The organism is Frigoribacterium sp. AC512 (genome assembly GCF_979258295.1).
The window spans coordinates 2,280,845-2,337,652 of sequence record NZ_OZ409850.1 but is presented as its reverse complement, the minus strand read 5'-3'; the positions used below and the strand labels follow the sequence as shown (position 1 = coordinate 2,337,652).

Sequence of the window (56,808 nt, the reverse complement as noted above, 5' to 3'; positions counted from 1 at the left end):
GCCGCGCCTCCCTGCGGGGCATCACCGCCCGCCTCGCCGACATCGGCCTGCCCGGCGTCGCCGTGTCGCCGACCACGCTGCGCCGCGACGTCATCCGCGCCATCAGCCGCGACGAGAAGGCCACCCACCCGCAGATGGGCGAGGTCGACGACGCGCTCGTGCGCCTCCGCAAGGTGCTCGTCGACTACCGCGGCGCCCTGAGCCGACGTGACGACGGACTCCGCGTCTCGGTGCTCGACTGCCTCACCGAGCTGTCGCGGCTCGCCCTGCTGCCCGCGCCTCCCGCGACCACTGCGCGCCTCAGCCGCCGCAGCGTCGAGGCGATGGTCGACGGCCGTCGCCGCGTCGCCGAGACGATGGTCAACGCCGCCAACCTCGGCGAGTTCCGCTACGGCCCGGGCGACTCGCCCTGGTACGGCGCCCGGTTCACCGACTCCTTCGGCGCCGGCGACGCCCACCAGCTCGCCAAGAACCTGCACCACCGCGACCTGCCCCGCCTGCTCGAGCGAGCGCAGGAGGTGATCGGCAGCACCCGGATGCGCCCCTTCGAGTCGGTGGCCGAGCTGGGCGTCTACCTGCGCCTCCTCATCGAGATCCGCGACACGCTCGACAAGTTCCAGCCCGTGGTCTTCGACCGCTCCGTCGCCGAGCTCGTCGCGGCGACCGCGCCGAAGCGCGAGGCGCCCGACATGTCGAGCGCCAACCGTCGTCGCCTCAAGAAGCTCGCGAAGGAATACGTGCGGCCCGGGGTGCACATCGCCGACCTGCACAGCGCCCTGCAGCGCATCCAGCAGCAGCGCATCGCGTGGCAGCGCTACGTGGTCGCGGGCACGCCGCCCGAGGTGCCCACGGGCATCGCCGACGCGCACGTGCTGCACCAGCAGGTCAGCCAGGACCTCGAGCGCCTCGACTCGCCCCTGGGCCTACGGGGCGACGACAGCCTCACCCAGATCGGCGTCGCCGAGCTGGGTCCGAGGCTGCGCGACCTCGCGGCCGAGAGCGACGTGCTGCAGAACCTGCAGGAGCGCACCGAGCTCATGACGACCCTGCGCGACCTCGAGCTGGCGCCGCTCATCACCGACCTCGCGAACCGCCACGTGCCCGAGCAGCAGGTCGCCGCCGAGCTCGAGCTCGCCTGGTGGCGCTCGGCCCTCGAGTCGTTGCTCGAGGCCGACCGTGCCCTGCTCGGCGCCAACACCGCCATGCTCGACCGGCTCGAGGCCGACTTCCGGCTCGTCGACGAGGCTCACGCGGCAGGCAGCGCCCAGCTGCTCGGCTGGCAGCTCGCCGAGAACTGGAAGATCGGTCTCGTCGACTGGCCGGAGGAGGCGTCGGCCCTCAAGGCGCTGCTGCGCCAGCCGCACCTCACCGCCCGCCTGCTGCACGACGCCGCGCCGCACCTGTCCCGCGCCATCGCCCCCGTCTGGCTGGCCTCGCCCTACGAGGTGCACACCATCGCCGACACGGTGCCGTTCGACACGGTCGTGCTCGTCGACGCCGGCGCGACGACCATCGCCGAGAACGTCGGGGCGATCCGCCGTGGCAAGCAGACGGTGGCCTTCGGCGACCCGGTGACGCAGACGCCGTCCGAGTTCGACATCGCCGTGACGCCGGGCAAGCAGCCGCCTCGTCACGACGAGGCTGAGCTCGACGCCCTGCACGCCGACAGCGCCCTCGCCCGCCTGTCCACCCTGCTGCCGACCCTGTCGCTGACCCGCAGCTACCGCGCCGGCGGAGAAGACCTGGCCGAGCTCGTCAACCGCCGCTTCTACGGCGGGCGCATCGAGTCGCTGCCCTGGGCCGGCAGCTTCCTCGGGCACGGCAGCATCGCGCTCGACTACGTCTCCGGCGGCACGGCCGTGCCCGACCCCGAGTCGGGCGCCGTCGAGAGCGTCGACGCCGAGGTCGACCGCGTCGTCTCGCTCGTCGTCGAGCACGCGCGCACCCGGCCGGCCGAGTCGCTCATGGTCATCACCGCGAGCGCGAAGCACGCCGTGCGCGTGCAGCAGGCCGTCCTCACGGCGGTGTCCGGCCACAAGGACCTGACGGAGTTCGTCGTCGGCGACCGGGGCGAGCCGTTCATGGTCGCGACGCTCGAGCAGAGCGTCGCGCAGAGCCGCGACCACGTGATCTTCTCCATCGGCTACGGACGCACCCCGCACGGACGCGTCCTCAGCGACTTCGGGCCCCTCGGACAGCCCGGCGGGGAGCGCCTGCTCGCCGTCGCGATGACCCGCGCCCGTCGATCGATGATCATCGTCACCTGCTTCCAGCCCGACGACATCGACGGCGGACGCATGGGACACGGCACCGTCGCGCTGTCCGAGATCCTGACCGAGGTCCAGGCCCGCACGAGCGCCGAGCACGTGCCGGACGACTCCGACCCGATGCTCGTCGACCTGGCACGGCGCCTCGAGGCGAAGGGCATCCCCGTCGCGCTCGGGCACCGCGGCAAGCTGGGCCTGGTCGCCGCGCACGACGGCGTCTGCGTGACGATCGAGACGGACACGACGCTGTCGCGCACGAGCCTCCGCGAGTCGCTGCGGGCGCGGCCGGAGACGCTGCGCCGCCTCGGCTGGCACTACGTCCGGGTCCACGCCTTCCAGCTGTTCACCGATCCCGACTCCGTGGCCGCACGGGTCGCCGAGGTGCTCGGCATCGACGGGTCGCGCACGCAGGAGGTGCCGACGCTGTCGGCCCGCCAGCACGTCAACCGGCTCTGACCGCGATGACGAGCGCACGCGACCCCGGCGAAGGTCACGCAGGAGGCGCGGGTCGGCCCGCCGACGACCCTGCGGTCGTCGAGACGGTCGCGTCGGCCCCGCTCGTGGTGCGGCGTCGCGGCGGGCGTCGGGTCTCGACCGACCCGGTGCCCGGCAGCGATCCTGCCCCCGCACCCGAGCCTCCTCGGCACGCGTCCGGGGAGAACGACCGTCAGCTCCGCGACGACGTGCCGCCGCACTGGGGCTGACCCCGGCTCAGGGTCTGATGTCGGCGGGTTCCCGTCGCCGACGGCTGGTCAGCGCCCACCCGCCGCGGGCCGCGGGAACCCGCCGCCCGCAACGCCCGCCGCCGCCCGCAACGGCCGCCCGCCGCCCGCGACGACGGCCCGCCGCTCCCGGCGAGGGAGGGGCGGGCCGTCGTCGTCGTGCGGGGCCGGGGGCCTAGCGGCTGCCGAGCGGTCCGTTCCCCACGCCGATGCTGCCGCTCGGCGTCGGGTCGGCGGCGTGGCTGCCGTGACCGGCGACGCCGGACTCGATGCCCGACTGCGCCCGCAGCAGGTCTCGGATCTCGCTCAGCAGCTCGACGTCGGTCGGCGGCACGTCCGCCGGCGGCACGGTCTCGTCCGACTGCTTCGCGAAGGTGCGCTTCAGCAGGCTGTTCACCGGGAGCACGAGGCAGAAGTAGACCACGGCGGCGATGATCAGGAAGTTGATCAGCGCGCCGATCACGGCGCCGAACTTCAGCTCGGCGTCGGCACCGCCGCTCACCGTGGGGATGCTCACGACGAGCGCCTCGTCGAGCATCGACGCGTTGAACGCCGCACCGATCAGCGGGTTGAAGATGTTGGTCACGAGCGAGGTGACGATGGCGGTGAACGCGGCTCCGATGACCACGGCGACAGCCAGGTCGATCACGTTGCCGCGCAGGACGAATTCTTTGAAGCCCTTCACAGGTGCGCTCCTTCGGGTCGAGGGTGGTCGTCGTCGCCGACAACTCAACCACTCCTCGCCCGGCCGCGCAGGCCGGAGTCAGGAGGAGGAGCTGGAGCTCCCCGACGAGGAGCCGCCCGAGGACGAGCCCGACGACCCGCTCGAGGACGTGCCCGACCCGGCGGACGACGCGCCACCTCCTGCGCTCTTCTCCTTCGCGCCCGACGACTTCGTGTCGGACGACGACGACGAGGAGGACGACTGACCGGCCGCAGAGCTGCCGCTCCCGCCCCCGCCCCGCGAGTCGGTGCGGTAGAAGCCCGACCCGTTGAAGGTGACGCCCACGGGGCTGAACACCTTGCGGAGCGTGCCCTGGCAGACGGGGCAGACGGTCAGCGAGTCGTCGGTGAACGACTGGACGACGTCGAAGGCGTTGCCGCACTCGGTGCAGCGGTACGAGTAGGTGGGCACGGGCGTCCTAGCTGTGGGTCGAGGAGGCGGTCGGCGAGCTCAGAACTCGTGGATGCCGCTGGGGGTGACGACGCCGTCGACGGGCTGGTCGTGACGCTCGTGCGGCACCTGCTCCACGTACTCGGAATCGAACACCACAGCATAGACCGGCGGTCGCTTCTCCATCGATCCGAGGGTCTTGTCGAAGTAGCCGCGGCCCCAGCCCATCCGCATCCCCGTGTGGTCGATGGAGGCGGCCGGAACGATGATGAGGTCGACGTCGTTGATCGCCATCGGGCTGAGCACCTCGCCGACCGGCTCGGGCAGGTCGAACAGCCCGAGCGTCTCCGTCTCGCCGTCGCCGACGGCCCAGTCGAGCAGCCCGTCGGGACGGGAGATGGGGAACAGGACGCGGACGTCGTTCTCGTAGGCCCAGTTGAGGAACGGGCGGGTGTTCGGCTCGTCCGCGGTGGAGAGGTAGGCCGACACCGACCGGACGGAGAGCCCCGAGGCGAGGTCCACCAGGTGCCTCGTCAGGCCTGCGGTCGCCTGGTCACGAGCGTGGTCGCCCTGGTTCCGGCGCCGCTGTCGCAGCTCCGCCCGGAGTGCGCGCTTGGCGTTGCCGACCTCGTCCGTCATGTCCCCGATGGTACGGGCACGAAATGTGCCCCCCGCGGAACGCCGCGGGTGGATACGCTGAGCGGCATGGGCTTCACGATCAGCAAAGCAGTCATCCCCGCCGCCGGCCTGGGTACCCGATTCCTCCCCGCGACCAAAGCAATGCCTAAGGAGATGCTCCCCGTCGTCGACAAGCCGGCGATCCAGTACGTCGTCGAGGAGGCCGTCAACGCCGGCCTCACCGACGTGCTGATGATCACGGGCCGCAACAAGAACGCGCTCGAGAACCACTTCGACCACGTCAGCGAGCTCGAGGAGACGCTGAAGAAGAAGGGCGACCACGACAAGCTCGCCAAGGTCAACCAGTCGACCGACCTCGCCGACATGCACTACGTGCGTCAGGGCGACCCGTTGGGCCTCGGCCACGCGGTGCTCCGCGCCAAGATGCACGTCGGTCGCGAGCCGTTCGCCGTCCTGCTCGGCGACGACATCATCGACGCCCGCGACCCGCTGCTGACGCGCATGGTCGAGGTGCAGGGGCAGAAGAACGCCACCGTGATCGCCCTGCTCGAGGTCGACCCCTCGCAGACCCACCTCTACGGCATCGCCACGGTCGAGGAGACCGACGAGGAGGACGTCGTCAAGGTCACCGGCCTGGTCGAGAAGCCGGCACAGGGCGAGTCGCCCTCGAACCTGGCCATCATCGGCCGCTACGTCATCCGGCCCGAGGTCTTCGACGTGCTCGAGAAGCAGGAGCCGGGCAAGGGCGGCGAGATCCAGCTGACCGACGCTCTCATGAAGATGGCCGGCGCAGAAGAGTGGACCGGCGGCGTGTACGGCGTCGTCTTCCGCGGCCGTCGGTACGACACGGGCGACAAGCTCGACTACATCAAGGCCATCGTGCAGCTCGCGAGCGACCGGGAGGACCTCGGCGACGAGCTCCGCCCGTGGCTCAAGGAGTTCACGGCAGGGCTGGAGTAGGCGACCACCACGTGAGCAGCATCCCCACGCTGGCGGAGGGGCGGGTCGTCATCCGGCCTCTCCGCCTGCGTGACACCCGCGACCTCGACCAGGCGCTGGCCGAGAACCGCTCGTGGCTCCGGCAGTGGGAGGCCACCAACCCGAATGGGTTCACCAGCCACGACGTCCGCGGCAGCATCCGCTCCCTCCAGGTGAACGCCCGCGCCGGCCTCGGCCTCCCGTTCGCGATCGAGCTCGACGGTGGCTTCGTCGGGCAGCTCAACGTCAGCGGCATCACCTACGGCTCGCTCGGCTCGGCGACGATCGGCTACTGGGTCACGCAGTCGGCAGCCGGGAACGACGCGACCCCGATCGCCGTCGCGCTGGCCACCGACCACTGCTTCCGTGCCCTCGGCCTGCACCGGATGGAGATCTGCATCCGTCCCGAGAACGGTCCGAGCCTCCGCGTGGTCGAGAAGCTCGGCTTCCGCTACGAGGGGCTCCGGCGCCGCTACATCCACATCAACGGCATGTGGCGTGACCACTTCTGCTTCGCGCTGGTGGCCGAGGAGGTGCCCGAGGGCGTCCTGCACCGGTGGCGGTCGGGCACGGTCCCGGTCGGACAGGGCAGCGTGCCGGCCGAGGCGCTCGCCGACGCCGAGCGGCAGCTGCCGCTCTAGGCGGGTCTGCGGGGGATCTGGCCCGATCTGGCCTGGATCTGCGCAGAACCGGGCGAGACACACCCCGCGACATGGCCGACGCGCCGTGCCCCCGCTCATACCCTCGTCAGCATGGACATCGGGTCGTGGGGCGGGGGCCTCGTGCTGGCGCTCGTCGCCGTGCTCTGGCTCGTCTACCTCGTGCCCACCTGGCAGCGCCGACGCGAGTACCTCGCCACCGAGCGGAACGCCGTGCGCCTGCAGCAGACCCTCCGCATCCTCGCCCAGACCGCCGAGCTGCCCGAGGAGGTGCGGATCGAGGCCAACGCCCGGTCCGTCGCCGACGCGCAGCGCATCCTCGCCCGCGAGGAGACGAAGCGGGAGGCCCTCCGCCGGGCCCACGAGGCGGCACGTCAGCGCGCCGTCACCCGCGAGCTCGCGGCCGCCGCGCCCGTCCTCCGCGCGGCCGACCACGATCCCGCGCTCGCCGCCCGCCGCCTCCGTCGTTCTCGTCTCGTCTCGACCGTCGTGCTCGTGCTCGGCGTCGTCGCGATCGTCGCGGGCATCGCGACCTCGTTCTGGGTCGCCTCGATCGCGGGGCTCGCATTCGGGGCCGGAGCGGTCGCGATGCTCGCCCAGCTCGCCGCGGTGTCACGGGCGCGGGCGCGTCGTCAGGTCGCCTCCGCTCCTCGCGTGGGCCAGCCCCTCAAGGACTTCTCCTCGTCGCTCGCCGACCCCGAGGCAGAGGTCGAGGCCGAGTCGAGGGAGTGGACCCCGGTCCCCGTGCCCACGCCCCTGTACTTGCGACGGGGACGCCAGCGACCTGCCGCCCGGCCTGCAGCAACCGTGTCGGCTCTCGCCGCGGAGTCGCCCGCGGACGATCTTCGACGTCAGTCGGAGCGCTCCGTCCAGGCGCTGAGGGAGTCCCAGCGGGCACAGCACCAGGCGCTGCGCGAGGCCGCTCGGGCCGAGGCGGCCCTCTCCGCACCCCGGGCGGTGCCGGCGCCCGCGACGCCGAGGGCACCCGCCGCGCAGCCGGCAGCTGCGTCCCCGCCGCCGCCTCCCGCCGCTCCCAGCCGCTTCGCGCGCATGGGCATCGTCGACGACCTCGGCGAGCCGAGCTTCAGTCTCGACGAGGCGCTCGAGCGGCGCCGCGCGGTCTGAGCCGCCTCGAGGAGGCGGGCGTCGCGTCGATTCGGACCGGCGCCTCCTCGGGTGCTATCGTTGCGGAGCAGGTCTGGGGCTATGGCGCAGTTGGTAGCGCGTCTCGTTCGCAATGAGAAGGTCAGGGGTTCGAATCCCCTTAGCTCCACCAGAAGTGCGTCATCACGAAGGCCCTCCCCGGCGGGAGGGCCTTCGTCGTGTCGGGGATCGCCCCCAACGGGGGTCCATGAGTGCACCGAATTCACGGCATACTCTTAGAAATGAGCATTCCGCAGCCTCCCTCCGATCCTCAGCAGCCGACCTACCAGCCCGACCCCTCCGCTCCCGGTGCCGGCGCGCCTCCGGCGGGCTACCCGTACCAGGCTCCTGCCTACGGCCCGCCCCCCACCGCGCCCCAGAACACCGGAGGCAACGGCCTCGCGATCGCCTCCGTCGTGCTCGGCGGCGTCGGCCTGGTCCTGTCCTGGATCTTCCTCGGCGGGATCCTGGCGCTCGTCGGGCTCGTCCTCGGCGTCGTCGCCCTCGTGAAGAAGCGCGGCTCGCGCCTCCTCGCGATCATCGGCACGGCCGTCTCCGCCCTCGCCCTCGTCATCTCGGTCATCGTCACGATCGTCACGTTCATCGCGGCCGCCTCGGCGATCGACCAGATCAACGAGTCCCTCGAGTCGACGTCCGTCTCGCAGTCGCCCGCCGCCGAGGCCGAGGACGACGCCGCCGAGACGACCACCGAGAACGTGGCGTTCGGCGAGACGGTCACCTACGACGACGGCCTGGCCGTCACCGTCTCCGCGCCCGAGACCTTCACCCCCGGCGAGTACGCCGCCGGTGCTGACCAGGCCGCGAACGTCGTCTTCACGATCACGATCACCAACGGCACCGACAAGAACTTCGACCCGACCCTCGCGTACCCGTCCGTCGCCTCCAGCGGCGTCGAGGCGTCGAGCGTCTACGACTCCGACCAGTCGCTCGACCAGCCCAGCACCGCCGTCCCCGCCGGCCAGTCGGTCACGTGGCGCAGCGCCTTCTCGGTCGCCGACCCCGCGCAGCTGATCCTGGAGCTCAGCCCCGGCCCGTTCGAGTACGACTCGATCGTCTACCAGAGCTGACGCCAGCTCGCCGCAGCACCCGTGCCGCTCGCCCTCCGGGGCGGGCGGCACTGCTGTTCTCGGGCCGCCGAGGGTGCATGCAGCTCGACCGCGCGTCGGCGAAGATGGAGGCGTGCCCCTCGACTCCCGTGATCCCGACCTGCTCGCGCGCCTCCGGGCCGACCTCGCGTCCTCCGACTTCACGGTCGACCGTCTGACGGGGCCCGACGCCTGGGGCGCGAGCGCCGGTGCGGCGCTCTTCCGGGGCGAGCGCGTCGCGGCCCGTCGGGCTCTCGTGAGGAGCGCCTCCCGTCTGCCGTCGCTCCGTCCGGCCGCGACGCTGGCGTCGCTGTTCGTCCTGGGATGGCCGCAGCCGCTCGCCGACGTCGAGACGGCGCTGCCGACCCTGGGGGCGGCAGGTGCCGCCGCGCTCGGCCTGGTCGAGGCCTCCGGCGACGAGGTGCGCGCGCTGGTCGACCTGCGGCCGTACGCGTTCGTCGACGCGTCCGGCGAGGCCAGCTGGTGGATCGCCTCCGACCTCGGCGAGCTGGCCCTCGGGGGCGCGCTCCGCGAGGACCACGTGCTGGGGGTCGGGGGTGCGTCGGCGACGCTGGCCGGGCTGATGATCCCGCGGACCGTCGACAGCGCGCTCGACCTCGGCACGGGCTGCGGCATCCAGGCGCTGCACGTCGCCCGGCACGCCCGCCGGGTCGTCGCCACCGACATCTCGCAGCGCGCCCTCGACTTCGCGGCCTTCAACGCCGCCCTCAACCTCGTCGACGGCATCGAGTTCCGGCTCGGCAGCCTGTTCGAGCCCGTCGAGGGCGAGCTCTTCGACCACGTGGTCTCGAACCCGCCGTTCGTCATCACGCCCCGGGCCGAGGGCGTGCCCGAGTACGAGTACCGCGACGGAGGCATGGTCGGCGACGACCTCGTCGCGTCCGTCGTGTCGCAGGTCGGTGCCCACCTCACGCCCGGAGGCGTCGCGCAGCTGCTCGGCAACTGGGAGACGGGAGGTGCGGACGCGGCGCCCGGGAAGCGGGGGGCCTATTCCGTGGCCGACTGGGTCGCCCGCGGCGGCGTCCCGCTCGACGTGTGGGTGGTCGAGCGCGAGCTGCAGGACCCGGCCGCCTACGCCGAGACCTGGATCCGCGACGGCGGTACCCGCGCGGGCACCGCCGACTTCGAGCGGCTCTACGAGGCCTGGCTCGGCGACTTCGAGCAGCGGGGCGTCGTCGAGGTCGGCTTCGGCTACGTGACCCTGAGGCGACCGGTCGACGCGGCGACCGAGCCCGTGGTCCGCACGGAGCGCCTCCTCGGGGGCCTCGGCTCGAACGACGTCGGCCTCGGTCGTCACCTCGGGGCGACGCTCGACGCCGTGGACCTGCTCCGCTCGCTCGACGACGACGCCCTGCTCGGCGCCCGCCTCACGGTCGCCGGCGACGTCACGGAAGAGCGGCACTACTGGCCCGGCAACGACGACCCCACGGTGATCACGCTGAGGCAGGGAGGCGGCTTCGCCCGGTCGGTCGAGTCGGGCACGGCCCTCTCGGCGCTGGTGGGCGCCTGCGACGGCGAGCTCAGCGTCGGCGCGATCGTCGGTGCGCTGGCACACCTGCTCGAGGCCGACGAGGTCGCGCTCGCGGCCGAGCTGCTGCCCCGGGTGCGCGAGCTGGTGACGACGGGGATGCTCCGCGCCTGAGCCGCCCCCAGGATGAGCTTCCGTCATCCTCCAGGCCGACGCCGCTCGGGGCGTCGGTCGATACGGTGGCACGCATGAGGACACGTGGGGGACTGTGGGCGGCCGCGGCCGTGCTGGTGGCGACGATGACGGTGGCGGGGTGCGCGTCAGGCGCCGCGCCGGGCGACGGGGACGCGACCCCGCGCGCGACGGCCACGGCGGCGGCGTCGAGCCCGGCCCCGGCCCCCGAGGCGACGGCCACGCCCGCTCCTGACCCGCTCGCGTCGGTCGACACGATCGTGGTGACGGCGGCCGGGCTCTCGCTCCGTCAGGGCGAGTCCGAGCTGGCCTCGCTCGACGTGGTCGCCCTGCCCCTCGACGAGGCCGTCGCCCTGCTGACGCGGGCCCTCGGCGAACCGCGGGAGGCGGGCGTCCAGGAGGACCACTGCCAGCCGGCTCAGACCCGCTGGGGCTGGGGCGAGGGCACCTACCTCGGGACGCCCGATCTCCACACCGACGAGGGCACGCTGACCTTCGGGACGAAGGACACGTCGATCGAGACGAGCGACGGCCGGAGCGTTCGGCTGCAGACCCCGGGAGGAGTCGCCGTCGGGGACCCGATCGCCCCCCTCGCCGAGGCGACCGACCCCGCGTACATCGAGGACGTGTCGGGTGACTCGTCTCATCAGTCCCTCTCGCTCGTCTACGACCTGGTCAGGGTCGACGAGCTGTCGTCGCTGGACGAGATCAGTCCCTACGGCGCCTCTGCGCACAGCGTCGACGGCCTGGTCATCGCGATCTTCGGACCGTCCATGCTCAAGGACTACTGCTGAGCGAGGGGCGCTGAGGGCTCGCCGGGCGGTGTCCGCACCTACAGGTCGTCGCCCGTCTCGTCGTCGGCCGCCGCCTCCTGCTTGCCGACCCGGTCGCCCCAGGTGCGCCAGCTGTACTCGGGGACGAAGCCGAGCAGGTCGCGGGCCTTGTCGCTGCTGAGCAGCGAGTCGGTCCCCTCGACGGCGGCGCGGCGCTCGACGGTCGGCCAGAACTGGTCGGCGAGCAGGGCGGTGGGCGTGTTCATGACCGTGTCGGTCGCGGCGATGATGAACGCCTCGAAGCCGACGAGGTCGCTCTCGAGCGCCTTGCGCACGGCCTGGGCACCGTCGCGGGCGTCGATGTACGAGAAGAGGTTGAACGTCTTCTTCTCGGGGGTCTCGTCCCAGGGGTACTCCGAGTAGTCGCCGTCGTCCATGACGTTCGAGAAGCGGAGGCCGATCATCTTCAGCTGGCGGTCCCAGCGGGTGAAGTGGCGGGCCATCTCCTCGTCGAGGGCCTTGCCGAGCGAGTACGACGACTCGGGCCGCACGGCGTACTCCTCGTCGAGGGGCAGGTAGGGCGGGTCGAGGTCGAACGGGATGCCGAGCAGGGTCTCGCTGGAGGCCCAGACGACGTTGCGGATGTGGGCCGCACGGGCTGCGGCGAACACGTTGTAGCTGCCGGTGACGTTGTTGTGGAACAGGGTCGCGTTCGGCACGAGCCCGGGCGCCGGGATCGCGCCGAGGTGCACGACGGCGTCGATCGAGTCGTAGCGGTCGTCGACGTGGGTGAGCGCCTGCAGCACCTGGCCGTAGTCGGACAGGTCGACCTGCACGTAGGTGACGCCCTCGACCGGGTCGGGGCTCGGCACGCGGTCGAGCAGCACGACCTGCCAGCCGTGGGCGGCGAGGTCGCGGACGACGGCTCGGCCGAGCTTGCCGCTGCCGCCGGTGACGGCGACGCGGAGGGCCGCGGGGGACGGGGTGGATGACGACATCGTCTGCACTCTTCCTGGGGTCGGGGCGGCGCTCGGTGCGCCTCCTCCTGTCTACCGTGTCGGCGCTGGACGTGCGCGACGGAGCCGCGGGTACGGTCGTGCGGGACGGGGCCGTCCGGCCCCCTCCGCCGCCACGGCGACGGACGACACGAGGAGGCGCCCCATGAGCGACACCCAGAGCCACGACCCCGCAGAACACGACGTCGACCCCCGCCACGACGCGGCCGCGGTGCACGGGGACGACCCGGCTCCCGTCGAGGAGCACGCCGGCTCGGCCGCCGACGACGCCGCTCGCGAGGGCGCCGTCGAGCAGGTGGACGACACGCTCGGCGGGCACGTCCCGCTGCGCTGAGCCCGCTGGCCGCGGCGCGGCCCCGCACGCCCTCCGTGCCCCCAGTTCTAGTCGAACGCATGAATCACCCGCCGTTCACCCCACGCCGCCGGGGGAGCGCGAGCTAAGGTGCAGTGTGCTCACCGGCTGGTTACCGGGGCACATCGCGCCCGTCATCGTCGACGTGCGACCGAGCGTGGTCTCCTGATCCGATCCTGCCCGGCCTCGTCCGAGGGCGCGACCGCACGCCTCCGCCCGAGCCCTGCTCGGCCACGGGGGCGTGTGCTGTCTCGGGACCCGCCGTCTCGCCCCTCCCGCGTGCCCGGATCGGTGCCGACCGCCTCCGGCCCGCCTCGCCTCGCTGTCGCCGGCATGGGGCAGGATCGACACATCATGTCGCCCGCCCCCTCCGCACCGCTGTCCGCCCTGCTGCCCGAGAACCCGGGGCCCGAGTCGTACGACCAGGACACGGCCTACGCCGACTTCGCGGAGTGGGCCGAGGGTCGCGGCCTCCCGTTGTACCCGGCGCAGGACGAGGCGATGATGGAGCTCGTCTCCGGCGCCTCGGTCGTGCTCAGCACGCCGACCGGCACGGGCAAGTCCCTGGTCGCGGCAGGCGCGCACTTCGTCGCGCTCTCGCAGGGCAGGCGGACGTACTACACGGCGCCCATCAAGGCCCTGGTCAGCGAGAAGTTCTTCGCCCTGGTCGAGCTGTTCGGGCCGGAGAAGGTCGGCATGGTCACGGGCGACTCGTCGGTCAACGCCGACGCGCCGATCATCTGCTGCACGGCCGAGATCCTCGCGAACCTCGCCCTGCGCCACGGCTCGGACGCCGACGTCGACCAGGTCGTGATGGACGAGTTCCACTTCTACGGCGACCAGTCGCGCGGCTGGGCCTGGCAGGTGCCGCTGCTGCTGCTCGACCGCGCGCAGTTCCTCCTCATGTCGGCGACCCTCGGCGACGTCACGCGCCTCGTCGACGACCTGTCGCGCCGCACCGGCCGGCCGGTCGCCCGGGTGACCGGCGTCGAGCGCCCGGTGCCGCTGCACTACTCGTACGCCCAGACCCCCGTCCAGGAGACGGTCGAAGAACTGCTGTCCACGGGCGAGGCCCCCGTCTACGTCGTGCACTTCTCGCAGGCCGCCGCGCTCGAGCGCGCGCAGGCCCTGTCGAGCATCAAGGTGGCCAGTCGTGAGCAGCGGGACGAGATCGCCGAGCTGATCGGCGGGTTCCGCTTCAGCACCGGCTTCGGCAAGACCCTCAGCCGCCTGGTGCGCTCGGGCATCGGCGTGCACCACGCGGGCATGCTGCCCAAGTACCGGCGTCTCGTCGAGCAGCTCGCCCAGCGGGGGCTGCTCCGGGTCATCTGCGGCACCGACACCCTCGGCGTGGGCATCAACGTGCCGATCCGCACCGTCCTGCTCACCGCGCTCACGAAGTTCGACGGCACCCGCATGCGGCAGCTCACGGCCCGGGAGTTCCACCAGGTCGCCGGTCGTGCCGGCCGTGCCGGCTACGACACGTCGGGCACCGTGGTGCTGCAGGCCCCGGAGCACGAGATCGACAACCTCAAGGCGATCGAGAAGGCGGGCGACGACCCGAAGAAGAAGCGCAAGATCGTCCGCAAGAAGGCGCCGGAGGGCTTCGTCTCGTGGGGCGAGCCGAGCTTCCACAAGCTGATCGCCGCGGAGCCGGAGGCGCTGGTCTCGCACATGCAGATCACCCACGCCATGCTGCTCAACGTCATCGGTCGCGGGGGCGACGTCTTCGCGAACGTGCGCTCGCTCGTCTTCGACAACCACGAGCCCCGGTCGGCGCAGTACGCGATGGCGCGGCAGGCGATCTCGATCTACCGCACGCTCCGCACCGCAGAGGTCGTCGTGCAGGAGGAGAGCCCCGACGGAGGTGCGCCCACCATCCGCCTGACGGTCGACCTCCAGGCGAACTTCGCCCTGAACCAGCCGCTCTCGCCCTTCGCCCTGGCGACCTTCGACGTGCTCGACCAGGAGTCGCCGAGCTACGCGCTCGACGTCGTCTCCGTCGTGGAGGCGACCCTCGACGACCCGCGTCCGATCCTGTCCCAGCAGCAGTTCAAGGCGCGCGGCGAGGCCGTGGCCGAGATGAAGCGCGAGGGCGTCGAGTACGACCAGCGGATGGAGCTGCTCGAGGGCGTCACCTGGCCGAAGCCCCTCGACGAGCTGCTGACCGCGCTGTTCGAGACGTACGCGGCGTCCCAGCCGTGGATCGGCGACTTCGCGCTGAGCCCCAAGTCGGTCGTGCGCGACCTCTACGAGCGCGCGATGACGTTCGGCGACTACGTGGCCTTCTACGGTCTCGCCCGCTCGGAGGGCCTCGTGCTCCGGTACCTCTCCGACGCGTTCCGGGCCCTGCGCCAGACCGTTCCCGACGAGGCCAAGACCGACGAGCTCGCCGACCTGATCGAGTGGCTCGGCGAGCTGGTGCGCCAGGTCGACTCGTCGCTGCTCGACGAGTGGGAGGAGATGCTCAACCCCCGCGAGGTCGAGGCCCACGACGAGATCGTTCCGCCGGTGCTCCGCCGCTTCACGGCGAACGACCGCGCGTTCCGCATCGCGGTCCGCAACGAGATGTTCCGCAGGGTGCAGCTGATGGCGCGGGACGACGCCGAGGGGCTGGGTCAGCTCGACGCCTCCTCGGGGTGGGACACCGACCGCTGGGGGCAGGCGCTCGACCGCTACTTCGACGAGTACGACACGATCGGCACCGACACCGACGCCCGGGGGCCGCACATGCTGCAGATCGAGCAGCTGCCGACCGTGTGGCGCGTCCGTCAGATCCTCGCCGACCCCGACGGCGACCACGACTTCGGCATCTCGGCCGTCGTCGACCTCGCGTCGAGCGACGAGCGCGGGGAGGCGGTGGTCACGGTCACGGCCGTCGGCCCGGCCTCCGAGCGCGCCGGGGGCAGGGGCGCCGGGGGCATGCTCGTCGAGGAGTAACGTTGTCGGCGGCCCGGCCGACCACGGCTGCCCGTCACCCCCGGAGCGACCCTCCGGTGCACCGCCCCCGGCGACCCGTCGTCGGGCTCCCCGAGGAGGACCCATGTCTCGCCTGTCCGGAAAAGTCGCGATCGTCACGGGAGCTGCCTCGGGCATCGGCGAGGCGATCGTCCGCCGGTTCGCCGACGAGGGCGCCCAGGTCGTCGCGACCGACATCCTCGACGGGTCAGCCGTCGCCGCCGAGGCCGGTGCCGAGTTCATCCAGCACGACGTCGCCAACGGCGGTGACTGGAAGCGCGTGATGGACAGGGTGGCCGACCACTACGGTCACCTGGACGTGCTCGTCAACAACGCGGGCATCGTCTCGGGCCAGTCGATCGACGTGACCCAGCTCGAGAGCTGGAACAGGGTCTTCGCGGTCAACGTCACGGGCGTCATGCTCGGCACGCGCTTCGCCATCGAGCAGATGCGCGCCAACCCGGAGCGCTCGGGCGGCTCGATCATCAACCTCGCGCCGGCGACGTCGTTCCTCGGCTTCGGCGACGACGCGGCCTACACCGCGAGCAAGCACGCCCTCGTGGGCCTCACCCGCTCGAGCGCGGCGCACGCCGCCCAGGAGGGCTGGGACATCCGCATCAACTCCCTGCACCCCGGGCCGACCGACACGGCGCTGTTCCGACGTCAGGTCGAGGCCCAGCCCGCCCTGCTCGACGCGTTCCGCACGATGAGCCCCCGCGGGCGGCTGGCCATGCCGGAGGAGGTGGCCGGGCTCGCCCTGCACCTCGCCTCGGACGACTCCGCGTTCTCGACCGGCGCGCAGTTCGTCGTCGACGGCGGGCTGTCGAGCACGCACCCCTCGATGTAGCGCGCCGCGCTGACGTTCACCGCACCGGGTCTCGCACACCGCACCGGGTCTGGACGAGGTGCAGTGCACGGAACCCGGTGCAGTGCCGTGTGGGCGCGGCCTAGAAGAGGGTGGCGGGCGGCTCGGGCGGTGCCGCGACCGGGGACGTCGTCGCGACGGGGGCGCCGGGCCAGCCCGGTCCCGCGGGCACGTCGGTGCGGTTCTGGAACGCGGTGGCGGCACCCCGGGCGCGGACGTCGGCCGCCTCGTTCATCTCGTGCCCGACGTGGCCGCGGACCCACTCGAAGGTGACCCTCCGCCCGGCGAGGGCGTCGTCGAGCTCCTTGAGGATCTCGACGTTCAGCACCGGCTTGCCGTCGGCCTTGCGCCAGCCCTTGCGCTTCCAGCCGGGCATCCACTCGGTGCAGGCCTTGATCGTGTACTGGCTGTCGCACAGGATGTGCACCGGCTCGCCGGCGTCGGCCGTGGCGCGCAACAGCTCGAGCACCGCGGTGAGCTCGCCCTGGTTGTTCGTCGCGCGGGGCCAGCCGCCCGCGGCCCAGCGGTCGTCGTCGACGTACCAGGCCCAGCCGGCGGGGCCGGGGTTGCCGAGGGCGGATCCGTCAGCGGCGGCGACGATCGTCATGGGTGCTCCTTGCTCGTGATGTGCGCCCACCACGGTACGCGAGCGGTGCGCGCCCCTCGACCCGCGCCTCCTCGGTCCGCCCCTCGTCGTGCCCGCTCAGGCCCCTCTCCTCTCGTCTCGTCTCGTTCGATGTCGGCGGGTTCCCGTCGTCCACGGCGGGTCAGCGCCCGCCCGCCGTCGGGCACGGCGACCCGCCGCACGTGACGGGGACCCGCCGCACGTGGCACCGACCCGCCGACTCGAGCGAGAGCGAGGGCGAGAGCGAGAGCGAGGGCGAGGGCGAGGGAGGAGAGGAGGGGTCAGCCGACCTGGTCGGGGTGCGAGCCGGAGCGCTCGCCGCTGTCGAGCGCGGCGATCTCGGCGAGGTCGTCCTCGTCGAGCTCGAAGCCGAACACGTCGAGGTTCGTCGCCAGCCGGCGCGCGTTCACGGTCTTCGGGATCACCACGAGGCCCTGCTGCAGGTGCCAGCGGATGACGGCCTGGGCGGGCTCGACCCCGTGCTTCGCCGCGATGCGCCCGATCACCGTGTCGTCGAGGACGCGGCCGCGGGCGAGCGGCGACCAGGCCTCGACGGCGATGCCGCGGGCGGCGCAGAACTCGCGCAGCTCGTGCTGCTGCAGCCACGGGTGCGCCTCGACCTGGTCGATGACCGGCACGACGCTCGTCTCGCCGAGCAGCCGCTCGAGGTGGTGCACCTGGAAGTTGCTGACGCCGATCGACCGGGCCCGCCCCTCCTCGGCGATCCGTTCGAGCGCACGCCAGGTGTCGACGTACTTGTCCTGCGTGGGGGCCGGCCAGTGGATCAGGTAGAGCTCGACGTGGTCGGTGCCGAGGCGGTCGAGGCTCGCGTCGAAGGCGCGCAGCGTCTCGTCGTAGCCCTGCTCGGTGTTCCAGACCTTGGTGGTGACGAAGACGTCGTCCCGCGGCACGTCGGAGGCGCGCAGCGCCTGCCCGACGCCGACCTCGTTGCCGTAGAACGACGCCGTGTCGACGTGGCGGTACCCGAGCTCGAGGGCGGTGGCGACGACGGTGCGCGCCTCGTCGTCGGCGACCTTGTAGACGCCGAGGCCGAGCTGGGGGATGCGGGCTCCGTCGGACAGGACGACGGACGGGACGGTGATGTCGGTCATGCCCCGATCCTCCCATCCGCGGTCACGGCCGGGCCGAGGAGGCGCGAGCCAGCAGGCGAGGAGGAGGCACGGGCCGAGGGACGAGGAGGAGGCGCGGGCCGGCAGGCGAGGCGGAGGCGCGGACCGGTGGTCGCAGGCCGGTGGTCGCAGGTCAGCTGGCCTGGACGGGGACCGGCTCCGTGTCGGGCAGCGGGCTCGCGTCGCGGCCGCGGAGGTCGGGCAGCGCACGGTGGAACACGAGGCCGACCACCACGCCCACGAACGCGAAGGCCGCGGCGACCACGAGGCCGCCCTGGCCGCCGATGCGGTCGATCCAGAAGCCGGCGATGGCCGAGCCGAGGGCCGAGCCGATCAGCTGGCCGGTGCCCGCCCAGCCGTAGGCCTCGGCGGTGTCGCTGAACTTGACGCTCGACGAGACGATGGCGAACATCACGGCGAGGGCGGGAGCGATGCCGACCCCGGCGACGAGCAGGGCGCCGCTGATCGGCAGGAGCCCCGTGGCGAAGATCGCGAGCACCATGCCGACGAACACGATGGCGAGGCGGCGGCCGAGCGCCCAGGGGCCGACGGGCACGTGACCGAGCGCGAGGCCGCCGACGAGCGAGCCGGCGGCGAAGACGGCCAGGGCGATGCCCGAGTCGGCGCTGCCCTCGCCGAAGAGCGCCACGACGCCGGCCTCGACCGCAGCGCACGCGCCGATGAGCAGGAAGCCCGCGACGGTGGCGAGCAGGACGGTGGGGCGCGCGAGCACCTTGCCGAACGAGCGCTTGCTGCGGGGGATGCGCACCCGGCCGACCTCGGGCGAGGCGATGAACCAGATGCCGCCGCCGACGAGGAACAGCGCGGCCAGCCAGATCGCCTCGCGGGTGCCCACCTGCGTGCCGACGAAGGTGGTGATGACCGGCCCGGCGACCCAGATGATCTCCTGGGCGGAGGCGTCGAGCGAGAAGAGGGGGGTCAGCTGCGACGAGTTGACCATCTTCGGGTAGATCGTGCGGACGGCGGGCTGGACGGGCGGCACGCTGAGGCCCGTGACGAAGCCGAGGGCCATGAAGGCGGGCACCGAGAAGTCGTACGCGGTGAACGCGAGCATCGTCACCAGGCAGACGGCGAGGGTGAGCATCAGCACCGGGCGCATGCCCCAGCGGCCCATCCAGCGGCTCGTGAGCGGGCCGGAGATCGCCTGGCCGATGCTCGTCGCCGCGAGGACGAGGCCTGCCGCCGCGTACGAGTGGTGCACGTGCTCGACGTGCAGCAGGAACGCGAGCGAGAGCATCCCGAAGGGGAACCGCGCGGTCAGCTGGGCCGCGATGATGCGCCCCACGCCGGGGGTCTTCAGGAGGGACGAATAGGTGCTCACGAGAGGTCGAGTCTACGGAGGAGCGGGCGCGTCCGGCAGCCCCGTGCCGACACGCCGCGACACGCCGTGGCCCCGAACTGGGGACGACCCGGCTGCGATGTCGGAGGTGGGGAGGAACATGTGCACAACCGCCAGATCCTGGGGGCAACCCCGCCAGATCTGTGCAGAACTTGGGGGAACTCCTGTGGAGAACTCTCCCGACGGAACTACACGCCTGTAACACCGCATCTAGTTGTGGGCCCGAGTCCGGGCCACAAGATGTAGTATCGAGGAGTTGCCGCAGGCACTGCGCCCGCTGCCCCAGACCCGCATCAGAACCACCGCGTCCGACCCCCGCGTCGGCCCGAGAACACAGGGGAAACCATGGCCATCACCGTTTACACCAAGCCGTCCTGCGTCCAGTGCACGGCCACCTACCGCGCCCTCGACAACAAGGGCATCGAGTACGAAGTCCTCGACGTCACCGCCGACGACGCCGCGCTCGAGACCGTCAAGGCGCTCGGCTACCTCCAGGCGCCCGTCGTCATCGCCGACGACGACCACTGGAGCGGCTTCCGTCCCGACAAGATCGCCGGCCTGGCCGCTCGCGTCTCCTGACCCGCGCCTCCTCGTGACGGGGCCGGGCCGCGGCCCGGTCCCGTCGCCGGAGGCACAGCACCACGAGCAGAGGAGGCGGTCGTCACCGTGACCCATCTCATCTACTTCTCCAGCGTCTCGGGCAACACGCACCGTTTCGTCGAGAAGCTCGGGGTGCCGGCCGAGCGGATCCCGCTCTTCCCCTCCGAGCCCCCGCTCCACGCCCGTGACCCCTACGTGCTCGTCCTGCCGACCTACGGCGGCGGCGAGGGCCGAGGCGCCGTCCCGAAGCAGGTCATCCGGTTCCTCAACGACGAGGGCAACCGAAGCCTCATCCGAGGCGTGGTCGCGGCGGGCAACACCAACTTCGGAGAGGGGTACTGCCTCGCCGGCGACATCGTCGCCGCCAAGTGCGACGTGCCCCTCCTCTACCGGTTCGAGGTCTTCGGCACCCCGGACGACGTCTCAGCAGTACAGAACGGATTGGAAGAATTTTGGACACGGCAGTCGACGATCTCGAAGTGATCGCAGCACCCGGCCAGGGCATGACCATGGACTACCACTCGCTCAACGCGATGCTGAACCTCTACGGTCCGTCCGGCGAGATCCAGTTCGACAAGGACCGGGAGGCGGCCAAGCAGTACTTCCTGCAGCACGTCAACCAGAACACGGTCTTCTTCCACAACCTGCGTGAGCGCCTCGACTACCTCGTCGAGAACGAGTACTACGAGCTCGCGACCATCGAGCAGTACGACTTCGCCTTCATCGAGCGCCTGAACGACCTGGCCTACTCGAAGAAGTTCCGGTTCCAGACCTTCCTCGGCGCGTTCAAGTACTACACCTCGTACACGCTCAAGACGTTCGACGGCAAGCGATACCTCGAGCGCTTCGAGGACAGGGTGGTGATGACCGCCCTCGGCCTGGCCCAGGGCGACGAGCAGCTCGCGATCGACCTCGTCGAGGAGATCATCGGCGGCCGCTTCCAGCCGGCGACCCCCACGTTCCTCAACACCGCGAAGGCCCAGCGAGGCGAGCTCGTCAGCTGCTTCCTGCTGCGCATCGAGGACAACATGGAGTCGATCTCGCGCGGCATCAACTCGTCGCTGCAGCTGTCGAAGCGCGGCGGCGGCGTCGCGCTGTCGCTGTCGAACATCCGCGAGGCCGGCGCCCCGATCAAGCAGATCGAGAACCAGTCGTCGGGCATCATCCCCGTCATGAAGCTCCTCGAGGACAGCTTCAGCTACGCGAACCAGCTGGGTGCCCGCCAGGGCGCCGGTGCCGTGTACCTCAGCGCGCACCACCCCGACATCATGCGGTTCCTCGACACCAAGCGCGAGAACGCCGACGAGAAGATCCGCATCAAGACGCTGTCCCTCGGCGTCGTCGTGCCCGACATCACGTTCGAGCTCGCCAAGAACAACGAGGACATGTACCTCTTCTCGCCGTACGACGTCGAGAAGGTCTACGGCGTCCCCTTCGGCGACGTGGCGATCAGCGAGAAGTACCGCGAGATGGTGGCCGACGGCCGCATCAAGAAGACCAAGATCAAGGCGCGCGACTTCTTCCAGACGATCGCCGAGATCCAGTTCGAGTCGGGCTACCCCTACATCGTCTTCGAGGACACGGTCAACAAGGCGAACCCCATCAAGGGCCGCATCAACATGTCGAACCTGTGCTCGGAGATCCTGCAGGTCAACACCCCGACCACGTTCAACGAAGACCTGTCGTACAACGAGATCGGCAAGGACATCTCGTGCAACCTCGGGTCGATGAACATCGCGCTGTCGATGGACGCCCCCGACTTCGGCAAGACCGTCGAGACCGCGATCCGCGGCCTCAGCGCGGTGAGCGACATGAGCCACATCCAGTCGGTCCGCTCGATCGAGGTCGGCAACGACCAGTCGCACGCCATCGGCCTCGGCCAGATGAACCTGCACGGCTACCTCGCCCGTGAGCGGGTGCACTACGGCAGCGAAGAAGCGATCGACTTCACGAACATCTACTTCTACACGGTGCTGTTCCACGCCCTGCGTGCCTCGAACACGATCGCGATCGAGCGCGGCGTGACCTTCGGCGGCTTCGAGGACTCGAAGTACGCCTCCGGCGAGTTCTTCGACAAGTACACCGAGCAGGAGTGGGTGCCCAGCACCGAGCGCGCGGCCGGCCTCTTCGCCGCGTCGGGCGTCGCGATCCCTACGCAAGAGGACTGGCGTCAGCTCAAGGCCAGCGTCATGCAGCACGGCCTGTACAACCAGAACCTGCAGGCGGTGCCCCCGACCGGCTCGATCTCGTACATCAACCACTCGACGTCGTCGATCCACCCGATCGCGTCGAAGATCGAGATCCGCAAGGAAGGCAAGCTCGGCCGCGTCTACTACCCGGCGCCGTTCATGACGAACGACAACCTGGAGTACTACACCGACGCGTACGAGATCGGCCCCGAGAAGATCATCGACACCTACGCCGCGGCGACGCAGCACGTCGACCAGGGCCTCTCGCTGACCCTGTTCTTCAAGGACACCGCGACGACCCGCGACATCAACAAGGCCCAGATCTACGCATGGCGCGCGGGCATCAAGACGATCTACTACATCCGTCTGCGCCAGCTCGCCCTCGAGGGCACTGAGGTCGACGGCTGCGTCTCGTGCATGTTGTAGTGCTGGTCAGTGCATCGCCGCTCCTGCGATGCACGGCCGCCGCCCCTGCGGCGCACTGCATGCTCTAGGCCCCGCGGCCACCCGGCGGGGGCCGGTCTCGACGACCGGCCCCCGCCTCCTTGACTGAGATCCACGGCATCATCCCGACGGAAGAGACGACATGACCATCACCGACAAGATCAACAGCGTCGCCGGCGACCCGGTGCACGCCACCGGCAAGTCGATCCCGCTGATCAAGTCGGTCAGCGCGATCAACTGGAACCGCATCCAGGACGACAAGGACGTCGAGGTCTGGAACCGCCTCGTCAACAACTTCTGGCTGCCCGAGAAGATCCCGCTGTCGAACGACGTGCAGTCGTGGAACACCCTGACTCCCGAAGAGCAGCAGCTCACCATGCGCGTGTTCACGGGCCTGACGCTGCTCGACACGATCCAGGGCACCGTCGGCGCGATCAGCCTGATCCCCGACGCGATCACCCCTCATGAAGAGGCCGTCTACACGAACATCGCGTTCATGGAGTCGGTGCACGCCAAGAGCTACTCGTCGATCTTCTCGACCCTGGCGTCGACGCCCGAGATCGACGACGCCTTCCGCTGGTCGGTCGAGAACCCGAACCTGCAGAAGAAGGCGCAGATCGTCCTCGACTACTACACGGGCGACGACCCCCTGAAGCGCAAGGTCGCCTCGACCCTGCTCGAGTCGTTCCTGTTCTACAGCGGTTTCTACCTGCCGATGTACTGGTCGTCGCGCGCCAAGCTCACCAACACGGCCGACCTGATCCGCCTCATCATCCGCGACGAGGCCGTGCACGGGTACTACATCGGCTACAAGTTCCAGAAGGGGCTCGAGGGCGCCTCGGACGAGCGCAAGCAGGAGATCAAGGACTACACGTTCAACCTGCTCTTCGAGCTCTACGAGAACGAGATCCAGTACACGCAGGATCTCTACGACACCGTCGGCCTGACGGAGGACGTCAAGAAGTTCCTGCACTACAACGCCAACAAGGCGCTGATGAACCTCGGCTACGAGCCGATGTTCCCCAAGGAGACGACCGACGTGAACCCGGCGATCCTGTCGGCCCTCTCGCCGAACGCCGACGAGAACCACGACTTCTTCTCGGGGTCGGGCTCGTCGTACGTCATCGGCAAGGCCGTCAACACCGAGGACGAGGACTGGGACTTCTAGCCCCGTCCGTCTCCGCTGCACCACTCAGGAACCCGCGTCCTGATCCTCCACGGATCAGGACGCGGGTTCCTTCGTCGTGCACGGTTCAGGAACGCAAGACGAGCTGTTCCTGAGAGATGCGCGCTCGACGGTCGGGCAGGTCGAGCAGGTCGGGCCGAGTGGAGGAGGCGCGGGTCGGCTGTTCGGGGGAGGTGCGGCCTCGCAGCGACCGCGACCATGGAGCAGACCCTGCCACGAGGCCCGAGCTGACCGACGGAGCACCGATGACGACGAACCCCTCCTCCCGGCCGCCCGCGCACGGATGGACGGCACCCGGCGGTGAGCGGGTCGACGACCTGGCCACCGACACCTGCGACCTCGACGAATCGACGACCGCCGAGTGGCAGCCCGTCGCGGCGCACGTGGCGGGCGACCGCTACCTGTCTGCGGACTCGGCCGACGCCTCCACCGGGTCGATCGTCGTCGAGCTGCGTGTCTCGTGGTGGCCGATCGCCGCGTTCGTGCTGATCTCGTTCGGCCTCGCCTGGCTCGTCTGCCTGCCGCTCTGGCTCGGCGACGGCCTCGCCAGCCCGCTGCTCGGCGTCTGCGCGGTCGCGATGATGGCGACGCCCGCGATCGGGGCCCTGCTCGTCAGCCGGTTCGTCGACCGTCCGGCGTCGATCCCACGGTCGCTAGGGCTGTGGCCGCTGCGCCCCGTGGGCCGACTGCTCGTGTACCTCGGCCTCGGGCTCGTCGTGCCTGTCGGGCTCGTGCTCGTCGCCCTGCCGATCGGTGCCGCGCTCGGCTCCTACCCGGCCGACGTCACCGGGTTCTCGGCCTTCCGCGAGCTGACCGAACAGCAGGTCGCCCAGGCGACCGCGGGCCTCGGCGATCCCGGGCCGCTGCCGCCGATCGGCCTGCTCGTCGCGCTCCAGCTCGTGTCGATCCCGATCGGCGCTTTCGTCAACACCGCGCCGGCGCTGGGGGAGGAGCTCGGCTGGCGGGGCTTCCTGCTGCCGCGCCTCCTGCCCCTGGGCACCGCGCCTGCCGTCCTGGTCAGCGGGGCCGTCTGGGGGCTCTGGCACACGCCGCTGATCCTGCTCGGCTACAACTACGGAGTCCAGACGCCGGGCTGGATCGGCGTCGCGATGATGACCGGGACGTGCGTCGTCGTCGGGGCCGTCTTCGCCTGGCTGCGGTTGCGCTCGGCCAGCGTCTGGCCCGGCGCCCTGGCCCACGGCGCGTTCAACGCCGCCGCCGGCTCGTCCCTGCTGTTCGCGGCCGCCGGCGAGCGGATCGACCTCGTGCAGGGCACGATCCTCGGCTGGTCGGGGTGGATCGTCCCCGTGCTGCTCGTCGCGGTGCTCGCCGCGACGGGCCAGTTCCGTCGCCCGGGCGCTGCCCGCCGCCGCTGACCGCGAACCCCGAGCCGCGGAACACCCCCGAACCAGCAGTGCACCCCCGGTTCTGCGGGTGTAGTGCTGGTTCGGGGGTGCAGCTAGGCAGGGCGGGCCCCGGGCGGGGCTACTGCTCGGTGTGGCCGAGGTCGGGGTCGGCCACGAACGACACGACCGGGGCCGCCGCGGCGCCCGTCTCGAAGACCACGAGGTCGTTGTCGCCCGCACGCAGCTGCTCGCCGGGGACGTACAACGTGTGCTGGGGGCCGCGCGTCCAGTAGCGGCCGAGCGCGAAGCCGTTGACGAACGCGACGCCCTTGCCCCACGACCGCGTGTCGAGGAACAGGTCGGCGGGCTCGTCGAGCGTCACCGTCGCGTGCGCGAAGACCGGGCCGTCGAGCGTCGAGACCGGCGAGACCGGCACCACCGCCGACCCCGAGGAGGCGCCGGTCGCGTCGCCCGGCACGGTCGCGTCGCCCGGCACGGTCGCGCCGCTGGGCACGGTCGCGTCGCCCGGCACGGTCGCGCCGCTGGAGAGGGTCGCGACGACCGCCCCCAGGTCGAGCGGCGTGCTCCGCCAGCCGGTCAGCTCGGCGCCGTCGAGCAGCGCGGGCCCGACGAGGCCCTTCGCCTCGCCGATGCGGACGCCGTAGTTGACGCGTCCCTGGTCCTCGACCAGCACCTCCAGCACGCGGCCCGGCGGCACCGTGATCGCGCGCTCGTGCTGGTCGCGCTGGAGGACGCCCACCCGCCGACCGTCGACGGAGACGACGGCGCGGTCGCGCACCCCCGCGAACGACAGCACCCGGGGCTCGTCGCCGGCCGGCAGGTCGACGCGGTGCAGGGCGAAGCCGCGGTAGCTGCCGAGCGCGTCCATCGTGGGCACGTCCTCGGTCCCGATCCAGCCCGAGGCACCGAGGTCGCCGACGACGTCGCCGAGGCGCACGCTCCGGTCGAACGTCGTCGACAGCACGGGCGACGGCGACCGCCGCGCCGGCACCTCGTCGGGCACGGGCAGGTGCCGCGCGATGACCTCGCGGAACGCGAAGAACTTGTCGGTCGGCCACCCCGCCTCGTCGAGGGGAGCGTCGTAGTCGTACGAGGTCACGTGCGACTGGTAGGTGCCCTTGTGGTTCGCGCCGTTCGTGAAGCCGAAGTTCGTGCCGCCGTGGAACATGTAGATGTTGACCGACGCGCCCGCCGTCAGCAGCGCGTCCAGCTCGCGTGCCGCCTCCTCGACCGGGGTCGTGTGGTGGTGCTCGCCCCAGTGGTCGAACCAGCCGTCCCAGAACTCCGAGCACATCAGGGGCCCGGTCGGCTGGTGGCGGCGCAGGGTGGCGAGCCGCTCCTGGGCGCGCGACCCGAAGCTGCCCGTCTTGTGCAGCTCGGGCAGGCTGCCCGCCGCGAGCATCTCGTCGGTGGGCTGGTCGACCGTCGTCAGGGGCACCACCACGCCGGAGGCGCGGGTCAGGTCGACGAGGTGCCGCAGGTACCCGGAGTCGTCGCCGTACGCGCCGTACTCGTTCTCGATCTGCACGAGCACGACGGGCCCGCCGTGGTCGATCTGCCGGGGCACGACGATCTCGTAGACGCGCTCGAGGAACTCGTCGACGGCGGCGAGGTAGAGCGGCTCGCTGCGGCGGACGCCGACCGCAGGGTCGTCGAAGAGCCAGCCGGGCAGGCCGCCGCCGTCCCACTCGGCGCAGATGTAGGGGCCGGGGCGCACGATCGCGTGCATGCCCTCGGCGGCGACGAGGTCGAGGAACCGGCCGAGGTCGAGGCCCGCGCTCGTGTCGAAGTCGCCGCGGCGCGGGGAGTGCGCGTTCCAGGCGACGTACGTCTCGATGGTGTTGAGGCCCATCAGCCTGGCCTTGTGGATGCGGTCGGCCCACTGGTCCGGGTGCACCCGGAAGTAGTGCAGGGCGCCGGCGACGACCCGGTGCGGGGCGCCGTCGAGCTCGAAGTGGTCGGGGCCGATCACGAAGCGCGTGCTCGTGGGGGCGGTGCTGCTGCTGATGGTGTTCCTCCGGTGGGGCGAGGGGACGTGGCGACGGGGAGGCGCGACGTGCGTCGCGCCTCCCCGCTGCGGTGGTCAGGCGGTGCTGCGGTGCTGCTGGTCGTGCGTGTGCTGCGAGGCCCTACTTGGTCTCGACCGTGAAGCCCTGCTGCTCACCGTACGAGGCCGTGGCCTTCGCCCACTCCTCGAGCACCGGGTCGAGCGAGGTGCCGTTGGTGTAGGCCGACGACGCGCTGTCGCTGAAGATGCTGTTCGCGTAGACCTGGAAGGGCAGGTACTGCCAGTCGGGCAGCACGTCCTGGGCGGCCTGGCCGAGCACCTCGTTGATCTTCTGGCCGCCGAAGTACTCGGGGGCCTCCGCGAGGAACTCGGGGTCGGTGAGGTCGGCCGTGGTGGACGGGAAGCCGCCGGCGTCGAACGAGATCTGGCGCCCCTCCTCCTCGGCGGTGGCGAACTTGGCGAACTCGGCGGCGACGAGCTTGTTCTGCGACTGCTCCATCACGGCGATCGACGATCCGCCGTTCTCGGCGGTCGCGGTGTCGCCCTCCTCGGACTGGGGCATCGGGGCGACGCGCCACTGGCCGGAGCCGTCGGCGGCCTGCGCCTCGAGGTTGCCGGGCATCCAGGCACCGGTGAGCATCGTCGCGATCGAGCCGTCGCCGAGGGCACGGAACCACTCGTCAGTCCAGCCGGGGGTCTGCGCGAGCGAGCCGTTCTCGACGAGGGTGTTCCAGGTCGAGGTCCAGCGCTTGGCGCCCTCGTCCTGCAGGTCGATCGAGACGGTGTCGCCGTCGACCGAGTAGGGGTGCCCGCCGGCCTGCCAGATCATGCTGGTCGTGAAGCCCGCGTCGCCGGTGTCGCCGGCGATGAACTGGTTCGGGTCGGCGGAGTGCATCGTCTCGGCCGCGGCGAGGTACTCGTCCCACGTCTTCGGGACGGCGATGCCGTACTTGTCGAAGACGTCCTGGCGGTAGAACATCGCCATGGGGCCGGAGTCCTGGGGCAGGGCGTAGACGGCGTCGCCGTCGGTGACGGAGTTCCACGTCGAGGCGGTGAAGTCCTCTTCGAGGTCGCCGTAGCCGTAGCCGCTCAGGTCGGCGAGCGAGTCGCCGAGCGAGAACTGGGGGATGGCGAAGTACTCGACCTGGGCGACGTCGGGGGCGCCCTTGCCGGCCTTGATCGCGTTCTGCAGCTTCGTGTACTGGTCGGCGCCGGTGCCGACGTTCTGCACGTCGACGGTGATTTCGGGGTGCGCCTTCTCGAAGGCCTCGGCGATGGGCTCGACGGCGGGGGCCCAGGCCCAGACCGTGATCGAGGACTTCTCCTTCAGGGCCGCGGCGAGCTCGTCGCTGGTCGCGGTGTCGGCGCTGGCGCCGCCTCCGGAGCCGGAGGAGCAGGCGGCCAGCGAGCCGGCCAGGGCGATGCCGAGACCGAGAGCGACGACGCGCTTCGCGGTGCGGGGGAGGTTACGGGACATGGGTGGTGCCTTTCACTTCATCGTGGAGGTGGGACGGGGGGAGTGGCTCTGGAACGGGAGGGGCTGTGGTGCGGGAGGGGACGAGGAGGGGCGGGTCGGCTGTGCCGACCCGCGTCAGGCCTTGACGCCGCCGGCCGAGAGGCCGGACTGCCAGTAGCGCTGGAGGAAGAGGAACGCCACGACGATCGGGATGATCGCGAGGAACGATCCTGTGATGACGAGGTTGTAGATCGGGTCGCCGCCGACGGTCGTCGACTGCGCGTTCCACTGGTTCAGGCCGACCGTCAGGGGGTACCAGCGCGAGTCGCTCAGCATGATCAGCGGCAGGAAGTAGTTGTTCCAGGTCGCGACGATCGAGAAGAGCAGCACGGTGATGAGGCCGGGGCTGAGGAGGCGGAGGCTGATGGTGAAGAACGTGCGGACTTCGCTCGAGCCGTCCATGCGCGCGGCCTCGAGGATCTCGGTCGGCACGGAGTCGACGGCGTAGGTCCAGATCAGGTAGAGGCCGAAGGGGCTGATCAGCGAGGGCAGGATGATCGCCCACGGGGTGTTGGTCAGGCCCATCTGGCTGAACATCAGGAACGTCGGGACCGCGAGGGCGGTGCCGGGGATGGCGACCGCGCCCAGCACGACCGCGAAGACGGCCTTCTTGCCCGGGAAGTCGAACTTGGCCAGGCCGTAGCCGGCCAGCGTGGCCAGCAGGGTCGCGCCTCCTGCGCCCACCACCACGTAGAGCAGGGTGTTGCCGAGCCAGCGGACGAACTCGCCGTCGCCGTAGGTGAAGACGCCCTCGATGTTGTCGACCAGCGCGAAGTCACCGCTGAACCAGAGGCCGAACGAGCTGAACAGCGCCTCCTGCGTCTTGGTCGAGTTGACGAGCAGCCAGAAGAGCGGCAGCACCGAGTAGACGAGCAGCAGGGCCATCACGACGGTGAGCAGCACGCTGCGCTTGTCGCGGGGGGCGCCGGCGCGGCGCTTGCGGGCGGTCGCGACACGGTTCGGGGTGACGGTGGGGGTGCCCGCGTCGGGCGCGGCGACGGGGGATCCGGTGAGGGTCGACATCAGTTGTCCTTCCGGGTGCCGACGAGCTGGACCACGTAGGCGACGACCATCGTCAGGACGCCCATGATGATCGCGATGGCGGCGGAGTAGTTGAACTGCTGGCCCGCGAACGACAGGTTGTAGGCATACATGTTCGGGGTGAAGAAGGTGCTGATCGCGTTGGGCGCCAGCGTCTGCAGGATGTTGGGCTCGTTGAAGAGCTGGAAGCTGCCGATGATCGAGAAGATGATGCCGATGACGATCGCGCCGCGGATGGCGGGCAGCTTGATGTTGCGGACGATGCGGAACGGGCTGGCGCCGTCGAGCTCGGCGGCCTCGTAGAGGTCGGGCGAGATGACGCGCAGGGCGGCGTAGAACAGCAGCATGTTGTAGCCGACGAACTCCCACGTGACGATGTTGCCGATCGACGCGAGCACCCAGCTCTGGGAGAGCAGGTCGGGGAGGTCCCAGCCCGTGGCGTCCTCGAGGTTGCCGACGAGGCCGAAGCGGTTGCCGTAGATGAAGCCCCACATCAGGGCGGCGACGACCGCGGGCACGGCGTATGGCAGGAAGATCGAGATGCGGAAGAACGCCGTGAAGTGCAGTCGGGCCGAGTCGAGGGCGAGGGCGGCGGCCAGGGCGACGATCAGCATGATCGGCACCTGCACCACGAGGAACAGCGCGACGCGGCCGAGCGCGTCCCAGAAGTTCGGGTCGGTGAGCGCGCGGACGTAGTTGTCGGCGCCGACGAACGAGTTGCCGCCGATCATCTGCTCCTGGAACAGGCTCAGGTAGATCGCGTAGACCACGGGGGCCACGAGCACGAGTGCGAAGACGACGAGGAACGGGAGCACGAAGCCCCAGCCGGTCCAGCGTCGCTTGTCGCGACGGATCTGCGAGCTGCTGCGGGGCGCCGGCGAGGTCGCCTCCGAGCGGGTCGCGGGTGTCGACAACGTCGTCATGTCCATCCACTTCATCGGGGTGAGGAGCCGTGAACACGCTGCCCGGGAGGGTGTGTGTTTACGTAAACATCTGGGATGCTCGCAACCATGACACCTCCGCCGTCCGAAATCAAGTCGGCATCTCGACGCGCCCCGCGCACCCGCACGGTGTCGATGGCCGACGTCGCCGCGCGCGCCGGCGTCTCGTCGCAGACCGTCTCGCGCGTCTCGAACGGCGCGCAGAACGTCGAGGACGGCACCCGCCAGAAGGTGCTCGACGCGATGGCAGCGCTCGACTACCGGCCGAACAGCGCGGCCAGGGCGCTGAAGACGGGTCGTTTCCGCAGCGTCGGCGTGATCATGTTCACGCTGTCCACCCTCGGGAACATGCGCACCCTCGACGCGATCGTGACCGCCGCCTCCGGCGCCGGGTACACGATCACGCTGATGCCCGTCGCCCAGCCCACCGAGGGCGAGGTGGCCGGCGCCTTCAGCCGCCTGCAGGAGGAGGCGGTCGACGGAGTCGTCATCATCATCGAGGCGCACATGCTCGACCGGGCCGACGTGATCATCCCGAGCGGGCTGCCCGTCGTCATCATCGACTCGGACGCCGGCGACCCCTTCGTCGTGGTCGACACCGACCAGGAGCAGGGCACCCGCCTCGCGACCCAGCACCTGATCGACCTCGGGCACACGCGCATCGTCCACGTCGCCGGCCCCGACACGTCGTACTCGGCCACCCGGCGCTCCGCGTCGTGGCACGCGACGATGCGCGACGCGGGCCTCGAGCCGGAGGCGCCGCTCAAGGGGGACTGGACGACCGCCTCCGGCCACCGCCTGGGCCACGCGATCGCGAGCCGCGACGACGTGACGGCGGTCGTCGCCGCGAACGACCAGATGGCCCTCGGCGTCATGCACGCCCTGCACGAGCGCGGACGGTCGATCCCGGGCGAGATCAGCGTGGTCGGCTTCGACGACACGGACGAGTCGGGCTCGTTCTGGCCGCCGCTGACGACCGTGCACCAGGACTTCGGCGAGATCGGCGCCCGCTCGATGCGCGTCCTCCTCGAGCTGCTCGAGGGGAAGCCGGCATCGGGCGACCGCATCGTGCCGACGCGACTAGTGGTGCGCGAGAGCGCCGGGCCAGCCCCTGCTGCTGCCGCGCCCACAGCCTCCGATTCTCAAATTTGAGAGTGATCCGCGACAGGGCGGCGCAAGTGCGGCATCGCCGAGGCCGATCAGCGCAGATCTGTCTCGCTTTGCGATGCGCCTCGCCCTAGCCCTCCCCTCGGGTCAGCGAGCGCGGGAGGCGCGGGTCAGCCCTGCTGCAGCGCCTCGCGGATCGCGGCCACCCCGACGCGCACCTCGTCGAAGGTGGTGCTGAGCGGCGAGAGGCCGATGCGCAGGGCGTCGGGGCCGCGGAAGTCCGGCACCACCCCCTCCTGCCAGAGCGTCGCGACGACCTCGCGGAACCGCGGGTGCCGCACCGTCACGTGGCTGCCCCGGCGCTCGTGCTCGCGCGGAGTCGCCGTCGTGACGCCGAGCGGCGCGAGCCAGGCGTCGACGAGGTCGAACGCGTAGTCGGTGAGCGCGAGCGACTTCTCGCGGATCGCGGGGAGGCCCGCCTCCTCGATCGCGTCGAGCATGTCCTGCATCGCGAGCATGCCGACGACCGGCGGGGTGCCGCTGATGAACTTGCGGATGCCCGCGTCGGGCACGTAGCCCTCGGCCATCGCGAACACGTCGGCGGCGCCCATCCAGCCCTGCACGGGCTGCTCGAGCTCGGGCAGCAGGTCGGCGCGGGCGTAGAGGAACGCCGGCGCGCCCGGCCCGCCGTTCAGGTACTTGTACGTGCAGCCGACGGCGACGTCGACTCTCCACGCGTCGAGCTCGGTCGGCACGACGCCCACGGAGTGGCAGAGGTCCGCGACGAGCAGCGCCCCGGCCTCGTGCACGATCCCGGTGATCGTCGGCAGGTCGGCGAGGAACCCCGACCGGTACGACACGTGGTTGACGAGCACCACCGCCGTGTCGGGCCCGACCGCCTCGCGGACCTGCTCGGGCGTCACCCCCCGGGTCTCGTCGACCGAGAGCCAGCGCACGGTCGCGCCGCGCTCGCGGGCGATGCCCTCGACGACGAAGCGGTCGGTCGGGAACTGGTCGTCGTCGATGACGATCTCGTGCCGGTCGGGGCGGGCCGCCAGGGAGGCGCGGATCGCCTTGTAGAGCAGCACCGTCGTCGAGTCGGCCACGACCGTCTGCCCCGGGGCCGCTCCGAGGGCGGCGGCGCCGATCCGGTCGCCGAGCTCGGTGGGGAGCCGCATCCAGCGCTCGTCCCACGAGCGGATCAGGCGCGTGCCCCAGTCGCCGCGCACGAACGCGTCGAGACGGGCCGGCGTCGCCGCCATCGGCCGGCCGAGGGAGTTGCCGTCGAGGTACGAGACCACGTCGCCCGCGGGCAGGAAGAGGGCCGTGTGGTGCGCGAGCGGGTCGGCCGCGTCGCGGTGCGCACTCGCCAGCGGGTCGTCGAGCTCGGCCGGGTCCACGGGCGGGGCGGCCGGCACGAACGAGGTCGACGTGGTCGTGGAGGCAGGGGACGCGGCGGCGGCGGGGGCGGCTGCTGCGGTCGAGTCGGAGGCGGTGGTCACGGGAGCAGCTCCTGCAGGGTCGAGGCGGTGAGGACGGAGGCGCGGGCCAGCCACGCGGGATCGTCGCGTTCGTCGGCGGGCGGCGGCTGCGGCACCCACGACGCGCGCGGTGTCCAGTGTGCGCCGTCCTGCCCCGCGTCGAGCGAGTCGTCGCTGCCGAGGGCGGCGAGCAGCGCCTCGCGGCCGAGGCCGACGCGCTGCAGCGCCCGCAGCTCTCGCTCGTTCACCCCGGCGGGCAGGTCGCCGTTGCCGAGGTCGGTGCCGTAGAGGACGTGGCCGCCCCGCTCGCGGAACCCGCGCAGGTTCGTGATCGCCACCTCCTGCGCCTCGTCTCCGCGGTGGATGTCGAGCGTGCTGATCCACGTGCCGTCGGCCGCGCGGTCGAGCAGGTCGTCGGGCAGCAGCTCGCTGAACGGGGCGTGCGCGAACCGGAGCAGTCCGGCGTCGAGCGCGCGGCGCACCTGCCCGGGGCCCTGCACGTGCGCCACGGTCAGCAGCCCGACCCGGTCGGCCGCGACCGCGATCGCCCGCAGCACGTCGTCGTCGAGGACGGGCCCGACGTCGCTGTTGAGGGTGAGCTTGACGACGGAGGCGCCGAGGTCGCGCATCCGCACGACGGCCCGCTCGGCGTCGGCGGCGTCGGCCACGACGACGGACGCGTCGTCGGGCGCCCAGCCCGCTCGCGACGGGTAGCCGCCGGGAGGGCAGAGGAGGCCGCCCGCGACCTGCACCTCGGGCCAGCCAGCGTCGACCCGGCCCCGTTCGGGCCAGAGCGCGGCGACGTCGGGACTCCAGCCGAGGTCGAGCACGCGGCCGATGCCGCCCCGCACGAGCTGCCCGGGGTCGACCAGGCCCAGGTGCACGTGCGAGTCGGTGAAGGGCGAGAACAGCGTGCCGGGCAGGTGCGGCAGGGCGGCATCCGCGCCGTGGCCGGCGTCGACCGCCCCGACGAGGTGGATCGCGGTCGGCGACACGCGCACGACGCTCGGGCCGTGCCACCTGCCCGACCAGACCCGGTCGACGGTGACGAGTCGCGCCTCCTGCTGCATGCCCCCACCGTAGGGCCCGTCGCTCAGCCGGGCAGCACCGCCCGGCTGGCCCGGGTCACGTACGGCAGGCGGACCACCTCGGCGCGACGGGTGTCGGGGTGCGTGTCGAAGAGCTGGCCCACGTCGCGGAGCACCTGGGCGCGGTCGTCCTCGGACAGCGTGATGACGTAGCTGCGCGACGCGATCATCGCGAGCAGCTCGTCGCGGCCGAGCTCGTGCACCCACGGGAAGTCGCGGCGCTCGATCGGGGCGAAGGGCTCGCCGACCGTGGGCGCGTCGGACGACATGTCGCGCTCGGCGGGGGAGTGCATCACCTGCGACAGCTCGGCGAGCCAGGGCACCGTCTCGTCGCGGATGTTCCAGAGCAGGGCGAGCGTGCCGCCGGGCCGCAGCACCCGGGCGACCTCGGGGACGGCGGCCCGCGGGTCGACCCAGTGCCAGGCCTGCGCCACGAAGACGGCGTCGGCCGAGGCGTCGTCGAGCGGCATGGACTCGGCCGACCCGGCGAGCGACCGCGCCTCGGGGACGGCCCGTTCGAGCGCCGCCCGCATGCCGTCGCTCGGCTCGACCGCGGTCACCTGCTCGACGCGCGGCAGCAGCACGCGGGTCAGCTTGCCGGTGCCCGCGCCGAGGTCGACGACGTGCCGGGCGCCCTGCGGCAGCAGCCACTCGACCGCCTCGACCGGGTAGGAGGGGCGGCCGCGTTCGTAGACGTCCGCCGCCTGGCCGAACGAGGAGGCGAGGGTGCTGAGGGGGTCGGCCGGATCGAAGCCGTGCGCGTGCATGGTCGGGTTCACGCGACCACTGTCGCATGACTCACGGCGTCACACGGCTTCGTTACGCGTCGCCTCCGGAGCACCATGGCTGCATGACGCAGACACCTCCGCAGCCGCTCCGTGTCGTCGCCGTGTCGGGCACGCTGAGCTCGCCCTCGAAGACGGACGCGCTCGTCGACGCCGTCCTCGACGAGCTCGCCCTCGTGCTGCCGATCGAGCGGCACGTGATCCGCGTGAGCGAGCTCGGTCCGCTCTTCGCCGGCGCGCTGACCCGCGACCAGCTCGACGAACGGGTCGAGCGCGAGCTCCGTGCCGTCGAGGGCGCCGACCTGCTGATCGCGGCCTCGCCGGTCTACCGCGCCTCCTTCACGGGGCTGTTCAAGCACTTCTTCGACTTCGTCGAGCAGTACGCGCTGGTCGACGTGCCGGTGTTGCTCGCGGCGACGGGCGGCAGCGAGCGGCACGCGCTGATCCTCGAGCACTCGCTGCGGCCGCTGTTCGGCTTCTTCCAGGCGCTGACGCTGCCCCTCGGCGTCTACGCGCACGCCAGCGACTTCACCGATCGCCGCGTGACGGCGCCGCTGCTGCAGGAGCGCGTCCGGGCCGCGATCGCCCGGGGCCTGCCCCTGATCCGGTCGAGCGTCGACGAGAAGCGGCGCACCGAGCGTGCGCTCAGCGGCGTGGGCGACGAGCTCGACGCGCTCCCGACGCCGACCGCCCAGGACGCGACGCCGGTCCGGCTCTACAGCTGACGTCCCGCTCTGGGGGAGGTGGCCCTCGGCATCGTGTGCTTAGGGTGGAGCGTGCCTGACGAGACCCCGACTCCCGAGACCACGCCCCGAGACGTCGCCGTCGCCCGTGCCGAGATCCGCGACGACGAGGCCAAGCGCGTCATCGGCATGCTCGCTGCCGGCGAGCTGCCGCGCCGTGCCGCCCAGTGGGTCGCCGACGGGGTCGACGACGACGCGGCACGCGAGCTCGCCGCCGCGACCGGGCGCACCGAGGAGGAGCGGGTCGGCCTCCTGGAGCGCCTCGCCGCCGCCCAGGGACTCGGCTTCCCGACCACGCGCGAGGCCCGCGCGCACCACGGCCAGAGCGTGATCGCGTCGATGACCGCGTCGTCCGCGGCGGGCGACTCGCTGTCGTTCTCGAACTCGTTCAGCGACACGATCGAGGAGTCGGTGCGCGACTCGATCTCGCGGCTGTTCCCGCGGCGCAAGAAGTAGGCCGCGCGCGCCCGGGGCTGGGCGGCCGCGCCGGAAAGCGAGACACATCGGCGTCCCGAGTGGTCAAGGACGCCGGTGCTGCGGCTGACGACAGGGGGATCCCTCTCAAAATTGAGAGGGATCCCCCTGCGGTGCGACTCAGGCCTTCGCGACCTCGAGCTCGACGACCGCCCACGACAGGGCGGGCAGCGTCAGGCGGACGCTGCCGCCGTCGACCGTGACGCCGTCGAGCGGCACGAGGCCGACCGCGTCCTGCGCGTCGACGGTGTTGGCGGTGAAGCGGTCGCCGCCCTCCGGCACCGCCAGCACCTCGGCACGGACGACCCGGCCGTCCGCGAAGCCACGGAGGACGAGCTCGACGTCCGCCGCCTCCTCCAGCCCGCGGTTGGCGAGGAAGAACGCGATGCGCCCCGTCTCCTCGTCCCACGTCGAGCTGACGTCGACGAGGTCGGCGTCTCCGTACTTGGGGGTGTCGATCTTGTCGCTGGTGACCTGCGTGCGGAGGATCTCGCCCTGGGCCAGCGCCGCCATGCGGGCGAACGGCCAGAAGATCGTCTGGCGCCAGGCGGGCCCGCCCTGCTCGCTGCGGATCGGGGCGATCACGTTGACGAGCTGGGCCTGGTTGGCGATCTTGACGCGGTCGCCGTGGCGCAGCAGCGAGTTGAGGAACGTGCCGACGACGACCGCGTCGGTCACGTTGTACTGGTCCTCGATGAGGCGCGGGTGCTCGACCCAGCCCTTCGAGACGTTGTGCGGCTGGTCGTCGGTGTCGAGGCCCGTCTGGTACCACACGTTCCACTCGTCGAACGAGATGTGCACCTGCTTGTCGTGCTTGCCGGCGGCCTTGACGCCGTCGATCGTCGAGACGACCTCCTCGATGAAGGCGTCCATGTCGACCGCCGTCGCGAGGAAGCTCGTCGCGTCGCCGTCGTGCTCCTGGTAGTAGGCGTGCATCGAGACGTAGTCGACCTCGTCGTAGGCGTGGGTGAGCACCTCGTGCTCCCACGTGCCGAAGGTCGGCATGCCGCGGCCCGAGCTGCCGACCGCGACGAGCTCGATGCTCGGGTCGACGAACTTCATGGCCTTGGCGGCCTCCTGGGCGAGGCGGCCGTACTCGGTGGCCGTCTTGTGGCCGATCTGCCAGGGGCCGTCGAGCTCGTTGCCGAGGCACCAGAGCTTGATGTCGAACGGGTCGGCCGCGCCGTTGGCGATGCGGCGGTCGCTGAGGGCCGTGCCGCCGGGGTGGTTCGCGTACTCGACGAGCTCGCGGGCCGCGTCGACGCCGCGGGTGCCGAGGTTGACGGCCTCCATCACCTCGACCTCGGCGAGCTTCGACCACTCGACGAACTCGTGCAGGCCGAACGCGTTCGACTCGACGGTGTGCCACGCGCCGTCGAGGCGGCGGGGGCGCTGGTCGACCGGTCCGACGCCGTCCTCCCAGTTGTAGCCGGAGACGAAGTTGCCGCCGGGGTAGCGGACGACGGTCGCGCCGAGCTCCTTGGTGAGGGCGAGCACGTCGCGACGGAAGCCCTTCTCGTCGGCGGTCTCGTGGCCGGGCTCGTAGATGCCGGTGTACACGCACCGGCCCATGTGCTCGACGAACGAGCCGAACAGGCGGCGCGGCACGGTGCCGATCGTGAACTCGCGGTCGACGGTGATGCGGGCGGTGGTCATGGTTCTCCTAGGTAGAGGGGGAGCGGCGTGCTGGCGGGTGGTCGGTCGGTGAGGAGGTGCGGGTCGAGGAGGCGCGGGTCGCTACTGCCCCCCGAAGCCGGTGGTCGAGATGCCCTTGATGATCTGCCTCTGGAAGAACAGGAACACCAGGATGAGCGGGAGCGCCGCCAGGATCGCCGCGGCCATGTTCTGCGCGTACTGGATGCCGTAGGCGCTCTTGATGGTCTGCAGGCCGACGGGCAGCGTGAGCAGCGACGCGTCGTTGGTGACGATGAAGGGCCAGAGGAAGTTGTTCCACGCGCCGATGAACACGAAGATCGACACCGCTCCGAGGATGGGGCGCGACAGGGGCAGCAGGATCGTGAAGAAGACCCGGATGCGTCCGGCGCCGTCGACCCGGGCCGCGTCCTCGAGCTCGATCGGCACCTGGTCGAAGAACTTCTTGAGCACGAACACCATGGCGGGCGCGATGGCCTGCGGGAGGATGATGCCCCAGTACGTGTCGACCATGTCGAAGGCGAGCATCTGGTAGAACAGCGGCACGATCAGCACCTGCGGCGGGATGATGATCGACGCGATCGTCGCCACGTAGAGCCACTTCTTGCCGCGGAAGTCGAGCCGCGAGAACGCGTAGGCCACGAGGGCCGAGGTCGCGACGACGATCAGCGTGATGACGATCGAGGTGAGCAGGCTGTTGAACAGCCAGGTCGGGATGTTGCCCTGCTCGAGGATGGCCCGGTAGGCCTGCAGCGTGAAGCCGCCCGCGGGCAGCCAGGTCTGCGGCGTCGCGGCCGCGTCGGCCTCGCTCTTGAACGACGTGGCCAGCGACCAGAGGAACGGCAGCAGCCAGAGCACGGCCAGCACGACGAGGACGACGATGCTGAGCACGCCCATGACGCCGAAGCGCTGCTTGCCGGGTGCGTGGCCGTGGCTGCCGCCTCCTCGGCTGGCACCTCGGACGCGCTCGGCGGTGGGGGCTCGGAGGTCGCCGCCGGGCGTTGCGGCAGGGGCGACGGCAGGTGCGGTCATCGCTGGGCTCCCTTGCGGTTGCGGGCCGTGATCGAGAACTGGGCGATCGAGATGACCACGATCACGGCGAAGAAGATGTACGAGATGGCGCTGGAGTAGCCGAAGCGGTAGCCGGTGAAGCCCGACTCGAAGATGTACTGGACGGTGGACCGGGTGGTGCCCGCCGGCCCGCCGTTGGTCATCTGGTAGATCTGGTCGAAGACCTTGAGCGACGCGAGCACCTGCAGGATGACGATCAGGCCGGTGGTCGGGCCGAGCTGCGGGATCGTGATCGACCAGAGCGAGCGCCAGCGGCCGGCGCCGTCGAGCGAGGCCGCCTCGTACTGCTGGTCGGGGATGTTCTGCAGGGCCGCGAGGTACAGCAGGAAGTTGAAGCCGACGGTCCACCAGACCGTCGTGGCGACGACGGCGATCATGGCCGTGTCCGGGTCTTGCAGCCAGGCGGGCTGCGGCAGCCCGAGCGTGGCGAGCACGTTGTTGATCGGGCCGAGGGTCGGGCTGTAGAGCTGGATCCAGAACAGCGACACGACGGTCGACGCCAGCAGGTACGGCAGGAAGAAACTGAGCCGCCAGAGCCACTGGCCCGGCAGGCCGGTGTTGACCAGCAACGCGAGCACGAGCGCGACCGCGACCAGCGGGATCGTGCTGAGGATCGTGAACCAGAACGTGTTGAGCATCGAGCGCCACATGGCGCCGTCCGCGAAGGCCTCGGCGTAGTTGGCGAAGCCGATCAGCTCGCCGCCCTGGCCCGTCAGGCTCTGCCCGGTGAAGCTCAGGTAGAGGCCGTGCAGGAGGGGCCAGACGAGGAACAGGGCGAACAGGATCGTGAACGGGGCGGCGAAGCCCCAGCCGATGCGGTTCTCCTTGTGGGCGCCGGGGCGCAGGCGGGTGGTCGTCCCGCCGCCGGTGCCGCCGGCGCGGGCGCGGCTGCCGGTGGTGGCAGGGCTCCGGTCGGCGGGGGCTGCCGGGGTCGTGACCGTCGTGGTCGTCACAGATCGACTCCTTCGTCGTCGTGCAGGGCTGGGTCGTCAGGGAGGGGGAGGAGGAGCGGCTCGGCTCACACCGGGGCGGGGCGGCCGAGCTGCGTGTTCACCCGGTCGACGAACCGCTTCATGCCCGTCGCCGCGTCGTCCTTGGCGAGGACGACGGACTGGATGCTGTCGAGGAAGTACGTCTGGAAGTCCGACCCCGAGCCGGTGAACCAGGCGGGCGGGTCGTAGTTGAGGTACTCGGCTGCCTCGGCGTAGTGCGCCTGGGGGATCAGGTCGGCGTACTCGCTGCTGTCGACCACGGGCCCGTACGCGGGGATGTGCCCGGCCTCGGCCCACGAGATCGAGTCCTTGAGGATGGTCGAGACCATCTTGTACACGTCCTCGCGCTTCGTCTCGTCGACGGTGCTCTGCCGGGGCAGCACGAACGCGTGCGAGTCCGCGTAGACGGCGGGGGTGCCGAACAACGTGGGGATGATGCTCGCGTCGTAGGGGATGCCCGACGCGGCGGCGCTCGGCACCTCCCACACGCCGGTGAAGAGCATGCCGCTCTCGCCCGAGACGAACTCGGCGATGCCCGACTGGATGTCGCTCGCCTCGGCCATCACGGTGCCGTCGGTCATCTGCTGCATGAACTCGAGGGCGGTGACGGCCGCCTCCTCGTCGTACTCGACGGTCCCGCCCTCGCGGAGCTCCATGTCGGCGCCCTGCTGCTTGTAGAACGTGTAGAACATGCGCCAGAGCTGGGCGCCGTCGTTGAGGTACCCCCACGAGGCGCCGTGCTTGCCGGTGACGGCCTGCATCGCGGTCGCGACCTCGAGGAACTGCTCGGGGCTCGTGATCTCGGCGAGCTGCCCGTCGGGGCCGAGGACGCCGGCCTGGGCGGCGATGTCGGTGTTGTACAGCAGGATGAACGGGTGCGAGTCGAGCGCGACCGAGTACAGCTGGTCGCCGCTGAAGCCGGCCTTCCAGACCGCCGGTGCGAAGTCCTCTTCTCGGAGGCCGTACGAGGCGAGCTTCTCGACGTCCCACGCGTCGAGCAGGCCGCCGGGCGCGTAGCCGGGCACCCGTGACGCGTGCATGATCGCGACGTCCGGGGCGCGGCCGCCGGCCGACGCCATGGCGAGCTTCGTGTAGTACGGCGTGCCCCAGGCGAGCACGGTCTGCGTCGCGTGGAACTCGGGGTTCTGCTCGTTTGCCTGGTCGACGAGGGCGGACATCTTGACGCCGTCGCCCCCGCTCAGCAGGTGCCAGAACTTGAGCTGCTCGACCGTCGCGCCGGAGGCGGTGGTCGCGCCGGTCGCACAGCCCGAGAGGGCGGTGGCTGCGAAGGCGGTGCCGAGCAGGGCCGCGCCGCCGACGAGGACGCCGCGGCGGCTGAGGCCTGTTCCGGTGGCGTCCGCGCTGCTGGTGCTGCGGCTGCGGCTGCGGCTGCTGCTGTCGCGGGCACCGTGGTGGCGGGTCGCGGGCGGGCCGGCCTCGGCGTCTGGGCGGCTGCGGGCGGGGTGGTCGGGCAGGGTCATGTTCACTCCTTCGTGACGTGTGACTGCTCGCACTATTCCATCGTTGTAATCGGAGCGCAAGGGCTACCGCACCGCGTTTCGTGCACCGCACCGCGTCTAGACCCGGTGCGGTGCACGAAACTCGGTGCGGTCACCAGCGGGGGTGTTCGGAGGCGGCCAACGCCCGACGAGTGGCCCTTGCCCCGAGGAGGCGGCAGCCAGGAAGGTGGGGCGGTGACAGATCCGCACATGCCAGCGCCTGCCTCCTCGACCGATGCCCGTCCGCATCGGCTCGACGTGCCCGGCGCAGGGCCCGCGGTGCTGCGGCTGACCGCGTTCGCGGACGGGCCGGGCGGCGGCAACCCCGCCGGGGTGGTGCTCGACGCGTCGACGCTCGACCGCGCGCAGATGCAGCAGATCGCCGCCGAGGTCGGCTACGCCGAGACCGCGTTCGTCGTCGACGGAACCGTCGGAGGCGACGACCGCGCGGTGCGGACCCGCTACTTCTCGCCGATCGCCGAGGTGCCGTTCTGCGGGCACGCGACGATCGCGACCGCCGTGGCGCTCGCCGAGGCGCGGGGCCCCGGGTCGTTCCGCTTCGAGACGGCCGTCGGCCCGGTCGTCATCGAGACCACGCAGGAGGCGGGGGCCCGGGGCGAGGACGTGCTGCGCGCCTCCTTCGCCAGCGTCGAGCCGAGCACCCGTGCCCTCGACGACGCGGTCGCCGACGAGCTGCTCGGCCTCCTCGGGCTGGTGCGCGACGACGTCGATCCGGGGTGGCCGCTGTCGGAGGTGTTCGCCGGCAACTGGCACCCGGTCGTGGCCTTGCGGTCGCTCGCGGTGTTCGACTCGTTCGGGTTCGACCCCGACCCGGTGCGCGAGCTGATGGATCGGCAGGGCTGGACGGGCACCGTCACGGTCGTCTGCACCGAGAGCGTGGACTTCGCGGCTGGCGCTGGCGCTGGCGCTGCCGCTGCCGCTGCTGCCGCTGCTGCCGCGACCCGCGGAGCCGGCACCGAGCTGCCCGCGATCGAGGCGCGCAACCTGTTCCCCGTCGGCGACATCACCGAGGACCCCGCGACAGGGTCGGCGGCCGCCGCCCTCGGGGCGTACCTCCGGGCTGTCGGCCTGCTCGCGCCTCCGGCCCGGTTCGCGGTGCGGCAGGGCAGGCACGTCGGCCGTCCGAGCCTGCTCACGGTCGACGTGCCCGCGACCGGCGGCATCACGGTCAGCGGCACCGCGAGCCTCGTCGTCGGCTGACCCGGCGGCGCAGCCGCTGCCGCCGCCCGCAGCAGCACCACACCCCGGATTCCGCACTACACGCCGGATTCCGCACTACACCCCGAGGAATCGAGGTGTCGTGCGGCTTCCGGGGTGTTGCGCTGTTCCGGGGCTGGTGCGGGGCGGCGTCAGCCCTCGGCGTCGAGCTGCTTCGCGCGGGCGAGGATCACGCCCGCGACGGTGCGGATCGGGTCGTTGCGGCCGAGGGCGGCCGACAGCTCGTGCTGCAGCTGCAGCGACTGCTCGGTGGTGAGCTCGGGCGACGAGATCGAGTCGGTGACGGTGTCGTAGGTGATGCGCACGGGGTCCTCCTGGTCGGTGGGCGAGCCTCGACCCTGCCATGCAGGCAGGGGCTGCGCGCCCCCCTTGACGACGGCGCACATCGGGGGTGCGGCGAGCGACTGCCCGAGGTGCGAGGTGCGAGGTGCGAGGTGCGAGGCCCAGGGCCCGCGCACCGCGTCAGGCGTGCGCCGGGGCGGTGCTCTCGCGCCGGACGATCTCGTGCGGGATGATCGCGAGCTCGGGCGGGCGGTCGCGGTCGGCGATGCGCGCCGCCAGCAGCTCGAGCGTGCGCTCGGCGAAGAGCCGCTTGTCGAGGCGCACGGTCGTGAGCGGCGGAAGCGTGAAGCGGCCGTCGGCGATGTCGTCGAAGCCCGCGACCGAGACGTCGTCGGGCACGCGCAGTCCCGCCGCCCACAGGGCGTGCACGGCGCCGATGGCGAGCGAGTCGGTGAAGCAGAAGAGCGCGTCCGGCGGACCGTCGGCGGCGAGTCGCCCGCGCACGGCAGCCGCGCCGGCCTCGGGCGACCACGCTCGACACGACCATCGCAGCGCCGGGTCGACGGGCAGGCCGGCCGCCTCGTGCGCCTGCTGCCAGCCGAGCGTGCGCGCGCGGGCCGTCGCGGTGTCGAAGCCGTCGCCCGAGCTGCCGAGCACGGCGATGCGACGGTGCCCGAGCTCGATCAGGTGCGTGGTCATGTCGCGGGCGGCCGCGACGCTGTCGACCCTGACCTGGTCGACGAGGCTCTGCTCGACCTCGCCGATCACGACGACGGGCGGCAGCGAGACCGCGCCGACGATGGCGCTCTCGTCGAGGCTCACCGGGTTGAGCACGAGCCCGTCGACGAGGTGCTCCTTGCCCCGCAGCAGCAGCTCGCGCTCGCGCTCCGGGCGCATGCCGGTCTGCTCGAGCTGCACCGACCAGCCGCGCTCGTGCGCGACCTCGACGAACCAGTGCGACATCTCGGCGCTGTACGGCGTCGTGAGGTCGGGGAACGCGAGCGCGATCGAGCCCGTGCGGCCGTTGCGCAGCCCTCGCGCGCTCAGGTTGGGCACGTAGTCGAGGGCGGCCACCGCCTCCTCGACGCGCGCCTTCGTCTCGGCACTGACCCGCACCGCCCCCGTGACGACGTTGGAGACCGTCTTCGGCGAGACGCCCGCCCGGGCGGCCACGTCCTTGACCGTCGCTCGCATCCGCCCAGGCTACTGCCGCGCCGCACGTCACTGCGGCGGCCGCCCTCAGCGGCCGCAGCCTCGCACCCCGAAGTGGACAATGCACCCCGTCGTTCCGGGGTGCATCGTCCACAACGGGGTGCAGCACGCCGACCGCTACGCCGAGGCCAGCACCTTGACGATGCGCTGCAGCGACACGCTCTCGCTCGGCCGCAGATCTTGCGCGAAGAGGCTGATCCGGAACTCCTCGAGCATCCACCGTGCGCGCACCAGCGACGGAGGCGCCCCCTCGGCCGGCGGGAACGCCCCGCCCGCCGCCTCGTACCGCTCCGTCGCCTGCTGCACCTCGGTCAGCCACGCCCGGTCGCGCGACGGCGCCTCGAGCAGCTTCGCCGTGCGGCGGGTGATGCCGACGAGGTAGACGGGCACGCGCTGCAGCTGCTGCAGGCCGGTGGCGGAGACGAAGCCCGGGTACACCAGGCGGTCGCGCTGCTGCCGCATGTCGGTGAGCGCCGTGAGCAGCGACATGTTCGTCGCCGCCTTCATCGCCTTGTCGGCGTCGCGAGCCGCCGTCAGGGTGCGCGCCACGAGCGACACCGTCTGGAACATCTGGTCCATCACGGCACCCGACACCCGGTCGCGCACGGTGAGGAACTCCTTCTTCGTGTACAGCTGCCCGTCGGGCTTGACCCGGTGCAGCACGTCGTCGACGACCGCCACCAGGCAGTCGGCGAAGAGGGCGGACGTGTTCTGGTACGGGCTCGTCGCGAGGATCAGCTTCTCGGGCGCCGTGAGGTGCTGCTGCACGTAGGCGACCGGGCTCGGCACGGCGAGCATGAGGAGGCGGCGCACCCCCCTGGGCGTCTCGCGCGCCTGGTCCGCAGGCGTCGCCATCAGGCGGATCGCCACGGAGGCGCCCTCGTCGACCAGCGCCGGGTACGCCCGGATCACGGTGTCGCCGTGCCGCGTGTCGACGACGGTCGGCAGCTCGTCGAAGTCCCACGAGGTGAGGCCGCTGCGCTCGATGGCGTTCGCAGGGGCGGCGGTCGCGGCGTCGGGGCGACCGCCCTCGGGGCTGCCGCGTCCTCGTCGGCCGCGACCCGCGCCTCCTGCGCCCTGGCCCTGGGTGACCCGCGCGACGCTCTCGCGCATGTCGTCGCTCAGCCGGTGCTGCAGCTCGTCGAGCGACTTGCCCGCACCGACCGTGCGACCGCGCTCGTCGACGACCGCCCACGTCACGCGCAGGTGCGCGGGCACGCGCTCGAGGTCGAAGTCGGCGGCGTCGACGGGTGTGTAGGTCAGCTTCTTGATGACGGAGGCGAGCGTCGCGGTGAACGACTCGGCGACGTCGTGCGGCGGCTCGGCCGGCAGCTCGGCGGTGATCTTCGACGCCCAGTCGGCGGCGGGCACGACGTTCTTGCGGATCTGCTTCGGCAGCGACTTGATCAGCGACGTCACGAGCTCGTCGCGGAGGCCCGGCACCTGCCAGTCGAACCCGGCCGGCCGGAGGCGCGCCAGCAGCGGCAGGGGCACTACCACCGTCACGCCGTCGTCGTCGGCACCCGGCTCGAACTTGTAGCGCAGGGTGAGCGTCTGGTCGCCCTGCCGCCACGTGCTCGGGAACCCGGCCTCGTCGACGTCGGGCTCGTCGTCGCCGAGCAGGTCGGCGGCGGTCATCGTGAGGAGGTCGGGCGTCTCCTGCTTGGCCTTGCGCCACCAGCCCTCGAAGTCGCGGGTGCTCGTGACCTCGGCGGGCACGCGGCGCTGGAAGAACTCGAACGCGGCGTCGCCGTCGACGAGGATGTCACGACGACGGGTGCGCTCCTCCACCTCGGTGAGCTCGCGGATCAGCTGCTGGTTGGCCTTCTCGAACGACTGCCGGCTCTCCCAGTCGCCCTCGACGAGGGCGTGCCGGATGAAGAGCTCGCGCGCGTAGCCGGGGTCGATCCGCGAGAACTGGATGCGCCTCCTCGGCACGATCGGGACGCCGTAGAGCGTCACGCGCTCGTAGGCGACGACCGAGCCCTGCTTCTTCTCCCAGTGCGGCTCGCCGTAGCTGCGCTTCACGAGGTCGGGGGCGAGCGGCTCGGCCCAGGCCGGGTCGATCGCGCCGTTGACTCGCGCGAAGAGGCGGCTCGTCTCGACGAGCTCGGCGCTCATGATCGCGGCGGGCTGCTTCTTGGCCAACGAGCTGCCGGGGAACACCAGGAACCGCGTCTGGCGGGCGCCGACGTAGTCCTTCTTCTGCGGGTCGAGCAGGCCGATCTGGCTGAGCAGGCCGGCGAGCAGGCTGCGGTGCACGCCGTCGGGGTTCGTGCTGCGCTCGCCGACGTGCAGCCCGAGGGGCTTGGCCGCCCGCAGCAGCTGGCGGTAGACGTCCTGCCACTCGCGCACGCGGAGGTAGTTGAGGTACTCCTCTCGGCAGAGGCGCTTGAACGCGTTGCCGGTGAGCTCGTCCTTCTTGTCCTCCAGGTGGTTCCAGAGGTTGAGGAGCGTCATGAAGTCGCCCTGCGGGTCCTTGAAGCGCGCGTGCGCCTCGTCGGCCTGCGCGCGCCGCTCGAGCGGACGCTCGCGAGGATCTTGGATGCTGAGCGCCGCGACGATCGCGAGCACCTCGCGGGTGGTGCCGTGCACCTTGGACTCGACGGCCATGCGGGCCAGGCGGGGGTCGATGGGCAGGCGCGTCAGCTGCTTGCCGACGCGGGTGATCTGGCCGCCCTGGGTGACGGCGCCGAGCTCGCGCAGCAGGTCGAGGCCGTCCTTGATGCCGCGCGAGTCCGGCGGCTGGAGGAACGGGAACGCCGCGATGTCGCCGAGGCCGAGCGAGATCATCTGGAGGATGACGGCGGCGAGGTTCGTGCGGAGGATCTCGGGCTCGGTGAACTCGTCGCGCTTCTCGAAGTCGGTCTCGCTGTAGAGCCGGATCGCGATGCCGTCGCTCGTGCGGCCCGAGCGGCCGGAGCGCTGGTTCGCGCTCGCCTGCGAGATCGCCTCGATGGGGAGGCGCTGCACCTTCGCGCGGGTCGAGTAGCGGCTGATGCGGGCGGTGCCGGCGTCGATCACGTACTTGATGCCCGGGACGGTGAGGCTGGTCTCGGCGACGTTCGTCGCGAGGACGATGCGGCGTCTGGTCCCGGCCGTGGGGCTCGGCTGGAAGACACGGTGCTGGTCGGCCGCGCTCAGGCGGCCGTAGAGGGGCAGCACCTCGGTCTGCGGCAGGTTGCGCGCCCGGATCGCGTCCTCGGCGTCGCGGATCTCGTTCTCGCCGCTGAGGAACACGAGCACGTCGCCCGAGCTCTCCCGGGCCAGCTCGTCGAGGGCCTCGTTGATGCCCTGCAGGTAGTCCTTGTCGTCGGCGCGCTGCCTCGGGTCGCCGGCCCGTGCCTCCTTGGCTCGCCGGGCTGCGGCACCGGGGCGGCCGGGCTCGCCGCGGCGGCGCCCGTCGTCACGTCGGGAGTCGTCGCGTCGCGCGGCCTGGCGAGCCGGGGCCGGGGCGTCGTCCAGCTCGTCCAGGTCGTCGACGTCGCGGTCGTCGTCGGCCGTGGTGTCGTCGGCGACGAGCGGACGGTAGCGGATCTCGACCGGGTAGGTGCGGCCCGAGACCTCGACGATCGGCGCACCGTCGAAGTGCTGCGAGAACGACTCGGGGTCGATGGTCGCGCTCGTGATGATCAGCTTGAGGTCGGGCCGACGCGGCAGCAGCTGCTTCAGGTACCCGAGCAGGAAGTCGATGGTCAGGCTGCGCTCGTGCGCCTCGTCGATGATGATCGTGTCGTACCGCTTCAGCTCGCGGTCGAAGTGGATCTCGTTCAGCAGGATGCCGTCGGTCATCAGCTTAATCTGCGTGTCGGCGCCGACCTTGTCGGTGAACCGCACCTGGTAGCCGACGAGCCCGCCGACCTCCTCGCCCAGCTCCTCCGCGATGCGCTCGCTGATCGTGCGTGCGGCGATGCGGCGCGGCTGGGTGTGCCCGATGCTGGTGCGGCCGAGCTCGAGGCAGATCTTGGGCAGCTGCGTCGTCTTGCCCGAGCCCGTGGAGCCCGCGACGATGACGACCTGGTGGTCGCGGATCGCGGCGGCGATGTCGTCGCGTCTCTGGCTGACCGGCAGCTCGGGGGGATAGGTGATGGTGGGCGACATGAGCCCTCCATCGTAAGCCGCACGGGCTGGGGAGCGCTCCCCGCAGTGCTCCCTCCCCTCGGGTCGCGTAGGGGGCGGCGTCCCCACCAGGTGTGGACACGAGGAGGCGCGGGTCGGCCTGCACGGCAACCTCGCTCCCATGATCCTCACGAACCGCTTGCTCGCCGCTTCCTCGTCCGCCGCCTCCCCGTCCGCCGCCTCCCTCGGTGCGGCCTCGCCGCTGGCCGTCATGACCGATCCGCTCTGCGTCTGCGTCCTCGACGTGCTCGAGCACGGCGCGCGGGCGGCCTCGCAGCTCGTCGCCGAGGCGTCGCGACGGCTCGGCCCCTCGGCGGGCGGCCCCGCGTTCGTCGCCTCGCGAGTCGCCCTGCTGGTCGCGTCGGGCTTCGTGGAGGCCAGCGATCCGCCGCCGGGCTCGGCCGCCGGGGCCGGAACCGTCCTGTCCGTCGCCGAGCGGCGGTCGTGCGAGCTGCTCGACGCCCTCGCGGAGGCGGTGGCCGAGGTCCGCGACGCCGGTGACGTCCAACAGGAACAGGACCTCGTCGACGCACTCGAGGCGGCATGGGCCGCACGCGACGGCCGGCGATCGGGCCTTCGCGGCGTCGACGAGTTCCGTGCCTCCGAGGCCGGTCGCCGCCACGCGCGTCGGGTCGCCGAGGGCACGCTCGGCCAGCCGGGCTCGCCCTTCGCCGCAGGGTGAGGGGAGGCGTGTCCTTCGTCGGCGTGCTGCGGCGGCGGCGGCCTGCGGACTCTCCGCTGTGGGGGTGTGAACGCGCTCTGGCTGTTCCGTCACGGAACGGAGCGACCACGCCGGGGGTCGAGGTGCCGCGAGTGCTGATCCGTCACGGAACGGAGCGATCACACTGCGGTTCGAGGTGCACCGAGTGCTGATCCGTCACGGAGCGGAGCGATCACATCGCGGTTCGATGTGCTCCGAGTGCTGATCCGTCACGGAGCGGAGCGATCACATCGCGGTTCGATGTGCTTCGAGTGCTGATCCGTCACGAGAGGGAGCGACCATGGACGACCTGAACCGTCCTGCTCTCCACGCCGACCCGGCCCCTCGTCGCTACGACGGGCCGCCCGGCCAGGAGCAGGGCGAACGCGGTGCGTCGCCCACGGCGCGTCGTGGACGCCCGCGTCGTCGCTCTGCCGGATCGCGGGCGATGCATCCCTTCGAGGTCCTCGGCGACGTGACGAGGCGGGAACTGGTGGAGGTGCTCGCGATCGGCCGGCAGACGTCGGGCGATCTCGCGAGCATCCTCCACGAGCGACGCGCCGTGGGGTGGTCGAGCGTGTCCCAGCACCTCGGGGTGCTGCTCGAATCGGGCTTCGTCGTCGTCGAGCAGGACGGCCCCCGGCGCTGGTACCACCTGCGCGACGACTGGCTCGACCTCGTCGCGGCGGGGCTCGACGAGCTACGACGTGCCTGGGACGAGGGTGCGTCGTCCCGAGAGCTGGGCGCCGGTCCTGCAGTGATGGCTCGACGGATCCGGACGGGCGACGTCGTCCTCAGGGAGCCGGGCGATCCGGTGCCGCCGCTACGGGACGCCAGGCGGGGGCGCAACGGACTCGACCTCAGCGCCCGCGGCGTCGGTCGGAGCCACTGGAGCGACGACGCCGACGGCAGCAGCGACCTCGACTGACGCGGCCCTGTCCGTGTTCCGTTTCGTGACGGATCAGGCTGGGTGGCCCTGTCCGTGTTCCGTTTCGTGATGGATCGGGCTGGGCGGCCGAGAATAGGGGAGGGGCTGTTCCGTCTCGTGACGGATCAGGTTGGGTGGCCCTGTCCGTGTTCCGTTTCGTGACGGATCAGGCTGGGTGGCCGAGATCAGGGGAGGGGCTGTTCCGTCTCGTGACGGATCAGGCTCAGCAGAGAGTCCCCTCCTCCCGCGGGGCCGACGGCCCGACCCGCAGCAGCGACCTGCCGTCCCGGTGGCGACCGTGTGGCCGGGTGCCGAGTGTTCCGCGTCGGGCCCGGGCCGATGTCGGTGGTCCGGACGATGATGAGCGTGTGTCAGCCGTTCACCCGACGCTCCCGTCACCGCAGCCGTCCCCCCTGCCTGCCTCGGTGCCGCCGTCGCTCCGCGAGTGGGGGCTCGACGTCGTCGACGAGCTGCTGATCGTCGGCGGGCTCGATCCGGACGCCGCCGTCTGGCAGGTCCGCGACCGCTCCGGCGACGAGTGGGCCGTGAAGGCGACCCGGCGTGACTGCCGGTTCGGCCTCGCGCTCGCCGCCGCCCTCGGCCCCGACTCCGGTGTCGTCGCCCCGCTCCCCACCCGGACGGGTGACCACTGGTCCGAGCGTGACGGGCTGCTCGTCTCGGTCTCGCCCTGGGTCCTCGGCGACGACGCCGCGGAGGACGGCCGGGGCCTCGACCTCGACCAGTGGGCCGAGCTGGGCGCCGTCGTCCGTCGGGTGCACGACCAGCCGCCTCCCTCGTCGGTCGCCCCGCTGCGCGCCGGCGTCAAGCGGACCGGCCGCCGGGCCCGCGTGCGCCTCCGTGACCTCGACGCCCGCTTCGTCGGCGCAGGCCAGGCGCCCGGGGTCGACCCCGAGCTGGCCGAGCTGTGGCACGCCCATCGAGACCGGCTCCGCCACCTCGAGACCACCGCCCTCCGTCTGAAGGAGGCGCGGGGCACGACCGTGAGGGTGTCCTGCCACGGCGACCCGCACCTCGGCAACGTCGTGGTCGACCCTGCCGGCCGCCCCTGGCTCATCGACCTCGACGAGGCCACCGTCGCTCCGCGCGAGGTCGACCTCGTGCTCGTCGAGCTCGGCGTGCTGCCCGGGCTGCCCGTCGAGCCCGAGCACCGCGCGGCGTTCCGCGGCGGGTACGGCGACGACGTGCGGCTCGACGAGGACCGCATCACGCGCTTCGGCTGCGTCCGCGCACTGGAGGACGTCACGGCGGTCTTCGCGGCGCTGGAGGGAGCACACTCTCCGCAGCACTCCGGCGACCTGGTCGGGGTACGCGTGGGCCTGGACGCCCTGCTCGGCACCAGCGGGCTCGTGTCGCTGGTCGAGGAACGCCTGTCCCGCTCGTCGCCCCCGACCGGCCAGCCGTCACGCGACACCTGATCCACGGCGCCGACCACGCAGCACCGCAGCACCGATCACGCCGCCACCCAGCACCGCAGCACCGATGACCACAGCACCGATGACCGCAGCACCGATGACCGCAGCACCGATCACCTCAGCACCGATCTCGACAGCACCGACGCCAGGAGAACCGAAATGACGACCCGACGCACGACCCGACGCACGACCGCGGCCGCCGCGGCCACCCTCGCCCTCGCCGCCGGGCTATCCGGCTGCAGCGGCTTCACGGGCGGCTCCGACGACGACGCCGACGGCGCCCTGACCTTCACGACCTGGGCCAGCGAGTCCGAGCAGGACAGCTTCGAGAAGCTGGTGGCCCAGTTCGAGAGCGAGCACGACGGCGCGACCATCGACCTCAACGTCGTGCCCTACGACCAGATGTTCTCCAACATCGACGCGCAGCTCTCGACGGGCGACGCCCCCGACGTCTTCCGCGTCGACTACGGCAACCTCGGCGTCTACTCGAGCCAGGGCCAGCTGCTCGACCTCACGGGCCAGATCGACGACGAGGACTCGTTCCAGCCCGCGATGCTCGAGGCAGTCTCGTACGACGGGGCACCCTACGGCGTGCCGCACCAGACCGACGTCTCCGCGCTGCTCGTCAACACCGAGCTGCTCGCCTCAGCCGGCATCACCGACCTGCCGACGAGCCAGGCGGACGCCTGGACGTGGGACGAGTTCGGCGAGGTCGCGACGAAGCTCCGCGCGAGCCTCCCCGCCGACCAGTACCCGTTCGGGGTGAACTGGCAGCAGGGCGGCACGCCGCGCTGGCTCAGCTGGTTGTTCCAGGCCGGCGGCGCCCTGCTCGCCGACGACGGGACGACGAGCGAGATCGACTCGCCCGAGGCAGCAGAGGCGCTCGGCTTCACCCAGTCGTTCTTCGAGCAGGGGTGGGTGGCGCCGAGCAGCAGCGTGAAGTCGACGACGTACGCCGACACGGAGTTCGGCGAGCAGACGACGGCGATGGCGTTCGTGGGCTCGTTCCTCGTGCCCGAGCTCGCCTCGACCGACTTCGACTGGACAGCCGTGCCGATGCCGGTCGACGAGCGCGGGGCGACCGACCTCGGCGGCAACGCCCTCGTCGCGACGGCCGACACCGACCAGGGCGAGCTCGCGACCGAGTTCCTGAACTTCATGGCCTCGGCGGACGCGATGACCGAGTTCTGCGCCGCGACCAACGAGCTGCCGACCCGGACCGACATCGACGCCTCGTCCATCGACTTCGCCGTGCGGCCCGACGTGATGCCGGTCTTCGTCGACCAGGCCACGACGATCGAGCCGAGCGACGTCAAGCAGCTGACCTCGCCGTACCTCGCCGAGATCACCGTCGCGATGCAGGACGAGCTCGAGGCGGCGTTCACCCAGGGGAAGTCGGTCGACGACACCCTGAGCGCCCTGGACGAGGCCGTCGGCCAGGCCACCGACTGATGACGGCGCTGCCGGGTGCGCGCCGTCCCGGACGACGCGCCGCCCGCCTCCGGGAGAACCTGGTCGGCTGGGCCTTCATCGGGCCGAACCTGGTGCTGCTGTCGCTGTTCCTGCTCGTGCCCATCCTCTGGGCCGTGCAGCTGTCGTTCCAGGAGACCCGCGGATTCGGCGACCCCGAGTGGGTGGGCGGGGCCAACTACGCCCGCATGGTCGCCGACCCCGTCTTCTGGCAGACGCTGGGCAACACGGTGCTCTTCACCGTGGTCACCGTGCCGGTCGAGATGGCGCTGGGACTGGGGCTGGCGGTCCTGCTCGACGGCGTCCTGCCCGGGCGACGCACCTGGCGGACGATGCTCGTGCTGCCGATGGTCATCTCGGGCGTCGCCAGCGCCATGATCGCCGTCATCCTGTTCACCGAGGCGAACGGCCTCGTCAACAAGGTGCTGCGCGCCCTCGGACTCGGGGCGGTGCCGTGGCAGTCGGACGGCGCGCTCGCGATGGTCTCGGTCATCGTCACGATGATCTGGCTGCGCGTGGGCCTCAACATGATCATCTACCTGGCGGGCCTGCAGTCCGTCTCGCCCGAGCTCTACGAGGCCGCCGAGCTCGACGGGGCCGGTGCCTGGCAGCGGTTCCGCTCGATCACCGTGCCGCTCGTCGGGCCGTCGACGTTCTTCCTGCTGGTGCTCAACGTGATCGCGTCGTTCCAGGTCTTCGACCTCGTCTTCGTGCTCACCGGCGGCGGCCCCGGCTACTCCACGTCGGTGCTCGGCACCTACGCCTACCGCAACGGCTTCCAGATCCGCGAGCAGGGCTACGGCGCCGCGCTCGGCGTCGTGATCCTCGTCGTGACGCTGGCCTTCACCGTCGTGCAGTGGCGCACCAACCGCACCCGCGACCTCACGGAATGACGAGGACCCGATCGTGACCACGCCCCAGTCCCTGGCCGACGCCCCCGCGGCCGGCGCACCCCGCAGCACCGTCCGCGGCGCCGATCGCGTCGCGGGCGTCCGTGCCCCGCGCAGGCGACCACGTCGCCGCGGCGGCTTCGTCGCCCTCCGCACCGTCGTCGCCGTCGTGGCGTCCGTCGTCGTCGCGTTCCCGCTGGTGTGGATGCTCGTCGTGGCGTTCTCGCCGCGGGGCGAGGTCTTCGGACGCGGCCTGCGCCTCCTGCCCAGTGCCCTGACCCTCGAGAACTTCGAGCGCGTGCTCGAGCGGTACCCCGTCGGCGCGTGGTTCGGCAACTCGATCGTCATCGGGGTCTTCGTCACCGTGCTGACGGTCGTCGTGAGCCTGCTCGCCGGGTACGCCTTCGCACAGCTCCGCTTCGTCGGGCGCACGGCGGTGTTCCTCGTGTTCCTCGCGACCCTGATGATCCCGGTGCAGGCGATCATGGTGGCCCAGTTCCGGCTGGTGAACGGGCTCGAGATCTACGGCACCTACTGGGCGGTGATCCTCCCGTCGGCAGCCACGGCGTTCGGGGTGTTCCTCGCGCGCCAGTTCATGCTCGGCATCCCGCAGGAGCTGATCGAGGCCGCCCGCCTCGACGGTGCCGGCCCGATCCGGGTGTTCACCCTCATCGTCCTGCCGCTGAGCGGCCCGTTGGTCGCCGTGCTCGTGTTGCTCACCCTGCTGGGCAGCTGGAACGACTTCGCCTGGCCGCTGATCGCCCTCAAGGACCCGGACCTCTACACGCTGCCCGTCGGGCTGCTCTACCTGAAGGGCCAGACCAACCCCGACTACAACGGGATCATGGCTCTCGCCGTCATCTCGGTGCTGCCGATGGTGGCGCTGTTCCTCGCGTTCCAGCGGTTCTTCGTGCAGGGCTTCGTGCGCAGCGGGGTGCGGTAGCGGCGAGGGGCACGGGCCGGCGGAGATCCCGACCGGAGACCCGGCCTGGCTCCCGGCGGCGCGACGTAAGATCCGACCAGGATCACCACTCGTCAACGGAGACGGAGCACCCCGGCATGACCTCGAACACCGCAGTCACGGACGCACCAGCCACCGGCCCTTCCACCCCCACCGGCCCGTCCGCCCCCACCGGCCACGCGACGGCCTCGGTCGCCGCGATCCTCGGCGAGGCGGCCACCCGGTACCCCGACGACGTCGCCGTCGTCGTCGGCCCGCAGCGCACCACCTACCGGGAGCTCTGGCAGCAGTCGCTCGCCTACGCCGGCGCCCTCCGTGCCCGCGGCGTGGGCGAGGGCGACCGTGTCGCGATGCTCGTCCCGAACGTCGCCGACTTCGCCCGCGTCTACTACGCGACCCTCGCGCTCGGTGCCGTGGTCGTGCCCGTCCACGCGCTGCTCAAACGTCACGAGATCGAGTACGTGCTGCACGACAGCGGCTCGTCGCTGCTCGTCTGCGCGGCCCCGCTGCTGCCGGAGGGGGCGGCCGGGGCGCAGCTGGCGGGAGTGGACGTCGTGACGGTGCTCGCGCCTCCGGCGACCGACGCCGGCACGGCCGTCGTGCCCCCGGCGCCCGACCGCCTCGAGTCGCTCGCCGCCGAGGCCGAGCCGCTCACGACCTACGTGCCGCGGCACCCGTTCGACACGGCGACGATCCTCTACACGAGCGGCACCACGGGCCAGCCGAAGGGCGCCGAGGGCTCGCACTTCGCGCTGCTGCACCAGGTCGACACGAACCTGATGAGCACCTTCGACATGCGCCGGGGTGACGTGCTGCTCGGCGCCCTGCCCCTGTTCCACACCTTCGGGCAGACCTGCACGATGAACACCGGGTTCCGGGCCGGCGCGACGATCGTCATGCTGCCGAAGTTCGACGGCGACGCGGCGCTCGCGGCCATGGTCGAGCACGGCTGCGAGGTGTTCATGGGCGTGCCGACGATGTACATGGCCCTGCTCGACGCCGCGACGCGGTCGGAGGCCAGGCCGCCGCTCCGGTACGCGATCTCGGGCGGCGCCTCCCTGCCGCTCGCCGTGCTGGCGAAGTTCGAGCAGGTCTTCGGCGCCCCGGTGCACGAGGGGTACGGGCTGACCGAGACGTCGCCGGTGGCGACGTTCAACCACGTGGGGCGGCCGCCGCGGCCCGGCACCATCGGCACCCCGATCTGGGGCGTCGACGTCGAGATCGCCGACTCGTCGGTCGAGGACAGGATCGTGCTGCTGCCGCACGGCGAGATCGGCGAGATCGTCGTCCGCGGCCACAACCTGATGAACGGCTACCTCGACCGGCCCGAGGACACCGCCAAGGCGATCGTCGACGGCTGGTTCCGCACCGGGGACCTCGGCACCAAGGACGACGACGACTACCTCACCGTCGTCGACCGGACCAAGGACATGATCATCCGCAACGGCTACAACGTGTACCCGCGCCAGGTCGAGGAGGTGCTCGCCCAGCACCCCGACGTGACCATGGCCGCCGTCTTCGGCGTGCCGCACGAGACGCACGGGCAGGAGATCGAGGCGGCCGTCGTGCTGCGGGCCGGTGCGACCGTCGCACCCGAGGAGCTGGTCGCCTTCGTCTCGGACGAGATCGCCGCGTACAAGTTCCCCCGCGTGGTGCACGTCGTCGACGCGCTGCCCCTCGGCCCGAGCGGCAAGGTGCTGAAGCGCGACCTCGTCGCGCGGTTCGGGGCGAAGGAGGCGGCCGTCACGCCGTCCTGACCGGTCGCGCCCGCGGCACGTCCCGTCCGACCGCCTCTCGGCGCGCCCCTGCTCGCGCCGCCTGATGCCGAGGGCGGGTCTCCGTCGCCGAGGGCGGGTCCGCGGCGACCCGCCCTCGATGACGCCGACCCGCCCTCGACCGGGTCGGTACTATCGGCGCGTGATCGGCATCGTGCTCGCGGCACTGCTCTGGGGCACCACCGGCACGGCGGCGAGCCTGCTGCCCCCGTCGGTCAGCCCGCTC

At 71.5% G+C, this 56,808-nt stretch carries 49 protein-coding genes and 1 tRNA gene (2 of these 50 only partly in view); 29 read left to right on the top strand and 21 right to left on the bottom strand.

Annotated elements, in window-relative coordinates:
- A protein-coding gene (locus tag ACZZ97_RS10625; protein ID WP_463473117.1) for an AAA family ATPase crosses the window boundary here: on the top strand, positions 1 to 2,723 show its 3' portion. It extends 994 nt beyond the left edge of the window; only the last 2,723 of its 3,717 coding nucleotides appear in the window; its start codon lies beyond the left edge, outside the window; the stop codon is at positions 2,721 to 2,723.
- A gap of 5 nt (positions 2,724 to 2,728) precedes the next feature.
- Positions 2,729 to 2,971, top strand: a complete 243-nt coding sequence (locus tag ACZZ97_RS10620; RefSeq protein ID WP_463473116.1) for a hypothetical protein — start codon at positions 2,729 to 2,731, stop codon at positions 2,969 to 2,971.
- 193 nt (positions 2,972 to 3,164) lie between these two features.
- On the opposite strand, the gene mscL is transcribed toward ACZZ97_RS10620, so the two are convergent.
- The 3 genes from mscL to ACZZ97_RS10605 all read right to left on the bottom strand — a co-directional run bounded on the left by mscL (position 3,165) and on the right by ACZZ97_RS10605 (position 4,742).
- Positions 3,165 to 3,674, bottom strand: coding sequence for a large conductance mechanosensitive channel protein MscL (mscL, locus tag ACZZ97_RS10615; protein WP_314104182.1), 510 nt, complete (start codon positions 3,672 to 3,674; stop codon positions 3,165 to 3,167).
- 78 nt (positions 3,675 to 3,752) lie between these two features.
- Entirely contained in the window at positions 3,753 to 4,124 is a 372-nt protein-coding gene (locus ACZZ97_RS10610) for an FmdB family zinc ribbon protein (protein WP_314104184.1), read from the bottom strand.
- 39 nt (positions 4,125 to 4,163) lie between these two features.
- Complete coding sequence (locus ACZZ97_RS10605) at positions 4,164 to 4,742, bottom strand: 5-formyltetrahydrofolate cyclo-ligase (RefSeq protein ID WP_314104186.1); 579 nt, start codon at positions 4,740 to 4,742, stop codon at positions 4,164 to 4,166.
- A 66-nt stretch (positions 4,743 to 4,808) separates the two neighbouring features.
- Between ACZZ97_RS10605 and galU the strand changes: the two genes are divergently transcribed.
- The 7 genes from galU (at position 4,809) to ACZZ97_RS10570 (ending at position 11,103) form a co-directional block, all read left to right on the top strand.
- Positions 4,809 to 5,702 carry a UTP--glucose-1-phosphate uridylyltransferase GalU gene (galU, locus tag ACZZ97_RS10600; RefSeq protein ID WP_314104189.1) on the top strand — a complete coding sequence of 298 codons (894 nt, stop codon included), beginning with the start codon at positions 4,809 to 4,811 and terminating at the stop codon, positions 5,700 to 5,702.
- Between the two features lie 11 nt (positions 5,703 to 5,713).
- Positions 5,714 to 6,361: a GNAT family N-acetyltransferase gene (locus tag ACZZ97_RS10595; protein ID WP_463473115.1), complete on the top strand. Its 648-nt coding sequence runs from the start codon at positions 5,714 to 5,716 to the stop codon at positions 6,359 to 6,361.
- A gap of 111 nt (positions 6,362 to 6,472) precedes the next feature.
- Complete coding sequence (locus ACZZ97_RS10590; protein WP_463473114.1) at positions 6,473 to 7,504, top strand: hypothetical protein; 1,032 nt, start codon at positions 6,473 to 6,475, stop codon at positions 7,502 to 7,504.
- Between the two features lie 75 nt (positions 7,505 to 7,579).
- A tRNA-Ala gene (locus ACZZ97_RS10585) sits at positions 7,580 to 7,655 on the top strand.
- Positions 7,656 to 7,764: 109 nt separating this feature from the next.
- Positions 7,765 to 8,610 carry a DUF4190 domain-containing protein gene (locus ACZZ97_RS10580; protein WP_463473113.1) on the top strand — a complete coding sequence of 282 codons (846 nt, stop codon included), beginning with the start codon at positions 7,765 to 7,767 and terminating at the stop codon, positions 8,608 to 8,610.
- Positions 8,611 to 8,722: 112 nt separating this feature from the next.
- On the top strand, positions 8,723 to 10,291 hold the full coding sequence (locus ACZZ97_RS10575) for a DUF7059 domain-containing protein (RefSeq protein WP_463473112.1): 1,569 nt from the start codon (positions 8,723 to 8,725) through the stop codon (positions 10,289 to 10,291).
- Between the two features lie 74 nt (positions 10,292 to 10,365).
- Complete coding sequence (locus ACZZ97_RS10570; RefSeq protein WP_463473111.1) at positions 10,366 to 11,103, top strand: hypothetical protein; 738 nt, start codon at positions 10,366 to 10,368, stop codon at positions 11,101 to 11,103.
- A 38-nt stretch (positions 11,104 to 11,141) separates the two neighbouring features.
- Here ACZZ97_RS10570 and ACZZ97_RS10565 read toward each other — a convergent pair whose 3' ends face one another.
- Entirely contained in the window at positions 11,142 to 12,080 is a 939-nt protein-coding gene (locus ACZZ97_RS10565) for an NAD-dependent epimerase/dehydratase family protein (protein ID WP_314102154.1), read from the bottom strand.
- 163 nt (positions 12,081 to 12,243) lie between these two features.
- Between ACZZ97_RS10565 and ACZZ97_RS10560 the strand changes: the two genes are divergently transcribed.
- From ACZZ97_RS10560 to ACZZ97_RS10550, 3 genes are all read left to right on the top strand, one after another.
- A complete protein-coding gene (locus ACZZ97_RS10560) occupies positions 12,244 to 12,432 on the top strand; it encodes a hypothetical protein (protein WP_463473110.1) in 189 nt (62 codons plus the stop codon).
- Between the two features lie 372 nt (positions 12,433 to 12,804).
- Complete coding sequence (locus ACZZ97_RS10555; RefSeq protein WP_463473109.1) at positions 12,805 to 15,390, top strand: DEAD/DEAH box helicase; 2,586 nt, start codon at positions 12,805 to 12,807, stop codon at positions 15,388 to 15,390.
- Positions 15,391 to 15,493: 103 nt separating this feature from the next.
- Positions 15,494 to 16,255 (top strand): SDR family oxidoreductase, encoded by a 762-nt coding sequence (locus tag ACZZ97_RS10550; RefSeq protein WP_123547988.1) that lies wholly within the window; start codon positions 15,494 to 15,496, stop codon positions 16,253 to 16,255.
- Between the two features lie 100 nt (positions 16,256 to 16,355).
- On the opposite strand, the gene ACZZ97_RS10545 is transcribed toward ACZZ97_RS10550, so the two are convergent.
- The 3 genes from ACZZ97_RS10545 to ACZZ97_RS10535 all read right to left on the bottom strand — a co-directional run bounded on the left by ACZZ97_RS10545 (position 16,356) and on the right by ACZZ97_RS10535 (position 19,370).
- The gene (locus tag ACZZ97_RS10545) at positions 16,356 to 16,880 is read right to left on the bottom strand and encodes a ribonuclease H family protein (RefSeq protein ID WP_314102157.1); all 525 of its coding nucleotides are present in this window, start codon (positions 16,878 to 16,880) and stop codon (positions 16,356 to 16,358) included.
- Between the two features lie 299 nt (positions 16,881 to 17,179).
- The gene (locus tag ACZZ97_RS10540) at positions 17,180 to 18,010 is read right to left on the bottom strand and encodes an aldo/keto reductase (RefSeq protein WP_463473108.1); all 831 of its coding nucleotides are present in this window, start codon (positions 18,008 to 18,010) and stop codon (positions 17,180 to 17,182) included.
- A 151-nt stretch (positions 18,011 to 18,161) separates the two neighbouring features.
- Positions 18,162 to 19,370 carry an MFS transporter gene (locus ACZZ97_RS10535; protein ID WP_314102159.1) on the bottom strand — a complete coding sequence of 403 codons (1,209 nt, stop codon included), beginning with the start codon at positions 19,368 to 19,370 and terminating at the stop codon, positions 18,162 to 18,164.
- A 363-nt stretch (positions 19,371 to 19,733) separates the two neighbouring features.
- Between ACZZ97_RS10535 and nrdH the strand changes: the two genes are divergently transcribed.
- The 5 genes from nrdH (at position 19,734) to ACZZ97_RS10510 (ending at position 25,183) form a co-directional block, all read left to right on the top strand.
- Positions 19,734 to 19,967 (top strand): glutaredoxin-like protein NrdH, encoded by a 234-nt coding sequence (gene nrdH / locus ACZZ97_RS10530; RefSeq protein WP_123547992.1) that lies wholly within the window; start codon positions 19,734 to 19,736, stop codon positions 19,965 to 19,967.
- Positions 19,968 to 20,054: 87 nt separating this feature from the next.
- Positions 20,055 to 20,471: a class Ib ribonucleoside-diphosphate reductase assembly flavoprotein NrdI gene (gene nrdI / locus ACZZ97_RS10525; RefSeq protein ID WP_314102160.1), complete on the top strand. Its 417-nt coding sequence runs from the start codon at positions 20,055 to 20,057 to the stop codon at positions 20,469 to 20,471.
- A gap of 26 nt (positions 20,472 to 20,497) precedes the next feature.
- Positions 20,498 to 22,603 (top strand): class 1b ribonucleoside-diphosphate reductase subunit alpha, encoded by a 2,106-nt coding sequence (gene nrdE / locus ACZZ97_RS10520; RefSeq protein ID WP_208292626.1) that lies wholly within the window; start codon positions 20,498 to 20,500, stop codon positions 22,601 to 22,603.
- Between the two features lie 160 nt (positions 22,604 to 22,763).
- Positions 22,764 to 23,789 (top strand): class 1b ribonucleoside-diphosphate reductase subunit beta, encoded by a 1,026-nt coding sequence (gene nrdF, locus ACZZ97_RS10515; protein WP_228506869.1) that lies wholly within the window; start codon positions 22,764 to 22,766, stop codon positions 23,787 to 23,789.
- A gap of 263 nt (positions 23,790 to 24,052) precedes the next feature.
- On the top strand, positions 24,053 to 25,183 hold the full coding sequence (locus ACZZ97_RS10510; RefSeq protein ID WP_463473107.1) for a lysostaphin resistance A-like protein: 1,131 nt from the start codon (positions 24,053 to 24,055) through the stop codon (positions 25,181 to 25,183).
- 109 nt (positions 25,184 to 25,292) lie between these two features.
- Here ACZZ97_RS10510 and ACZZ97_RS10505 read toward each other — a convergent pair whose 3' ends face one another.
- From ACZZ97_RS10505 to ACZZ97_RS10490, 4 genes are all read right to left on the bottom strand, one after another.
- Positions 25,293 to 27,146, bottom strand: coding sequence for a glycoside hydrolase family 35 protein (locus tag ACZZ97_RS10505; RefSeq protein WP_463473106.1), 1,854 nt, complete (start codon positions 27,144 to 27,146; stop codon positions 25,293 to 25,295).
- A gap of 157 nt (positions 27,147 to 27,303) precedes the next feature.
- Positions 27,304 to 28,659: an ABC transporter substrate-binding protein gene (locus tag ACZZ97_RS10500; RefSeq protein WP_463473105.1), complete on the bottom strand. Its 1,356-nt coding sequence runs from the start codon at positions 28,657 to 28,659 to the stop codon at positions 27,304 to 27,306.
- A 114-nt stretch (positions 28,660 to 28,773) separates the two neighbouring features.
- A complete protein-coding gene (locus ACZZ97_RS10495; RefSeq protein WP_314104149.1) occupies positions 28,774 to 29,721 on the bottom strand; it encodes a carbohydrate ABC transporter permease in 948 nt (315 codons plus the stop codon).
- On the bottom strand, positions 29,721 to 30,662 hold the full coding sequence (locus ACZZ97_RS10490; RefSeq protein WP_463473795.1) for a carbohydrate ABC transporter permease: 942 nt from the start codon (positions 30,660 to 30,662) through the stop codon (positions 29,721 to 29,723). Before ACZZ97_RS10490 ends, ACZZ97_RS10495 begins: the two co-directional genes overlap by 1 nt.
- An 87-nt stretch (positions 30,663 to 30,749) precedes the next feature.
- Here ACZZ97_RS10490 and ACZZ97_RS10485 point away from each other — a divergent pair, with 87 nt between their 5' ends.
- Entirely contained in the window at positions 30,750 to 31,832 is a 1,083-nt protein-coding gene (locus ACZZ97_RS10485) for a LacI family DNA-binding transcriptional regulator (RefSeq protein ID WP_463473104.1), read from the top strand.
- A 125-nt stretch (positions 31,833 to 31,957) separates the two neighbouring features.
- Here ACZZ97_RS10485 and ACZZ97_RS10480 read toward each other — a convergent pair whose 3' ends face one another.
- From ACZZ97_RS10480 to ACZZ97_RS10470, 3 genes are all read right to left on the bottom strand, one after another.
- The gene (locus ACZZ97_RS10480; RefSeq protein WP_463473794.1) at positions 31,958 to 33,187 is read right to left on the bottom strand and encodes a kynureninase; all 1,230 of its coding nucleotides are present in this window, start codon (positions 33,185 to 33,187) and stop codon (positions 31,958 to 31,960) included.
- Positions 33,188 to 33,285: 98 nt separating this feature from the next.
- Positions 33,286 to 34,338 carry a hypothetical protein gene (locus ACZZ97_RS10475; protein WP_463473103.1) on the bottom strand — a complete coding sequence of 351 codons (1,053 nt, stop codon included), beginning with the start codon at positions 34,336 to 34,338 and terminating at the stop codon, positions 33,286 to 33,288.
- A 23-nt stretch (positions 34,339 to 34,361) separates the two neighbouring features.
- The gene (locus ACZZ97_RS10470) at positions 34,362 to 35,135 is read right to left on the bottom strand and encodes a class I SAM-dependent methyltransferase (RefSeq protein ID WP_314101697.1); all 774 of its coding nucleotides are present in this window, start codon (positions 35,133 to 35,135) and stop codon (positions 34,362 to 34,364) included.
- 71 nt (positions 35,136 to 35,206) lie between these two features.
- Here ACZZ97_RS10470 and msuE point away from each other — a divergent pair, with 71 nt between their 5' ends.
- Both msuE and ACZZ97_RS10460 read left to right on the top strand, forming a co-directional pair.
- The gene (gene msuE, locus ACZZ97_RS10465) at positions 35,207 to 35,866 is read left to right on the top strand and encodes an FMN reductase (RefSeq protein WP_463473102.1); all 660 of its coding nucleotides are present in this window, start codon (positions 35,207 to 35,209) and stop codon (positions 35,864 to 35,866) included.
- Positions 35,867 to 35,917: 51 nt separating this feature from the next.
- Positions 35,918 to 36,340, top strand: a complete 423-nt coding sequence (locus tag ACZZ97_RS10460) for a hypothetical protein (protein WP_463473101.1) — start codon at positions 35,918 to 35,920, stop codon at positions 36,338 to 36,340.
- A 138-nt stretch (positions 36,341 to 36,478) separates the two neighbouring features.
- Here the strand turns inward: ACZZ97_RS10460 and arfA are convergent, their stop codons facing one another.
- From arfA to ACZZ97_RS10440, 4 genes are all read right to left on the bottom strand, one after another.
- Positions 36,479 to 38,014 carry an arabinosylfuranosidase ArfA gene (arfA, locus tag ACZZ97_RS10455; protein WP_463473100.1) on the bottom strand — a complete coding sequence of 512 codons (1,536 nt, stop codon included), beginning with the start codon at positions 38,012 to 38,014 and terminating at the stop codon, positions 36,479 to 36,481.
- A gap of 81 nt (positions 38,015 to 38,095) precedes the next feature.
- On the bottom strand, positions 38,096 to 39,043 hold the full coding sequence (locus tag ACZZ97_RS10450) for a carbohydrate ABC transporter permease (protein WP_314101705.1): 948 nt from the start codon (positions 39,041 to 39,043) through the stop codon (positions 38,096 to 38,098).
- Positions 39,040 to 40,035, bottom strand: a complete 996-nt coding sequence (locus ACZZ97_RS10445) for a carbohydrate ABC transporter permease (protein ID WP_399540068.1) — start codon at positions 40,033 to 40,035, stop codon at positions 39,040 to 39,042. Before ACZZ97_RS10445 ends, ACZZ97_RS10450 begins: the two co-directional genes overlap by 4 nt.
- A gap of 65 nt (positions 40,036 to 40,100) precedes the next feature.
- On the bottom strand, positions 40,101 to 41,555 hold the full coding sequence (locus ACZZ97_RS10440; RefSeq protein ID WP_463473099.1) for an extracellular solute-binding protein: 1,455 nt from the start codon (positions 41,553 to 41,555) through the stop codon (positions 40,101 to 40,103).
- Between the two features lie 228 nt (positions 41,556 to 41,783).
- On the opposite strand from ACZZ97_RS10440, the gene ACZZ97_RS10435 reads away from it, so the two are divergent.
- Positions 41,784 to 42,794 (top strand): PhzF family phenazine biosynthesis protein, encoded by a 1,011-nt coding sequence (locus ACZZ97_RS10435; protein ID WP_463473098.1) that lies wholly within the window; start codon positions 41,784 to 41,786, stop codon positions 42,792 to 42,794.
- A gap of 149 nt (positions 42,795 to 42,943) precedes the next feature.
- On the opposite strand, the gene ACZZ97_RS10430 is transcribed toward ACZZ97_RS10435, so the two are convergent.
- The 3 genes from ACZZ97_RS10430 to hrpA form a co-directional block, all read right to left on the bottom strand.
- Positions 42,944 to 43,117, bottom strand: a complete 174-nt coding sequence (locus ACZZ97_RS10430) for a hypothetical protein (RefSeq protein WP_463473097.1) — start codon at positions 43,115 to 43,117, stop codon at positions 42,944 to 42,946.
- Positions 43,118 to 43,274: 157 nt separating this feature from the next.
- The gene (locus ACZZ97_RS10425) at positions 43,275 to 44,288 is read right to left on the bottom strand and encodes a LacI family DNA-binding transcriptional regulator (RefSeq protein ID WP_463473096.1); all 1,014 of its coding nucleotides are present in this window, start codon (positions 44,286 to 44,288) and stop codon (positions 43,275 to 43,277) included.
- Between the two features lie 135 nt (positions 44,289 to 44,423).
- Positions 44,424 to 48,407, bottom strand: coding sequence for an ATP-dependent RNA helicase HrpA (hrpA, locus tag ACZZ97_RS10420; RefSeq protein ID WP_463473095.1), 3,984 nt, complete (start codon positions 48,405 to 48,407; stop codon positions 44,424 to 44,426).
- A gap of 139 nt (positions 48,408 to 48,546) precedes the next feature.
- Between hrpA and ACZZ97_RS10415 the strand changes: the two genes are divergently transcribed.
- From ACZZ97_RS10415 to ACZZ97_RS10380, 8 genes are all read left to right on the top strand, one after another.
- Positions 48,547 to 49,107, top strand: coding sequence for a hypothetical protein (locus ACZZ97_RS10415; RefSeq protein ID WP_463473094.1), 561 nt, complete (start codon positions 48,547 to 48,549; stop codon positions 49,105 to 49,107).
- Between the two features lie 319 nt (positions 49,108 to 49,426).
- Complete coding sequence (locus ACZZ97_RS10410; protein WP_463473093.1) at positions 49,427 to 50,053, top strand: ArsR/SmtB family transcription factor; 627 nt, start codon at positions 49,427 to 49,429, stop codon at positions 50,051 to 50,053.
- A 425-nt stretch (positions 50,054 to 50,478) separates the two neighbouring features.
- A complete protein-coding gene (locus ACZZ97_RS10405) occupies positions 50,479 to 51,489 on the top strand; it encodes a phosphotransferase enzyme family protein (protein WP_314101721.1) in 1,011 nt (336 codons plus the stop codon).
- A gap of 156 nt (positions 51,490 to 51,645) precedes the next feature.
- Positions 51,646 to 52,938 (top strand): ABC transporter substrate-binding protein, encoded by a 1,293-nt coding sequence (locus ACZZ97_RS10400; protein ID WP_463473092.1) that lies wholly within the window; start codon positions 51,646 to 51,648, stop codon positions 52,936 to 52,938.
- Positions 52,938 to 53,849 carry a carbohydrate ABC transporter permease gene (locus ACZZ97_RS10395; RefSeq protein ID WP_463473091.1) on the top strand — a complete coding sequence of 304 codons (912 nt, stop codon included), beginning with the start codon at positions 52,938 to 52,940 and terminating at the stop codon, positions 53,847 to 53,849. The genes ACZZ97_RS10400 and ACZZ97_RS10395 overlap by 1 nt, the downstream gene beginning before the upstream one ends.
- A 13-nt stretch (positions 53,850 to 53,862) precedes the next feature.
- Positions 53,863 to 54,789 carry a carbohydrate ABC transporter permease gene (locus ACZZ97_RS10390; protein ID WP_314101727.1) on the top strand — a complete coding sequence of 309 codons (927 nt, stop codon included), beginning with the start codon at positions 53,863 to 53,865 and terminating at the stop codon, positions 54,787 to 54,789.
- Between the two features lie 116 nt (positions 54,790 to 54,905).
- Complete coding sequence (locus ACZZ97_RS10385; protein WP_463473090.1) at positions 54,906 to 56,564, top strand: long-chain-fatty-acid--CoA ligase; 1,659 nt, start codon at positions 54,906 to 54,908, stop codon at positions 56,562 to 56,564.
- A gap of 160 nt (positions 56,565 to 56,724) precedes the next feature.
- Positions 56,725 to 56,808: the start of a DMT family transporter gene (locus ACZZ97_RS10380; RefSeq protein WP_463473089.1), read on the top strand. Its footprint extends 900 nt past the window's final position; only the first 84 of its 984 coding nucleotides appear in the window; the start codon lies at positions 56,725 to 56,727; its stop codon lies beyond the right edge, outside the window.

Excerpts from the sequence above, each read along its gene's own strand:
- ACZZ97_RS10570 (WP_463473111.1), top strand. The coding sequence starts at position 10,366 with ATGAGGACACGTGGGGGACTGTGGGCGGCCGCGGCCGTGCTGGTGGCG.
- ACZZ97_RS10385 (WP_463473090.1), top strand. The coding sequence starts at position 54,906 with ATGACCTCGAACACCGCAGTCACGGACGCACCAGCCACCGGCCCTTCC.
- nrdF (WP_228506869.1), top strand. The coding sequence starts at position 22,764 with ATGACCATCACCGACAAGATCAACAGCGTCGCCGGCGACCCGGTGCAC.
- ACZZ97_RS10555 (WP_463473109.1), top strand. The coding sequence starts at position 12,805 with ATGTCGCCCGCCCCCTCCGCACCGCTGTCCGCCCTGCTGCCCGAGAAC.
- nrdE (WP_208292626.1), top strand. The coding sequence starts at position 20,498 with ATGGACTACCACTCGCTCAACGCGATGCTGAACCTCTACGGTCCGTCC.
- ACZZ97_RS10490 (WP_463473795.1), bottom strand. The coding sequence starts at position 30,662 with ATGACGACGTTGTCGACACCCGCGACCCGCTCGGAGGCGACCTCGCCG.
- ACZZ97_RS10395 (WP_463473091.1), top strand. The coding sequence starts at position 52,938 with ATGACGGCGCTGCCGGGTGCGCGCCGTCCCGGACGACGCGCCGCCCGC.
- ACZZ97_RS10415 (WP_463473094.1), top strand. The coding sequence starts at position 48,547 with ATGATCCTCACGAACCGCTTGCTCGCCGCTTCCTCGTCCGCCGCCTCC.
- ACZZ97_RS10540 (WP_463473108.1), bottom strand. The coding sequence starts at position 18,010 with ATGACCGACATCACCGTCCCGTCCGTCGTCCTGTCCGACGGAGCCCGC.
- ACZZ97_RS10450 (WP_314101705.1), bottom strand. The coding sequence starts at position 39,043 with ATGACCGCACCTGCCGTCGCCCCTGCCGCAACGCCCGGCGGCGACCTC.
- ACZZ97_RS10590 (WP_463473114.1), top strand. The coding sequence starts at position 6,473 with ATGGACATCGGGTCGTGGGGCGGGGGCCTCGTGCTGGCGCTCGTCGCC.
- ACZZ97_RS10485 (WP_463473104.1), top strand. The coding sequence starts at position 30,750 with ATGACACCTCCGCCGTCCGAAATCAAGTCGGCATCTCGACGCGCCCCG.
- ACZZ97_RS10620 (WP_463473116.1), top strand. The coding sequence starts at position 2,729 with ATGACGAGCGCACGCGACCCCGGCGAAGGTCACGCAGGAGGCGCGGGT.
- ACZZ97_RS10440 (WP_463473099.1), bottom strand. The coding sequence starts at position 41,555 with ATGACCCTGCCCGACCACCCCGCCCGCAGCCGCCCAGACGCCGAGGCC.
- ACZZ97_RS10425 (WP_463473096.1), bottom strand. The coding sequence starts at position 44,288 with ATGCGAGCGACGGTCAAGGACGTGGCCGCCCGGGCGGGCGTCTCGCCG.
- ACZZ97_RS10605 (WP_314104186.1), bottom strand. The coding sequence starts at position 4,742 with ATGACGGACGAGGTCGGCAACGCCAAGCGCGCACTCCGGGCGGAGCTG.
- ACZZ97_RS10580 (WP_463473113.1), top strand. The coding sequence starts at position 7,765 with ATGAGCATTCCGCAGCCTCCCTCCGATCCTCAGCAGCCGACCTACCAG.
- ACZZ97_RS10550 (WP_123547988.1), top strand. The coding sequence starts at position 15,494 with ATGTCTCGCCTGTCCGGAAAAGTCGCGATCGTCACGGGAGCTGCCTCG.
- ACZZ97_RS10410 (WP_463473093.1), top strand. The coding sequence starts at position 49,427 with ATGGACGACCTGAACCGTCCTGCTCTCCACGCCGACCCGGCCCCTCGT.
- nrdH (WP_123547992.1), top strand. The coding sequence starts at position 19,734 with ATGGCCATCACCGTTTACACCAAGCCGTCCTGCGTCCAGTGCACGGCC.
- ACZZ97_RS10435 (WP_463473098.1), top strand. The coding sequence starts at position 41,784 with ATGCCAGCGCCTGCCTCCTCGACCGATGCCCGTCCGCATCGGCTCGAC.
- msuE (WP_463473102.1), top strand. The coding sequence starts at position 35,207 with ATGACGCAGACACCTCCGCAGCCGCTCCGTGTCGTCGCCGTGTCGGGC.
- ACZZ97_RS10475 (WP_463473103.1), bottom strand. The coding sequence starts at position 34,338 with ATGCAGCAGGAGGCGCGACTCGTCACCGTCGACCGGGTCTGGTCGGGC.
- ACZZ97_RS10545 (WP_314102157.1), bottom strand. The coding sequence starts at position 16,880 with ATGACGATCGTCGCCGCCGCTGACGGATCCGCCCTCGGCAACCCCGGC.
- ACZZ97_RS10560 (WP_463473110.1), top strand. The coding sequence starts at position 12,244 with ATGAGCGACACCCAGAGCCACGACCCCGCAGAACACGACGTCGACCCC.
- ACZZ97_RS10500 (WP_463473105.1), bottom strand. The coding sequence starts at position 28,659 with ATGTCCCGTAACCTCCCCCGCACCGCGAAGCGCGTCGTCGCTCTCGGT.
- arfA (WP_463473100.1), bottom strand. The coding sequence starts at position 38,014 with ATGACCACCGCCCGCATCACCGTCGACCGCGAGTTCACGATCGGCACC.
- ACZZ97_RS10400 (WP_463473092.1), top strand. The coding sequence starts at position 51,646 with ATGACGACCCGACGCACGACCCGACGCACGACCGCGGCCGCCGCGGCC.
- ACZZ97_RS10510 (WP_463473107.1), top strand. The coding sequence starts at position 24,053 with ATGACGACGAACCCCTCCTCCCGGCCGCCCGCGCACGGATGGACGGCA.
- ACZZ97_RS10495 (WP_314104149.1), bottom strand. The coding sequence starts at position 29,721 with ATGTCGACCCTCACCGGATCCCCCGTCGCCGCGCCCGACGCGGGCACC.
- galU (WP_314104189.1), top strand. The coding sequence starts at position 4,809 with ATGGGCTTCACGATCAGCAAAGCAGTCATCCCCGCCGCCGGCCTGGGT.
- ACZZ97_RS10565 (WP_314102154.1), bottom strand. The coding sequence starts at position 12,080 with ATGTCGTCATCCACCCCGTCCCCCGCGGCCCTCCGCGTCGCCGTCACC.
- hrpA (WP_463473095.1), bottom strand. The coding sequence starts at position 48,407 with ATGTCGCCCACCATCACCTATCCCCCCGAGCTGCCGGTCAGCCAGAGA.